40 protein-coding genes and 4 tRNA genes are annotated in these 51031 nt (G+C 74.7%); 26 read left to right on the forward strand and 18 right to left on the reverse strand.

What is annotated here, in order from left to right; all coding sequences use genetic code 11:
• Nucleotides 1-172: 172 nt before the first annotated feature.
• From EDF32_RS01160 to EDF32_RS01180, 5 genes are all read right to left on the reverse strand, one after another.
• On the reverse strand, nucleotides 173-1783 hold the full coding sequence (locus EDF32_RS01160; RefSeq protein ID WP_123306720.1) for a nucleobase:cation symporter-2 family protein: 1611 nt from the start codon (nucleotides 1781-1783) through the stop codon (nucleotides 173-175).
• Between the two features lie 149 nt (nucleotides 1784-1932).
• Nucleotides 1933-2862: a factor-independent urate hydroxylase gene (pucL, locus tag EDF32_RS01165; RefSeq protein WP_123306721.1), complete on the reverse strand. Its 930-nt coding sequence runs from the start codon at nucleotides 2860-2862 to the stop codon at nucleotides 1933-1935.
• 5 nt (nucleotides 2863-2867) lie between these two features.
• The gene (gene uraH / locus EDF32_RS01170) at nucleotides 2868-3248 is read right to left on the reverse strand and encodes a hydroxyisourate hydrolase (protein ID WP_123306722.1); all 381 of its coding nucleotides are present in this window, start codon (nucleotides 3246-3248) and stop codon (nucleotides 2868-2870) included.
• Entirely contained in the window at nucleotides 3245-3742 is a 498-nt protein-coding gene (gene uraD / locus EDF32_RS01175; RefSeq protein WP_199734783.1) for a 2-oxo-4-hydroxy-4-carboxy-5-ureidoimidazoline decarboxylase, read from the reverse strand. The genes uraH and uraD overlap by 4 nt, the downstream gene beginning before the upstream one ends.
• Nucleotides 3743-3892: 150 nt before the next feature.
• Nucleotides 3893-4366, reverse strand: a complete 474-nt coding sequence (locus tag EDF32_RS01180) for a peroxiredoxin (protein WP_123306724.1) — start codon at nucleotides 4364-4366, stop codon at nucleotides 3893-3895.
• A gap of 150 nt (nucleotides 4367-4516) precedes the next feature.
• Between EDF32_RS01180 and EDF32_RS01185 the strand changes: the two genes are divergently transcribed.
• From EDF32_RS01185 to EDF32_RS01200, 4 genes are read left to right on the forward strand one after another with little or no spacing between them, the layout of a single operon-like run.
• The gene (locus EDF32_RS01185; protein ID WP_123306725.1) at nucleotides 4517-5680 is read left to right on the forward strand and encodes a N(5)-(carboxyethyl)ornithine synthase; all 1164 of its coding nucleotides are present in this window, start codon (nucleotides 4517-4519) and stop codon (nucleotides 5678-5680) included.
• Between the two features lie 26 nt (nucleotides 5681-5706).
• Nucleotides 5707-7245, forward strand: coding sequence for a DUF3375 domain-containing protein (locus EDF32_RS01190; RefSeq protein WP_123306726.1), 1539 nt, complete (start codon nucleotides 5707-5709; stop codon nucleotides 7243-7245).
• On the forward strand, nucleotides 7238-7906 hold the full coding sequence (locus tag EDF32_RS01195) for a DUF4194 domain-containing protein (protein WP_123306727.1): 669 nt from the start codon (nucleotides 7238-7240) through the stop codon (nucleotides 7904-7906). The genes EDF32_RS01190 and EDF32_RS01195 overlap by 8 nt, the downstream gene beginning before the upstream one ends.
• On the forward strand, nucleotides 7903-11316 hold the full coding sequence (locus EDF32_RS01200) for an ATP-binding protein (RefSeq protein ID WP_123306728.1): 3414 nt from the start codon (nucleotides 7903-7905) through the stop codon (nucleotides 11314-11316). Before EDF32_RS01195 ends, EDF32_RS01200 begins: the two co-directional genes overlap by 4 nt.
• 24 nt (nucleotides 11317-11340) lie before the next feature.
• Here EDF32_RS01200 and EDF32_RS01205 read toward each other — a convergent pair whose 3' ends face one another.
• The 4 genes from EDF32_RS01205 to EDF32_RS01220 all read right to left on the reverse strand — a co-directional run bounded on the left by EDF32_RS01205 (nucleotide 11341) and on the right by EDF32_RS01220 (nucleotide 14144).
• Nucleotides 11341-11700, reverse strand: a complete 360-nt coding sequence (locus EDF32_RS01205; RefSeq protein WP_123306729.1) for a DUF2510 domain-containing protein — start codon at nucleotides 11698-11700, stop codon at nucleotides 11341-11343.
• 296 nt (nucleotides 11701-11996) lie between these two features.
• Nucleotides 11997-12068 (reverse strand) — tRNA-Val (locus EDF32_RS01210).
• A gap of 77 nt (nucleotides 12069-12145) precedes the next feature.
• A complete protein-coding gene (locus tag EDF32_RS01215) occupies nucleotides 12146-13000 on the reverse strand; it encodes an aminotransferase class IV (protein WP_123306730.1) in 855 nt (284 codons plus the stop codon).
• 37 nt (nucleotides 13001-13037) lie between these two features.
• Complete coding sequence (locus tag EDF32_RS01220) at nucleotides 13038-14144, reverse strand: chorismate-binding protein (protein WP_370449880.1); 1107 nt, start codon at nucleotides 14142-14144, stop codon at nucleotides 13038-13040.
• Nucleotides 14145-14346: 202 nt separating this feature from the next.
• Here EDF32_RS01220 and EDF32_RS01225 point away from each other — a divergent pair.
• The 5 genes from EDF32_RS01225 (at nucleotide 14347) to EDF32_RS01245 (ending at nucleotide 17070) form a co-directional block, all read left to right on the forward strand.
• Nucleotides 14347-14418 (forward strand) — tRNA-Gly (locus EDF32_RS01225).
• A gap of 49 nt (nucleotides 14419-14467) precedes the next feature.
• Nucleotides 14468-14538 (forward strand) — tRNA-Cys (locus EDF32_RS01230).
• Nucleotides 14539-14574: 36 nt separating this feature from the next.
• A tRNA-Val gene (locus EDF32_RS01235) sits at nucleotides 14575-14649 on the forward strand.
• Nucleotides 14650-14709: 60 nt separating this feature from the next.
• On the forward strand, nucleotides 14710-15585 hold the full coding sequence (locus tag EDF32_RS01240) for an alpha/beta fold hydrolase (RefSeq protein ID WP_123306731.1): 876 nt from the start codon (nucleotides 14710-14712) through the stop codon (nucleotides 15583-15585).
• Nucleotides 15586-15612: 27 nt separating this feature from the next.
• Complete coding sequence (locus EDF32_RS01245; protein ID WP_123306732.1) at nucleotides 15613-17070, forward strand: DNA polymerase IV; 1458 nt, start codon at nucleotides 15613-15615, stop codon at nucleotides 17068-17070.
• Between the two features lie 11 nt (nucleotides 17071-17081).
• Here the strand turns inward: EDF32_RS01245 and hrpB are convergent, their stop codons facing one another.
• Nucleotides 17082-19604, reverse strand: coding sequence for an ATP-dependent helicase HrpB (gene hrpB / locus EDF32_RS01250; protein ID WP_199734784.1), 2523 nt, complete (start codon nucleotides 19602-19604; stop codon nucleotides 17082-17084).
• 77 nt (nucleotides 19605-19681) lie between these two features.
• Here hrpB and EDF32_RS01255 point away from each other — a divergent pair, with 77 nt between their 5' ends.
• Both EDF32_RS01255 and EDF32_RS01260 read left to right on the forward strand, forming a co-directional pair.
• Nucleotides 19682-20002: a DUF2277 domain-containing protein gene (locus EDF32_RS01255; RefSeq protein WP_123306733.1), complete on the forward strand. Its 321-nt coding sequence runs from the start codon at nucleotides 19682-19684 to the stop codon at nucleotides 20000-20002.
• A 37-nt stretch (nucleotides 20003-20039) separates the two neighbouring features.
• Complete coding sequence (locus tag EDF32_RS01260) at nucleotides 20040-20339, forward strand: hypothetical protein (protein WP_370449879.1); 300 nt, start codon at nucleotides 20040-20042, stop codon at nucleotides 20337-20339.
• 15 nt (nucleotides 20340-20354) lie between these two features.
• Here EDF32_RS01260 and EDF32_RS01265 read toward each other — a convergent pair whose 3' ends face one another.
• Nucleotides 20355-20576, reverse strand: coding sequence for a hypothetical protein (locus tag EDF32_RS01265; protein WP_123306734.1), 222 nt, complete (start codon nucleotides 20574-20576; stop codon nucleotides 20355-20357).
• A 162-nt stretch (nucleotides 20577-20738) separates the two neighbouring features.
• On the opposite strand from EDF32_RS01265, the gene glgX reads away from it, so the two are divergent.
• From glgX to EDF32_RS01285, 4 genes are all read left to right on the forward strand, one after another.
• On the forward strand, nucleotides 20739-22856 hold the full coding sequence (gene glgX / locus EDF32_RS01270; RefSeq protein ID WP_123306735.1) for a glycogen debranching protein GlgX: 2118 nt from the start codon (nucleotides 20739-20741) through the stop codon (nucleotides 22854-22856).
• Entirely contained in the window at nucleotides 22853-25447 is a 2595-nt protein-coding gene (gene treY / locus EDF32_RS01275) for a malto-oligosyltrehalose synthase (RefSeq protein WP_123306736.1), read from the forward strand. Before glgX ends, treY begins: the two co-directional genes overlap by 4 nt.
• Nucleotides 25437-27278, forward strand: a complete 1842-nt coding sequence (treZ, locus tag EDF32_RS01280; protein ID WP_233565611.1) for a malto-oligosyltrehalose trehalohydrolase — start codon at nucleotides 25437-25439, stop codon at nucleotides 27276-27278. The genes treY and treZ overlap by 11 nt, the downstream gene beginning before the upstream one ends.
• A gap of 61 nt (nucleotides 27279-27339) precedes the next feature.
• Nucleotides 27340-28209: a PPK2 family polyphosphate kinase gene (locus tag EDF32_RS01285; protein ID WP_123306737.1), complete on the forward strand. Its 870-nt coding sequence runs from the start codon at nucleotides 27340-27342 to the stop codon at nucleotides 28207-28209.
• A 12-nt stretch (nucleotides 28210-28221) separates the two neighbouring features.
• Here the strand turns inward: EDF32_RS01285 and zapE are convergent, their stop codons facing one another.
• Both zapE and EDF32_RS01295 read right to left on the reverse strand, forming a co-directional pair.
• Nucleotides 28222-29277 carry a cell division protein ZapE gene (gene zapE / locus EDF32_RS01290; protein WP_123306738.1) on the reverse strand — a complete coding sequence of 352 codons (1056 nt, stop codon included), beginning with the start codon at nucleotides 29275-29277 and terminating at the stop codon, nucleotides 28222-28224.
• Nucleotides 29278-29354: 77 nt separating this feature from the next.
• Nucleotides 29355-30035, reverse strand: a complete 681-nt coding sequence (locus EDF32_RS01295; RefSeq protein ID WP_148061545.1) for an SDR family oxidoreductase — start codon at nucleotides 30033-30035, stop codon at nucleotides 29355-29357.
• A 46-nt stretch (nucleotides 30036-30081) separates the two neighbouring features.
• Here EDF32_RS01295 and EDF32_RS01300 point away from each other — a divergent pair, with 46 nt between their 5' ends.
• Entirely contained in the window at nucleotides 30082-30567 is a 486-nt protein-coding gene (locus EDF32_RS01300) for a hypothetical protein (protein WP_123306740.1), read from the forward strand.
• Between the two features lie 40 nt (nucleotides 30568-30607).
• Here EDF32_RS01300 and EDF32_RS01305 read toward each other — a convergent pair whose 3' ends face one another.
• From EDF32_RS01305 to gndA, 3 genes are read right to left on the reverse strand one after another with little or no spacing between them, the layout of a single operon-like run.
• The gene (locus tag EDF32_RS01305; RefSeq protein ID WP_123306741.1) at nucleotides 30608-31324 is read right to left on the reverse strand and encodes an aspartate/glutamate racemase family protein; all 717 of its coding nucleotides are present in this window, start codon (nucleotides 31322-31324) and stop codon (nucleotides 30608-30610) included.
• A complete protein-coding gene (locus tag EDF32_RS01310) occupies nucleotides 31321-32526 on the reverse strand; it encodes a carboxylate--amine ligase (RefSeq protein WP_123306742.1) in 1206 nt (401 codons plus the stop codon). The genes EDF32_RS01305 and EDF32_RS01310 overlap by 4 nt, the downstream gene beginning before the upstream one ends.
• Nucleotides 32526-33962, reverse strand: coding sequence for an NADP-dependent phosphogluconate dehydrogenase (gene gndA / locus EDF32_RS01315; protein WP_123306743.1), 1437 nt, complete (start codon nucleotides 33960-33962; stop codon nucleotides 32526-32528). Before gndA ends, EDF32_RS01310 begins: the two co-directional genes overlap by 1 nt.
• A gap of 167 nt (nucleotides 33963-34129) precedes the next feature.
• Here gndA and EDF32_RS01320 point away from each other — a divergent pair, with 167 nt between their 5' ends.
• The 7 genes from EDF32_RS01320 to EDF32_RS01350 all read left to right on the forward strand — a co-directional run bounded on the left by EDF32_RS01320 (nucleotide 34130) and on the right by EDF32_RS01350 (nucleotide 42390).
• The gene (locus EDF32_RS01320; RefSeq protein WP_123306756.1) at nucleotides 34130-34750 is read left to right on the forward strand and encodes a DUF3000 domain-containing protein; all 621 of its coding nucleotides are present in this window, start codon (nucleotides 34130-34132) and stop codon (nucleotides 34748-34750) included.
• A complete protein-coding gene (locus EDF32_RS01325) occupies nucleotides 34747-36042 on the forward strand; it encodes a ribonuclease D (RefSeq protein ID WP_123306744.1) in 1296 nt (431 codons plus the stop codon). Before EDF32_RS01320 ends, EDF32_RS01325 begins: the two co-directional genes overlap by 4 nt.
• Before the next feature lie 45 nt (nucleotides 36043-36087).
• Entirely contained in the window at nucleotides 36088-37092 is a 1005-nt protein-coding gene (locus tag EDF32_RS01330) for a peptidoglycan bridge formation glycyltransferase FemA/FemB family protein (protein WP_233565612.1), read from the forward strand.
• 177 nt (nucleotides 37093-37269) lie between these two features.
• Complete coding sequence (locus EDF32_RS01335; RefSeq protein ID WP_123306746.1) at nucleotides 37270-38562, forward strand: thiolase family protein; 1293 nt, start codon at nucleotides 37270-37272, stop codon at nucleotides 38560-38562.
• Between the two features lie 50 nt (nucleotides 38563-38612).
• Nucleotides 38613-40745, forward strand: a complete 2133-nt coding sequence (locus EDF32_RS01340; protein ID WP_123306757.1) for a 3-hydroxyacyl-CoA dehydrogenase NAD-binding domain-containing protein — start codon at nucleotides 38613-38615, stop codon at nucleotides 40743-40745.
• A 164-nt stretch (nucleotides 40746-40909) separates the two neighbouring features.
• Complete coding sequence (locus EDF32_RS01345) at nucleotides 40910-41341, forward strand: TIGR03668 family PPOX class F420-dependent oxidoreductase (protein WP_123306747.1); 432 nt, start codon at nucleotides 40910-40912, stop codon at nucleotides 41339-41341.
• 68 nt (nucleotides 41342-41409) lie between these two features.
• Nucleotides 41410-42390: an alpha/beta hydrolase gene (locus EDF32_RS01350; protein WP_123306748.1), complete on the forward strand. Its 981-nt coding sequence runs from the start codon at nucleotides 41410-41412 to the stop codon at nucleotides 42388-42390.
• 98 nt (nucleotides 42391-42488) lie between these two features.
• On the opposite strand, the gene dxs is transcribed toward EDF32_RS01350, so the two are convergent.
• On the reverse strand, nucleotides 42489-44438 hold the full coding sequence (dxs, locus tag EDF32_RS01355) for a 1-deoxy-D-xylulose-5-phosphate synthase (RefSeq protein ID WP_123306749.1): 1950 nt from the start codon (nucleotides 44436-44438) through the stop codon (nucleotides 42489-42491).
• 69 nt (nucleotides 44439-44507) lie between these two features.
• Here dxs and EDF32_RS01360 point away from each other — a divergent pair, with 69 nt between their 5' ends.
• The 3 genes from EDF32_RS01360 to EDF32_RS01370 all read left to right on the forward strand — a co-directional run bounded on the left by EDF32_RS01360 (nucleotide 44508) and on the right by EDF32_RS01370 (nucleotide 47800).
• Entirely contained in the window at nucleotides 44508-45962 is a 1455-nt protein-coding gene (locus tag EDF32_RS01360) for a GuaB1 family IMP dehydrogenase-related protein (RefSeq protein ID WP_123306750.1), read from the forward strand.
• Between the two features lie 83 nt (nucleotides 45963-46045).
• Nucleotides 46046-46708 (forward strand): CoA pyrophosphatase, encoded by a 663-nt coding sequence (locus EDF32_RS01365; protein ID WP_123306758.1) that lies wholly within the window; start codon nucleotides 46046-46048, stop codon nucleotides 46706-46708.
• Nucleotides 46709-46888: 180 nt separating this feature from the next.
• Entirely contained in the window at nucleotides 46889-47800 is a 912-nt protein-coding gene (locus EDF32_RS01370) for an aminoglycoside phosphotransferase family protein (protein WP_123306759.1), read from the forward strand.
• 66 nt (nucleotides 47801-47866) lie between these two features.
• Here EDF32_RS01370 and acnA read toward each other — a convergent pair whose 3' ends face one another.
• A complete protein-coding gene (gene acnA, locus EDF32_RS01375) occupies nucleotides 47867-50638 on the reverse strand; it encodes an aconitate hydratase AcnA (RefSeq protein WP_123306751.1) in 2772 nt (923 codons plus the stop codon).
• Between the last annotated feature and the right edge of the window lie 393 nt (nucleotides 50639-51031).

Raw genomic sequence — 51031 nt, forward strand, 5'->3', positions numbered from 1 at the left:
CCCTGCCGGTGTTGGTGTTTTTTTTTTTTTTTCGGGGGGGGCGGGGGGGTTCCTCTTCTTTTCCCCTCTGTTTGCGGCCCCCCCCCCCCCCCCCCGGGGGGGGGGGGGGGGGGGGCCCCCCCCCCGCCCCACCGCCCCTCCCGCCGCCCACTATCGACGGCCCGACGACGTCTCAGCGCCGGTGACCGCCCGACCCCGCGTCCGTCGGGTCGCTCGTCCCGACCCCGTCGCGCAGCCCGACCGCGTCACGCGGCTCGGCCGGGTCCCGCAGCTCGGCCGGGTCGTCCGCGTCGGGCACCTCGGCGACCGGCACCTCGATCCCGTCGCAGTCGACGAGGTGCCCGTCCTCCACCCGGTCGCCCTCGGCCAGGGCCTGGAGGACCTCGGCGCGGATGACGCGCGACCCGCTGGCCACGAACACCGAGCCCTGCTCGGAGTTGCCGCGGGTCCAGTGGTTGAACACGAGGTTGAGCACGATCGCCATGATCGCGGCGGAGCTGATGCCCGAGTGGAAGATGATCTGGAACCAGCTCGGGAACTGGTCGTAGATCGTCGGCTGCACCACGGGCAGGACCCCGAACCCGATCGAGGTGGCGACGATGATGAGGTTCATGTTGTCGCTGTAGCGGACCTTGCTCAGGGTGCGGATGCCGCTCGCGGCCACCGTCCCGAACAGCACGATGCCCGCGCCGCCGAGCACGGCCATCGGCACCGCGGTGACGACGCGCCCGAGCACGGGCAGCACGCCGAGCAGCACGAGGATCCCGCCGCCCGCGGCGACGACGAACCGGCTCTTGACCTTGGTCACCGCGACGAGGCCGACGTTCTGCGCGAAGGCGCTCTGGGTGAACGTGTTGAAGATCGGCGCGACCGCGCTGGAGAGCATGTCGGCCCGCAGGCCGCTCGCGATGCGCTTGGAGTCGATCTTGCTGCCGGTGATCTCGCCGACCGCGATGATGTCCGCGGTCGTCTCGGTCAGGGTGACGAGGATGACGATCGTCATCGACACGATCGCGGCGAGCTGGAACTCCGGGGCGCCGAAGGCGAAGGGCGTCGGGAAGGCGAAGATGTCCCCGTCACCCACCGCCGAGAAGTCGGTCATCCCGAAGATCGCCGCGACGACGGTCCCGAGGACGATGGCCAGCAGGATCGACAGGCGCGAGATGGTCGCGTTGCCCACCTTGGACAGCACCATGACGATCACGAGCGTCAGGCCGGCGAGGCCGAGGTTCGCGGGGTCGCCGTAGTCGTCCGCCGAGGCGTTGCCGCCCATCGACCAGTTGGCCGCGACCGGGATGAGGGTCAGGCCGATGGTGGTGATGACGACGCCCGTGACCACCGGCGGGAAGAACCGGACGATGCGCGAGAAGAACGGCGCGATCACGAGGCCGATGAGCGAGGCCGCGATGACGGAGCCGAACACGGCCGGCAGCCCGCCCCCGTCGGCGACGATCGCGAGCATCGTGGCGACGCCGGCGAAGGAGACGCCCTGCACGAGCGGCAGCTGGGACCCGAAGAACGGGACGCCGAGCGTCTGGAGCAGCGTGGCGAGGCCGCCCATGAACAGGCAGGCGGCGATGAGCAGCCCGACCTCGGTGGGGCTGACCCCGGCGGCCGTGCCGATGATCAGCGGCGGCGCGATGATGCCGCCGTACATGGTCAGGACGTGCTGGAGCCCGTAGGCGACGGTGCTGAGGAACGGCAGCCGTTCGTCCTCGGGGCGGTGGGCGGGGGCCGTGGGTGCCACGGCCTGCCGCGGGGCGTCAGCCTGGGGTACGGACATGCGGGGACTCCTTCGTCCGGGTCGTTCGGGTCTGGTCCTGGTCCTTCGGTCGGGGGCCCGGCACGGTCGCCGTCGCTGCGGGAGCGGGGGCGGCATGCCGGGGTGCGGGGCGCCGGCGCCGGCCGGCGCCCCGCGTCTGGTGCGGCGGCTCAGCAGAAGCCGGCGATGCCCGCCCAGGCGGACGACGGCGTCGTCCCCTCGCGCTGGACGGTCGCCTCGATGAGCCCGTAGGGGCGGTCCGCGGCGAAGAAGACCTCGCCGGGGTTGTCGAGCCCGAACGGGTCGAGGTCGACGAGGAAGTGGTGCTTGTTCGGCATCGAGAAGCGGATCTCCTCGATCTCCGGGTGCGCGTCGAGGACGGCCTGGCCCATCTGGAAGAGGGTCTGCTGCAGCGCGTACGAGTGGTTCGAGGCGAACGCCTCGAGCAGCAGGCGGCGGACGTCGTCGTACACCGCGTCGAAGTCGACGTCGGTCGTGGAATAGCGCCAGCGGGCGGCGACGGAGGTCGCGAGGATCCGGTCCGTCGTCTCGGCGAGCGTCGTGTACCGGTCGCGGGGGAAGCCGTGGAACTCCGAGCCGGTCGACTTGAGCACCGTGAGGTCGCTGATGCCGCTGATGACGGTCGTCGTGCCGCCGTCGACCGTCACGACGGTGTTGCGGACCTCGGTGCCGCCCTTGACGAACGCGTGGTCGTGGCCCTGGCCGTCGACGTCGATCCGCGACCAGGTGTACTTCTCCGCGGCCCAGCGGCCGCCGCTGACCCAGTCGAACTCGGAGGTGAAGTGCTGCGAGAGGCGGACGAGGAAGTCCTCGGGGGCGCCGACGCCGTCGCGGGCGAAGGCGTAGACGGTGTTCTTCTGGGTGTCGGTGGCCACGACGTGGCCGTTGTCGCCCTCGGTGTGCGCCGCCTCGAAGTCGCCGCGCAGCTGGGAGGAGACGTTGAGGTCCTCGATCTCGTGGCGGTCGGTGTCGCGGGTGACCTTGACGAGCCGGACCTCGGCCTTGCCGTACTGGTTCTCGCCGAGGACGACGCGGCCGGTGCTCGCCGTCGCGGGGGTGCTGGTGGTGGTTGCAGTCATGGCGATCAACTTCCTCGGTAGCTGGAGAGCGCGAAGGGGCTCAGGAGAAGGGGGACGTGGTGGTGGGTGTCGTCGACGACCCGGAAGGCGACGGCGACGAACGGGAAGTAGGTCGGCGTCCCCGAGCGGGCGAAGTACTCCCCCGTGGCGAAGACGAGCCGGTAGGTCCCGGGCTCGAGCAGCGCCGGGCCGAGGTCGGTGACCCGCCCGTCGTCGTCGGTGGTCGACGCGGCGACGACGCGCCACGTCTCGGTGGTCGTGCCGGCGTCGGTGCGGGCGTCCGCCTGCGCCTCGAGCCGGACCTCGACGCCCCGCGCCGGCGCGCCGGCGGCGGTGTCGAGGACGTGGGCGGTGACGTGCGGCCGCGTCGCGGCGGGTCCGGTCATGGGGCGATCAGTCCTCTCAGTCGCAGGACGGCGATCTGACGGAGCTGGTCCGCCACGATCTCGTCCTCCTCCTCGGCGGTGTGCCCGAGCCGCTCGGTGAGGGCGCCGAGGATCTCCTCGGCGCTCCGCCCGGCGGCACGGATCAGGAAGACGCGGTCGAACCTCTCCTCGTACGCGCGGTTGCCCGCGCGCAGGGCCTGCGCCACGTCGTCGTCGACGGTGCCGATCCCCGCCTGCTCGGCGCGCGAGGCCCGGGCCTCGGCGTGCTCCCCCGCCGGCTGCTCGCCGATGCGGGGGTGGTGGGACATCGCCTGGGCGACCTCGTCCGGGCGCAGGGGTGACGCCGCGCCCTCGGCCGCCGCGGCGAGCGCGTCGGTGTCGGCGTACGGACGGCCGTCGACGATCTCGGCGGCCCACCGCTCGACGTCGAGGCACGGGCGGAGCGCCGCGACGGCGTCCGCACGCTCCAGGGCGTTGAACTCCTCGATCTGCATGGTGACCTCATGCTCACAAGATGCTGGCATCCACGGTGTCGGCTATACGGGGCGGTTCCGCCCTCGGTACCGGGCGGTTCGTCGTGTTCCGTATCGTGGAACTGTTATTTCAGCATGTGTAAATAGTGAAACAGTGTCGGGCGTCACATGTCAAGAGGCGGACGTGAGCTCCTGGCGGAGCCGCGCCACGTGCCCCTGCGCCGCGACACCGTACTGCGCGAGCCGGACGTCGCCCGTCGGGTCGATGACGACGGTCGAGCGGAGCAGCCCGCCGTCGCCCCACGCGCCCCAGGCGCGCGCGACCGCGCCGTCCAGGTCCGAGAGCAGGGGGAAGCCCAGCCCGTGCTCGCCCGAGAAGGCAGTCAGCGCCTCGGGCGCGTCGGGCGAGACGCCGACGACGGCGTACCCGGCACCCTGCAGCGACGCGAGGCTGTCCCGGAAGTCGCAGGCCTCGGTGGTGCAGCCCGGCGTGGCCGCCTTCGGGTAGAAGTAGACGACGACGCCGCGGCCGCGGTAGTCCGCGAGCGCCACGGGGGCGCCGTCCTGGTCGCGGAGGCGCAGGTCCGGGGCAGGGTCGCCCGCGACCAGTCGCGCGGTGGTGTTCTCGATGGCATCGTCGCTCATGCTGACCTCGCATTGTTTCCGTGGTGTGAAATCGCTTTGTTGCGATGTGAAATCACGGTAGGGGGGCCGTCACGGGGCGTCAACCCGTGCGGCGGGCTCGGCGTACTGTCTCCACGGAGCCGCCCGGGCTCCCGCGGTGAAGGGTCTTCCATGGTCGGCACGTCGGCACGCAGCACGCTCCTGACGCTCGGGGTGATCGGCTCGTCCGCGAAGGAGAACGAGCAGCGGCTGCCGCTCCACCCGGACCACATCCCCCGGCTGGACGCCGATCTGCGGGAGCGCCTCACCCTCGAGCACGGGTACGGCGCACGCTTCGGCGTCGACGACGCGGTGCTCGGCGAACATGTCGCCGGATTTGCCTCCCGCGACGAGATCCTGGCGGGCTCCGACGTCGTCCTGCTCCCCAAGCCGCAGCTCTCCGACGTCGTGGCGATGGGTCCCGGTCAGGTCCTGTGGGGCTGGCCGCACTGCGTCCAGGACGCCGAGCTCACCCAGGCTGCGATCGACCGTCGGCTGACGTTGATCGCCTTCGAGTCGATGAACCACTGGACGAGGGACGGTCGGGTCGGCCTCCACGTCTTCCACAAGAACAACGAGCTCGCCGGGTACTGCTCGGTGCTCCACGCCCTGCAGCTCGCCGGGGTGACCGGGGACTACGGGCGCCGGCTGAGCGCGGTGGTGATCGGGTTCGGTGCGACGGCCCGGGGCGCCGTGACCGCGCTGAACGCCCACGGCGTGCACGACGTCGCCGTGCTGACCACCCGCGATGTGGCCGCCGTCGGGTCGCCGATCCACTCGGTCCAGATCCGGCAGTTCGACCACGACCCGGACGGCGATCACCTGGGCCACGTGATCACGGAGCGCGGACGCGAACCGATCGCGAGCTACCTGGCGGAGAACGACATCGTCGTCAACTGCACCCTGCAAGACCCGGCCGACCCGCTCGTCTATCTGCGCACCGAGGACCTCGCCGCGTTCCGGCGCGGCAGCATCGTCGTGGACGTCTCCTGCGACCTGGGGATGGGTTTCGACTGGGCCCGCCCGACGACGTTCGACGAGCCGACCTTCACGGTGGGCGAGAACGTCCTGTACTACGGCGTCGACCACAGCCCCTCGTACCTGTGGGGCTCGGCGACCTGGGAGAACAGCAACGCGCTGACGCCCTTCATCCGACCCGTGCTCGAGGGCGGCGCCGGGTGGGACGGCGACGAGACGGTGAGCCGGGCGATCGAGATCCGCGACGGCGACGTGGTCAACCCGATGATCCTCTCCTTCCAGGGACGGGCGGTCGAGCCGCCCTACGCTCGGGTCTGAGCTCTCCCCGTCTACCCTGTGCACCGATGATCACCCGTGCCGAAGCCGCGTACCTGGGCGCGCGCCGCGCGTTCCAGAACCCGATGCTCGACCTGCTGCACAAGCGGCACGCTCCCCTGGTGGTCTCGCTGCTCTCCGTCGTCTTCACCGCCGAGCGCCCGGCCGTGCCCGTCGCCGACGCCCACGCGGAGGTCGCGGACGCGCTGGAGCACCTGCGCGCGGCCGGTCTCGGTGACGAGCTGCCGGCCGGGACGGCGCGCGAGCTGTGCCGGCAGTGGTCCGACGCGGGATGGCTCGTGCGCCAGGTGCTGGACGACGACGTCGAGGTGTACCGGCTCTCGGCGCACGCGGTCGGCGCCCTGGACGTCGCGGGACGCGCCGGCGGGACCGGCGCGCGCGTGTCGCGGTCGCGGGTACGCACGCTGCTGGATGCCGTCGAGCGCCTCGCCGACGACGCCGACCCGGACGTCATGGTGCGCGTCGCGCGGATGCAGGAGGAGATCGACCGGCTCCGCGCCGGGGTCGCGCGCATCGAGCGGACCGGCACCGTCGACGCGGTCGACGACGAGCAGCTGCTCGAGGAGGCCCACAACGTCCTGCACCTGGCGCGGGAGCTGCCCGCGGACTTCGCGCGCGTCGCCGAGTCGATCCGCTCGATCCAGCGCGAGGTCGTCACGGCGCTGCGCCAGGACCTGCGCCCGACCGGCGACGTGCTGCGCGAGTACCTCGCCCAGGGCGAGCGCGTCATGGACTCGACGCCCGAGGGCCGCGCGTTCGCTGGCGCGCTGCGCCTGATTGGCGACCCCGAGCAGCTCGACGCCCTGTCCTCGCGGCTGGACGTCGTCCTGCGGCACGCCTTCGCCCGCGGGCTGCCGGCGCAGCAGCGCGCCGAGCTGGGCGAGATCGTGCGCCGCATCGAGCTCGGCCTCGAGCAAGTGCTCACCGCCCAGCGCGAGGCGTCGTACGTGATCACGGCGCAGGTGCGCAACCACGACCCGCTGCGCGACCGGCAGGTCGACGAGCTGCTGCGCGACGTCATGTCCGGGCTGCAGGCCTGGCTGCCGACGTCCCGGCGCGGGCAGGGCGTCGAGGCGCTGCGCCGCGCGCCGGTCGCGGAGGCCGGGCACCTGCGCGAGAGCCTCGACGACCTGCGCGGCGAGCAGGCTCCGGAGCCCCTGGTCGCCTGGGAGGACGACGGCGCCGTGCCCGACGAGGAGGCGCGCGCCTGGGGCGGGCCCCACTACGCCGAGCTCGACCGGCACCTCGCCGCGCTCGCCCGGCGGCTCGGGATCGACGGGGCAGGCGGCTCAGGCGGGTCCGGCGAGGTCGACGGGTCCGGCGGGTCGCTGGACGTCGCCGCGGCGTTCGCCGCCGGGCCGACGGCGCTGCGGCGCCCGGTCGACCTGCTGGGGCTCCTGGAGATCGCCCACCGGCGCGGGATGAGCGAGACCGGGGAGGTGGCGTACGTCGAGGCCGTCCGGCCCGACGGGACGCGCCGGCGGTTCGCGTTCGGCGCCGCCACGACACGCACGAGAGACCAGCACGAGGACGAGGACGATGCCTGAGACCGTAGCCCCGACCGAGCACCGGGACGGCTTCGTCGCACCGGTCCCGATGGAGGACGACCCGGCCGCGCTGTTCGCGGGCGACACCGGCACGCTCGACCCGGACGTGCGCCGCGTGCTGGTGCGCGTCCTGCAGCGCCGCTACCTCCTGGCGGACCGCAGCCCCGAGCTGTGGCGCACGCTGCTGGCCCACCAGCAGGTGGTCGAGTCGCGGCTGCACGACCTGTTCGTCCACCTCGTCGTGGACCACGAGCGGGGGCTGGCGTACAAGCGCCAGGTGCGCTCGGCGGAGGCCGAGGTCCCGGTCCTGCTGCGCGACGAGCCGTACTCCCGGGCCGAGACGCTCGTCCTGGTCCACCTGCGCACCGTGTACCAGCGCGAGCGCGGCGCCGGCGAGACGTCGGCGCGCATCGACGTCGAGGAGATCGAGCAGACCGCCCTGAGCTACTTCGACCCGCAGGGCACCAACCTCGCGGCACGGCAGAAGGAGGTCCGGGGCGCCGTGGCGCGCCTGGCGAAGGAGGGGATCCTCGAGGAGGAGTCCGAGGGCCGCTACCGCGTGACCGCGCTGGTCGAGGTGGTGCTGAGCACGGAGCGCCTCGGCGAGCTGCGCGACTGGCTGCGCGAGCAGGCCGCCGGCCGGGAGCAGGTGGCCTCGTGACGATGCTCGACACCCTCTTCGGGCTCGTCCCCGCGTCCTCGACGGGCCGCCAGTGGGTCGCCCGCGAGCTCCAGCTCGTCAACTGGGGCGGGTACGACGGCCACCACCGCGTGCGCCTGGCACCGACGGCGACGCTCCTCTCGGGCGGCTCCGGGTCGGGGAAGTCCACGCTCATGGACGCCTACATCGCCCTGCTCATGCCGCACACCACGCCGTTCAACGGCGCGTCGAACGGGGGCGTCGTCGGGCGCCCGCGCGGAGCGGACCAGCGCAACGTGCTGTCCTACGCGCGCGGCAAGCTCGACGAGTCGCGCACCGCCGACGGCACGCGGCACAGCGTGCTGCGCGGGGACGGGCGCAGCACGTGGTCCGCGATCGCGATGACCTGGGCCGACCAGACGGGCGCCGGTCTGACGGCCGTGCGGGCCTGGTACGTCCCGTCGGGCGCCCGCGCCCTCGAGGAGGTGGTCGCCGTGCGCGCGACCTGCGACGGCGCGTTCGACCTGCGCGACCTCGAGGCCGCCGCCGCGGACCGCCTGACCCGCGCCGCCGTCTCGGCGGCGGGGCTGACGCCGTTCGACACCGACCGGGAGTTCTCCGCCCGGCTCTACTCGACGCTGGGGATCGGCGCGGCGGGCGACGGCGCCCGCGCGGTCGCGCTCCTCGGGCGGATCCAGGCCGGCCAGCAGATCACCACGGTGGATGCCCTGTACAAGGCGATGGTCCTCGAGGAGCCGGAGACGTTCGCGACGGCGGACGCCGTCGTCGAGCAGTTCGACACCCTGACCCGGGCGCGCGAGCAGATGATCACGGCGCGCCGGCAGGTCACCGCCCTCGCGCCGGTCCGCGAGCACCGCGCCGCGATCGACGCCGCCGGCGCCCGGCTGCGGACGATCGACCAGGTCGGCTCGCTCGACGGCGGCGGCACCGGGACGGCGGGCGCCGCAGCCCCCGCGGTCCTGTGGCGCCACGAGCGCCGCCTCGACCTGCTGCGCGCCATGGAGCGCGAGCTGCAGCGCCGGCGCCGCGACGCCCTGCGCGAGGTCGAGGAGACCGGCGGGCGGGTGGCGGCGGCGACCTCCGAGCTCGACGGCGTCCGCGAGACGCTGTGGTCCTCGGGCGGGGACCGGCTCGCCGCGGCACAGCGCGAGCTGCGCGGCGCGACCGAGCGGCTCGCGCGCGCGACGGCGGCGCGGGAGCGCCTGGACGCACAGCTGCGGGCGACGCTCGGCGCGGAGGTCTCCACCGCCGAGGAGCTCGCCGGCCTCGCCGCCCGGGCGCGCGCCGTGCTCGACGACGACGACGCGAAGGTCTCCGCCCGCCGCGCCTTCGGCGACGCGATGGCCGCCCGGAGTGGGGACCGGCAGTCGCTCGAGGCGCTGGAGGCCGAGCGCGCGGAGGCCGCGCGACGTCCGGGCAACGTCCCGGGCGACCTCCTCGCGGCCCGGGCCGCGCTGGCCGAGGCTGCTGGCCTGTCCCCCGACGACCTGCCGTTCGTGGCGGAGCTGGTCGAGGTCCGCACCGAGCACGAGCCGTGGCGCGATGCCTTCGAGCTCGCCCTCGGCGGGTTCGCCACGCACCTGCTGCTCGACGTGGCCCACCTCGGCGCGTTCCGCCGGGCGGTGGACGGCGTCGCCACCGCCCGCCGCATCCGGTTCGAGGGCGTGCCGACCGGGCTGCGCTCGGACGCGGGGCTGGACGCGCGGACCCTGCCCGGCCGGCTCGAGCTGCGCCAGGGACCGTTCGCGGGCTGGCTGCGCGAGGAGCTGGCCGCGCGGTTCGCCTACGTCTGCGTGGACACCCCGGGCGAGCTCTCCCAGCACGCGAGGGCGCTGACCCGCTCGGGGCAGGTCTCGGAGGGCACCCGGGGTGCGCACGGCGGTCGTGCGACCGGCGGGGACCGCGGCAGGTCGGGCCTGCTCGGCTTCACCAGCACGCGCCGGCTCACGGAGCTGGACGGGCGGATCGCCGACGCACGCGCACGGCTGGAGCAGGCCGAGGAACGGGTCGCCGACGCCGAGCGGCACCTCGACCGGTTCGAGCTCGAGTCCGACGCGTACCGCGCCGTGGCCGAGGCCGCCTGGGACGAGCTCGACGTCGCCGCCCCCGAGGCCGAGCGCGCCCGGTGGGCGGACGTCGTCGACCGGCTCGCGTCGGGCGACGACGAGCTCGCCCGCCTGCGCGAGCGCGCCGAGCGCCTCGAGGTCGACGTCCGCGAGCTCACGGAGGCCCTCGGGCGCGCCCGCGCGCGGGCCGAGGCCCTCACCGAGCGCTGGTCCGCGACGAGCAGCGAGGTCGACGTCGCCCAGCAGGTCCTGGACGACGGCGCGCGGGCCGGGGCGGTCGTGGCGCCCGAGCAGCGGGCCTACCTCGACGCGCTGCTCGGCGAGCCGGCCGCCGGTGGCGGGGAGACGTCGTCGGGCGCCGAGGAGGACCTGGCCCGGTTCGACCGCACGCTGGCACGCGCGGGCGAGCTGCTGGCGCGCGACCGGCAGGCGGCCCAGCAGGCGCTCGGCGACGGCCGCGACGCGGTGCGGCGGATCTTCGAGACGTTCGTCGAACGGTGGCCGGACCCGAACCTCGGCACGGACCCGGACGACTCGTGGCCCGACTTCGCGCGGGTCCTGGCCGAGCTCGAGAGCAATGGTCTGCACGAGCTGGAGGCGGAGTGGCGCAAGAGCCTGCTGCGCCTGTCCGGCAACGACCTCACCGACCTGCACAGCACCCTGAGCCGCTCGCTCCGCGAGATCAAGGAGCGCATCCGCCCGGTCAACGACATCCTCGCGGAGCTGCCGTTCGCCGACGACGTCCACCGGCTGCGGATCGACGCGCGAGACACCCAGTCCGCCGTGGTCGCGCGGTTCCGCAGGGAGCTGCGCGAGCTGCGCGAGCTGCTCTCGACCGACGCCGACGACGCCGAGCGCGAGCGCCGCTACGCCCGTACGGCGCGCGTCGTCGACCGCATCCGGCGCACCTCCCCCGACTTCGCCGACCTCGTCGACGTGCGGCGGCACGTGCGGCTGAGCGCCGAGAAGGTCGACCTCGAGGGGCGGCACGTGGCGCTGTACGACCACATCGGCGAGAAGTCCGGCGGGGAGTCCCAGGAGCTCGTCGCGTTCATCGTCGGGGCGGCGCTGCGCTACCAGCTCGGCGACGCGGGCGCGGAGCGGCCCCGCTACGCGCCCGTGTTCCTCGACGAGGCCCTGATCAAGGCCGACGCCCGGTTCACCGGGCGCGCGATCGGGGCGTGGCGCGGGCTCGGGTTCCAGCTCGTGATCGGCGCGCCGAACGACAAGTTCGGCGCGCTGGAGCCGCACGTCGACCTCAAGTACGTGGTGCTCAAGGACGCGTCGGGCAGGTCGCGCACCAAGGCGGTCGTCGGGGTGCCCGACGACGCGGGTCGCGGCTGAGGCGCTGACGTGCGCCCCTCGCCGCTATCCCTGGTGTGTCTGCCCGCTCCACGACGCACCGTCCCAGAACCGGAGCAGGGCCGGGGTGCCGTAGGGGTCCGGGTACCAGCCCGCGGGCGCGACGGGCGGCGGCGGGACTACGGGCGGCGGGGCGCTGGGCGGTGAGAAGGTCGCCGCGGCGCTGGCCGCCGACCCCTCGCCGCGGTCAGAGGCTCGGCGCAGCAGGTAGTCGACCTGGCCGGGCTTCCACTCGCCGATGCTCCGCTTGTGCTCGGAGACGATCTCCCACCCCGCCTCCTGGAGCGCGACCAGCTCCCGGGCGGCCTTCTTCCGCGAGACGTCCAGCGTGATCTGCTTCGTCTCCACCTTCGGCTTCCGCGCCATGCCCGCAGTCTGCTCCCGGCGGTGCCGTCGCGCCACAGACCGCCCCCGCGCGCTCCGAAGGCTCAGCGAAGCAGCTCGACCCGGCGTCCCTCGCCCATCTCGCCGTTCTCGTCGTTGACGGTGACGTACACGCCGTCGGGCACGCCGGGCCTCCGCGCGACCTTCCCGGCGATGTCGAGCGCCGTCGGCTGCGGGGCGTTGAAGAGGAAGAAGAGGTACTCGGGCTCGCCGTCGTCCGTCGACCACGAGAGAGGCCCCGGACCAGCGATGACGCTGGTCCGGGGCCTCTCGGGACGTGGGCGATACTGGGTTCGAACCAGTGACCTCTTCGGTGTGAACGAAGCGCGCTACCACTGCGCCAATCGCCCGTCGGGGTTCTCACCCCGGGGTGCTGGTCGATACTAGCGGGTCCGGGGCGATGGTTTCCAATCCGCCCGCGGCCGCGTCACGGATCCACCTGCTCCGCACGCCGCCGGCCGAACATCTCGCGGGCCGCGAGCGTCAGCGGCCCGGCGTCGACCGCGACGCCGTCCAGCACCGTCACCGGCTGCAGGTCGCGGATGCTGCTGCTCAGCCCGAGGTGCGCGCGCCCGGCGAGCACGTCCTCCAGCGCGTCGAACGCGAGCTCGTCCGGCCCCGCCTCCCGCACCGGCAGCCCTTCGGCGGGGGCCCACTCGAGCAGGAGCTCGCGGCTGATCCCCGCGAGGCAGCCCGACTCCAGCGGCGGGGTGAGCAGCTCCCCGCCGCGCTCGACGAACACGTTCGAGCCTGTCCCCTCGCACAGCGCCCCGCGCGTGTTCGCGAGGACGGCCTCGTCCCCGCCCCGCGCCGCGGCGTCCGCGAGCGCCACGACGTTCTCGGCGTACGACGTCGTCTTGAGCCCCGCCACCGCGGAGCGTTCGTTGCGCACCCACGGCGAGCGCACGGCGCTGGAGGTCTCCGCGACCGCGGCCGGCGACGCGGCCACGACGAGAGTCTGGGCACCGGGCGTGCGCCCGGAGCCGAGCGGGCCGATGCCGGCGGTCAGCGTGATGCGGATCCGCCCCGCCTCCGCCCCGGCGCGCTCGAGCACCTGCCCGACGGCGTCCCGCACCCGTGCGTCGTCGGGCACCTCGAGGCCGAGACCGGCCGCGGAGCGGGCGAGCCGGCGCAGGTGGCGGCTGAGGGCGAAGGCCCGGCCGCCGTCGACGGCGGCGGTCTCGAACACCCCGTCGCCGACGGTGATCCCGTGGTCGACGGCGCTGAGCGCGGGCTGGTCGGCATCGACGAAGCGGCCGTCGACCCAGAGGGTGAGCGTCATGACGCCAGTCTGCCGCACCGGTCTGCCGGACGGGCGCTCACCGCCGGGCGGAGGCGAGCGCCACGAGGCGACGCGCCTTGAGCTCGGTCTCCTCCCACTCGCGCGCGGGGTCGCTCCCCCACGTGATGCCGGCGCCGGTCCCGAAGCGCAGGACGTCGTCGTCCCACCAAAAGGTCCGGATGCCGACGGCGAGCTCGGCGGTCCCCGCGTCGGCGTCGACCCACCCGACCGCGCCGCAGTACGGCCCGCGCGGGACGGGCTCCAGCTCGTCGATGATCCGCAGCGCGGACGACTTGGGCGCGCCGGAGACCGACGCGGGCGGGAAGGTGGCACCGAGCAGCGCCGCCCAGCCGGGGCGCCCGCCGCCCCGCAGGCGCCCCTCCACGGTGGAGACGAGGTGCACGAGGCCCGGGTGCTCCTCGACCCCGAGCAGGCGGGTCACCTCGACGGTGCCCGGCAGGCAGACCCGCTGCAGGTCGTTGCGCACCAGGTCGGTGATCATCACGTTCTCGGCGCGGTCCTTGTCGCCGAGCCCGGCGGCCGTGGCCGCGGTCCCCTTGATCGGCCCGGACGTCACCCGTCCGCCGGCGACGCGCAGGTAGAGCTCCGGCGACGCCGTGACCACCCACACGGGGTCGACGCCGGTGCTCGCCGGGACGTGCAGCACGCCGCCGTAGGGCGCGGGGTTCCCCGCCGCCAGGACCGCGGCGAGCGCGCGGGCGTCCGGCTCGCGCCCGTCGGCGGCGCCCAGCGGCGCGGCCAGCACCCGGCAGACGTTCGCCTGGTACACGTCGCCCTCGGCGACCGCCGCGCGGACCCGCCGGACCGCGTCCTGGTACCCGGTGCGGTCGAGGGAGCTCGTCCACGCACCGCGTGCCGGCCCGCGCCACGCCGCCGGCGCGGGCGCGGTGCCCGCAGGCACCGGCGCCGGGCCGGTCCGCTCCGCGAAGCGCCAGGCACGCCGGCGCCCGCCGCGCTCGGGTCCGTCGAAGTCCGCCACGACGAACCACAGCCCGCCGTCGTCGAGCCGCTGCGGCTCTCGGGTGAGGTCGACGCACTCGACGACGCCGCGGGCCCCGACCCGGCCGAACTGCGCGAGCCCGGCGGCCGGGCGGGACGACGGTTCGCCGCTCAGGGACGGCACGCTCGCGGAGGGCACGCTCGGGAAGGACACGGGCCAACGCTAGCGACTGCCGGCCCCGTTTCGGCGGCCTGGTGCCGATCCGGGCGCCCCGCCGACCGGTGTGCTCCACGGCTCACGGCGCCGGTTTGTGTTTCGCCGCAAGAGTCCACTAAAGTTCAGGACGCGCCGGAAAACCGGGGGAAACCCCGAGCAGGCCGGTCGCGCGGATGTGGCTCAGTGGTAGAGCATCACCTTGCCAAGGTGAGGGTCGCGGGTTCGAATCCCGTCATCCGCTCGGAGGACTCCTCTGATCGAGCGATCGATCCTTGAGGTGCACACCTCAAGGTGGAGTGGCCGAGAGGCGAGGCAGCGGCCTGCAAAGCCGTATACGTGGGTTCGAATCCCATCTCCACCTCGCATCAAGCAGCACCCCGTGAGCACGACCACGCATGGGCGATTGGCGCAGCGGTAGCGCGCTTCCCTGACACGGAAGAGGTCACTGGTTCGATCCCAGTATCGCCCACCAGACACGCACGAGAAGCCGCCCCGGCTCGCCCCGGGGCGGCTTCTCGCATTGGATGGCAGCATGCCGAACCGCTTCGCGACCACCCACACCCTCGCGGTGCCGGGCGCCGTCATCACGTACGACGTCTACGCCGCCGAGGGCGAGCCGGACGGCCGGCCGCCGCTGCTCCTGGTCGGTCAGCCCATGGACGCCTCCGGCTTCGCGACCCTCGCCTCGTGGCTTCCGGGACGGACCGTGGTCACCTACGACCCGCGGGGCCTCGGCCGCAGCACCCGGTCCGACGGCGAGACCCGCAACGACCCCGCCCAGCAGGCCGGCGACCTGCACCACCTCGTCGACGCGCTCGGCTCGGGCCCCGTGGACCTCTTCGGCAGCAGCGGGGGCGCGGTCACGGGCCTGGACCTCGTCACCCGCGCGCCCGGAGACGTCCGCACGTTCGTGGCGCACGAGCCCCCGGTCCTGCCCGTCCTGCCGGACGCGGACCGGGCGCTGGCGGCGATGCGCAGGGCCGAAGAGACCTACCGCAGCCGGGGCTGGGGTGCGGGGATGGCGGCGTTCGTCGCGCTCATCTCCTGGCAGGGCGAGCTGACCGACGCCTTCCCCGCCGAGCCGCCCGACCCCGCGACCCTCGGTCTGCCGACGGACGACGACGGCACCCGCTCCGACCCCTTGCTCTCGGGCGCCTCGAGCACCGTCACGAGCTACCGGCCCGACGTCGCCGCGCTCACCGGGGCGTCCACCCGGATCGTGGTCGCCGCCGGCGAGGAGAGCCGCGACGCGATCACCTGGCGGACGAGCGTCGCTCTCGCCGGGCTGCTCGGACAGGACGTCGCGGTCTTCCCCAGCCACCACACCGGCTTCGTCGGCGAGGGGTTCGGCCGGCCGGGCCGGCCGGAGGCGTTCGCGCAGCGGCTGGGCGAGGTGCTCGCCGGCTGATCGCCGGGCGTCGGGCAGAGTAGCTCCGTGGAACCCGACCCTCTCGCCGACGCCTCGCGCCTGCGCACCCGCGCCAGCGTGCTGCACGCCGACGCGGACTCCTTCTTCGCCAGCGTCGAGCAGCGAGACAAGCCGTCGCTGCGCGGCAGGCCGGTACTCGTCGGCGGCACCGGCGGGCGGGGCGTCGTCTCCACCGCCTCCTACGAGGCCCGGCGCACGGGTGCGCGCTCGGCGATGCCGATGAGCCGGGCCCGCCGGCTCGCGCCGGCGGCGGCGGTCCTCGCACCCCGGTTCGAGGCCTATGCCGCCTACTCGCGCGTGATCATGGCCGAGCTCGCGGCGCTCTCCGACCTCGTCGAGCCGCTGAGCATCGACGAGGCGTTCGTCGACCTCGAGGCAGGCCCGCTCGCGCACGACCCGGCGGCCGCCGCCGCGCAGGCGCGCGCCGGCGTCCGCGAGCGCACCGGGCTGGCCGTGTCGATCGGAGTCGGGCGGTCCAAGCTCGTCGCCAAGATCGCGTCCGACGCCGCGAAGCCCGACGGCCTGCTCGTCGTCGTCCCCGCGGAGGAGGACGCGTTCCTGCTGCCCCTGCCGGTCCGGGCGGTGCCGGGCGTCGGGCCCGCCACGGCCGCCGCGCTCGAGCGGCTCGACGTGCGCACGGTCGCCGACCTGCGCCGCCAGGAGCTCGACGTCCTGACGATGACCGTCGGCGAGTCGGCGGGCACGACCCTGTACCGGCTCGCCCGGGGGGTGGACCTGCGGCCGGTCGCGCCGTCGGGCGAGCGCAAGTCCGTCGGCGCCGAGCGCACCTTCGCCGCCGACATCTTCGGCCCGGACGCCATCCGCACGGCGGTGGACGCCGTCGCGGACGAGGCGCTGCGCAGGCTGACCGCGCACGGCGGCGGTGCCCGGACGGTCGTCGCGAAGGTCCGCTTCGCCGACTTCACGACCGTCACCCGGTCGGTCACCCTCCCCCAGCCCAGCGCCGACGAGGCGGCGCTGCGCGCCGCCGCGCACCAGGCGTCGCTCGCCGCGGGCATCAGCGACTCCGTGCGCCTGCTGGGCGTCTCGTTCCACAACCTCTCGCCGCACGCACAGCTCACGCTCGGGTGGGACGGCGAGCCCCCAGCACCGGCGCCGGGGCCCGCTCCCGCTCCGGACGCGGTCCCCGAGGCGCCCACGGCGCCCACGGTGCCGGCCGTGCGACTGCTGGACGAGGCGAACGCCCGGCCGGGCCTGGACGTCGAGCACGCGGACCTCGGCCGCGGCTGGGTCGTGCACGTGCGCGGCCGCCAGGCCACGGTGCGCTTCGAGTCCGTGGACACCCCGCCGGCGCGCTCGCGCGTGCTCGACCTGGACGCCGACCCGCTGGCCCTGGTCCCGCCGCTGGCGGCCGCGACGTTCGCCGACGTCGCCCCGCTCGCCGACGCCCCGGACCCGGCGGGGACGGCCGACGGGACCGGCGCGCCCGCCCCTGCCCCGTGAGGCCGCCGCCGTCAGCGCGGTCGCCGGGGGCGCCGTTCCGGCTCGGCGGCCAGCGGGTCCTGCGGCCACGCGTGCTTCGGGTATCGGCCGCGCAGGTCGGACCGGACCTGGGCGTACCCGTCGGCCCAGAACGACTCGAGGTCCGCGGTCACCGCGACGGGGCGCCCCGCCGGCGAGAGCAGGTGCACGAGCACCGGGACCCGCCCGTCGGCGACCCGCGGGGTCCGGCGCCACCCGAAGGTCTCCTGCAGGCGCACCGCGAGGACCGGCTGCTCGCCGGCGTAGTCCAGGCGCACCGCGGAGCCGCTCGGCACCGCGAGCCGCTCGGGCGCGAGCTCGTCGAGCCGCGCCGCCTCCGGCCACGGCAGGAGCCGCCGCAGCGCGCGGCCGACGTCGATGCGCGCCAGGTCGCCGGTGCGGCGCACGCCGAGCAGGTCGGGACCGAGCCACCCCTCGAGGTCGGCGAGCAGCGCGTCGTCGCCGACGTCGGGCCACGGCGTGCCGAGGGCGCCGTGCAGGAACGCGAGGCGTGACCGGAGCGCCGTCGCCGCCTCCGGCCAGCGCAACGCCGCGAGGCCTTCCCGGCGCAGCCCCTCGCGCACCGCGGCACGCACCGCCTCCGGCGCCGGATCGGCCAGGCGGACGCTCGCGAGCTCGATGGCGCCCAGCCGGCGCACCGTGCGCGCGACGACGCGGCCGCCCTCCCAGCGCACCTCGTCCTCGTCGTGGACGCCGCCGGCGACGGCCTCGACCGCGGTCGCCTCGTCGATCGGCGCGGCCGAGCGGACGACGGCGTCGCGCCGCCCGTCCGCGCGGTCGGCGTCCGCGACCGCGAGCCAGGGGCTGCCGGCGAGCGGCGAGCCGTCGGGCAGGACGGCGCCCGTGCCCGAGGCCATCAGGTACGCACCGCCTCCGGGGCGCAGGCGCGCGACCCGCCCCGGGTGGGCGAGCGCGGCGACGAGCCCGACGGCGGCGTCGTCGGCGAGCCGGGCGACCGGGGTCCCGCCTCCCGCGCCACCGGGCAGGGCGTCCCGCAGGCGACCGGCCTGCCGCGCCCACGCCGCGGCGTCCGGGCCGCCGCGGCGCACCGCGCGCAGGGCGGCCGCGAGGTCGCCGCCGGGCGCGCGGACGTCCTCGGAGAGCAGGGCCACGACCTCGGCCGCCCGCCGCGCCCCCACGGTCGCGGCCGAGTCCAGCAGCGCGCGGGCCAGCCGCGGGTCCGCGGGGAACGTGGCGATCTCGCGACCGCGCGCCGTCGCGGCGCCGGACGCGTCGAGCGCGCCGATCCCCCGCAGCGTCTCGTCGGCCGCCTCGAGCGCGGCGGCGGGCGGAGCGTCGAGCAGCGCGAGCCCCGCGCCGCCGGGCGCGCCCCAGCAGGCGAGCTCGAGCGCGAACGCCGTGAGGTCGGCGGTGCGGACCTCGGGCTCGGGGTGCGGGGCGAGGCGCGCGTGGTCGCCCTCGGACCAGCAGCGGTAGACCGCGCCGGGCGCCTCGCGGCCCGCGCGCCCGGCACGCTGCTCTGCGCCGGCCCGGCTGACCGCCACGGTCACGAGCCCCGAGAGCCCGCGCCGGTGGTCCGTGCGCGGGGTGCGCGCCAGGCCGGCGTCGACCACCACACGCACCCCCGGGACGGTCAGGGAGGACTCCGCGACCGCGGTCGCGACCACGACCCGGCGTCGTCCGCCCGAGCCCGTGCCCGCGAGCGCCGCGTCCTGCTCCCGGGCGGACAGGCGTCCGTGCAGGGGCCGCACGTCGGCCGCCGCGCCCGCGAGCCGGCGGACGACGCCGTCGATCTCCCGCACGCCCGGGACGAAGACGAGCACGTCGCCCGGGCGCTCCTGCAGGGCGCGGCGCACGCAGCCGGCGACATGGTCGAGGAACGCCGGCGTCACGCCGCGGGCGTCGGTGCGCGGGGCGCGGGGCGGCGCCCACACCGTCTCGACGGGGTGCAGCGCCCCGGCGACGCGCACGACGTCGACGGACGTCCCGCCGCGTCCGGCGAGGACGGCGGCGGTGCGCTCGGCCTCCACGGTCGCCGACATGGCGACGACGGCGAGGTCGTCGCGCAGGTTCTCTCGCACGTCCACGGCGAGCGCGAGCGCGAGGTCGCCGTCGAGGTGGCGCTCGTGGACCTCGTCCAGGACGACGGCGCAGACCCCGGGGAGCTCCGGGTCCCGCTGGAGCCGGCGCAGCAGGATGCCGCTGGTCACGAGCTCGACCCGGGTCTGCGCGCTCGTGCACGACTCGCCGCGCACGGAGAAGCCGACCGTGCGCCCGACCGGTTCGCCCACCAGGTGCGCCAGACGCCGGGCCGCGGCCCGTGCGGCGATCCGGCGCGGCTGGGTGACGACCACCCGCCCGGGCAGCGCCCCCGCGAGCGCCGGGGGCACCAGCGTGGTCTTGCCGGTGCCCGGGGGTGCCTGGACCACCACGGCGCCGCGCCCGGCGGCCGCCGCCACGACGTCGGCCAGGTGTGCCGCCACGGGGAGGTCGGGCGGGTCCGCGAGCAGCCGGGCGATCGGGTCGAGGGGCACCCGACGAGTCTGCCGCACGTCCCGGCCGCCGCGTCCGGCGGGTACACAGCGGGTGCCCGCCGGGTAATCTCGGTCACATGTGCCGGAACATCACCGCGCTGCGCGGTCTCGAGCCCGAGGCGACCGACGAGGAGATCGAGGCCGCCGCCCTGCAGTTCGTGCGCAAGGTCGCGGGGATCGGCGCCGTCAGCGCCGTGACCCGCGCGCCCGTGGAGCGCGCCACGGCGGAGGTGGCGGACGTCGTCCGCCGGCTGCTGACCGAGCTTCCCGAGCGCAAGGTGCCGCCGAAGAACGACCCGCCGCTGCGCCGGGCCGAGGTGCGGGCCCGCATCGCGGCGCGCGAGGCGCACGAGCGCGCCCACGAGCTCGGGCTGCCGCACGAGCACGCCCACGCGTAGGCAGCGCCGGGGCCGGCGCGGGCTAGGGTGGTCGCTCGTGAGCGACGAGCGTCAGGACGAACCCGCCCCCGCGGTGAGCGCGGCGATGCGCCGCGCCAAGGCCGAGGCCCAGGCGTCGCACGTGACCGTCGGGCAGGTGGAGCACGCGGCCTCGGGCGCGGTCACCATCGGCTGCTCGTGCGGCATGACGCTGACCAACGGGCCGGGCTGGTCGCTGGACGAGCACATCCGCCTGCACCGGGCCGAGGCCCGCTACCTGGCGCTCAGCCTCGTCGCCCCCGCGGGGATGCCGCGGCTGATCGACGTCGACGCCGACCGCGTGCCGCGGCTGCGCTGAGCTCCCGCCGGACGCTCAGAGCTCGTCCGGGTCGTCCCAGGACTTGCCCGACGAGGCGCGCTCGATGCGCCCGCGGTCGCGCTCGCGCAGCGACTGCGGAGCGCGGGAGGCGTCGCCGCCGGAGAGGACGTCGCCGGTGCCGGCGTCCTTGTCGGTGCGGGGCGAGATGCGGGCCGAGCCGATGTCCGAGGTGTTCGGGTCGTCGGTGCGGCGTCGGGGACCGGGGTTCGTGGTCATGGTTCCGGTCTACCAGCACCCGCCGCCCGACGCAGCGTGCGACACAGCCTCGTAACACATGTCGACAGATCTTCACTCGATGCTCCGAAAAGGCCCGAGACCTGCACCGCGACCCCCGCGGACCGCAACGCGTCGGCAACGTGGAGGTGCGATCATTCCAGGATGCAGATCTGGCCTGGACGCCCCTACCCGCTCGGCGCGACGTTCGACGGGAGCGGGACCAACTTCGCACTCTTCTCGGAGGTCGCCGACCTCGTGGAGCTGTGCCTCATCGACGACGACGGCACGGAGACCCGGATCGCGATCGAGGAGGTCGACGCGCACGTGTGGCACGCCTACCTCCCCTCGGTCGCACCCGGTCAGCGGTACGGGTACCGCGTGCACGGCCCCTACGACCCCGAGCACGGGCAGCGCTGCAACCCCAGCAAGCTGCTGCTGGACCCGTACGCCAAGGCGATCGACGGGATGGTGGACGGCGACGAGTCGCTGTTCTCCTACCGGTTCGACGCGCCCGACGAGAAGAACGACGACGACTCGGCCGCCCACACGATGGTCTCGGTGGTGCACAACCCGTTCTTCGACTGGGGCCACGACCGCCCGCCGGGCCACGACTACCACGACAGCGTCATCTACGAGGCCCACGTCAAGGGCCTGACGATGCAGCACCCGGACGTGCCCGAGGAGATCCGCGGCACCTACGCCGCCATCGCGCACCCGGCGATCATCGAGCACCTGACGTCCCTGGGGATCACCGCCATCGAGCTCATGCCCGTGCACCAGTTCGTCAACGACCCGGGGCTGGTCGAGAAGGGCCTGACGAACTACTGGGGCTACAACACGATCGGCTTCTTCTCCCCGCACAACGGCTACGCCGGCTACGGCACGCGCGGCCAGCAGGTCATGGAGTTCAAGTCCATGGTCAAGGCGCTGCACGACCACGACATCGAGGTCATCCTCGACGTCGTCTACAACCACACCGCCGAGGGCAACCACCAGGGCCCGACCCTCTCGTTCCGCGGCATCGACAACGCCGCGTACTACCGGCTGGTGGACGGCGACGAGGCGCACTACTTCGACACGACGGGCACGGGCAACTCGCTGCTCATGCGCTCGCCGCACGTGCTGCAGCTGATCATGGACTCGCTGCGGTACTGGGTCGAGGAGATGCACGTCGACGGGTTCCGCTTCGACCTCGCCGCGACGCTGGCCCGGCAGTTCCACGAGGTCGACCGGCTCTCGGCGTTCTTCGACATCGTCCAGCAGGACCCGATCATCTCCCAGGTCAAGCTGATCGCCGAGCCGTGGGACCTGGGCGACGGCGGCTACCAGGTCGGCGGGTTCCCGCCGCTGTGGACCGAGTGGAACGGCAAGTACCGCGACACGGTGCGCGACTTCTGGCGGGGCGAGCCCTCGACGCTGCCGGAGCTCGCGAGCCGCCTGACGGGCTCCTCGGACCTCTACGAGCACTCCGGCCGCCGGCCCATCGCGTCGATCAACTTCATCACGGCGCACGACGGCTTCACCCTCAACGACGTGGTCTCGTACAACGACAAGCACAACGAGGCCAACGGCGAGGGCGGCAACGACGGCGAGAGCCACAACCGCTCCTGGAACTGCGGCGTCGAGGGCCCGACGGACGACGAGGAGGTGCTGCACCTGCGCGCGCGCCAGCGCCGCAACTTCCTCACCACGCTGCTGCTCTCGCAGGGCGTGCCGATGATCGCGCACGGGGACGAGCTCGGCCGCACCCAGCAGGGCAACAACAACGTCTACTGCCACGACGACGAGCTCTCCTGGGTCGACTGGGACCTGGACGAGGGCAACACGGAGCTGCTCGAGTTCACGCGGGGCCTCGTGGCGCTGCGGCGCGAGCACCCGGTGCTGCACCGGCGCCGGTTCTTCGTGGGACGCGACGGCGACCAGGCGGAGGGCACGGTCCCGGACATCGAGTGGTTCGACATCACCGGCGAGCGGATGGACGACGTCGACTGGAACAGCTCCTACGCCCGCTCGGTGATGGTGTTCCTCAACGGCGACGACATCTCCGAGCGCGACGGGCGGGGTGAGCCCGTCGTCGACGACTCGTTCCTGCTGCTGCTCAACGCCCACTCGGACGCGCTCGACTTCGTCATGCCGGCGGGCGACTACGGCGAGGAGTGGACGGTCGTGCTCGACACCGACCACGCCGTCAGCCCCGGCGACACCTTCGCCCCGGGGAAGAAGCTCACGGCGGAGGGGCGCTCCGTCGTCGTCCTCTCCCGCGGGTCCGCGATCGCATGAGGGACCGCCGCCGCCCGGCCCCGGGCCGCCCGTACCCGACGTCGACGTACCGGCTGCAGCTGAGCGCGGAGCTGACGTTCGACGACGCCGCGGCGCAGGTCCCGTACCTCGCGTCGCTCGGGGTCAGCCACCTGTACCTGTCCCCGGTCCTGCAGGCGGCGCCCGGCTCGACCCACGGGTACGACGTCGTCGACCACTCGCGGGTCAGCGACGTCCTGGGCGGTCGCGCGGGCCTGGAGCGGCTCTCCGCCGCGGCTCGGGGGGCCGGGCTGGGGCTGGTGGTCGACGTCGTCCCCAACCACATGGCCGTCCCGACGCCCGTGTGGCACAACCGCGCCCTGTGGTCGGTGCTCGCGCAGGGCCCGGAGTCCCCGTACGCGCACTGGTTCGACGTCGACTGGTCCTCCGACGACGGTGCGGTGCTCATGCCGGTGCTCGGCGCGCGCATCGGCGACGTCCTGGCCTCCGGCGAGCTCGTCCTCGACGAGATCGAGGTGCCCGTCGCCGCGACGGGCGACCGGCTGGACGCGCCCGCCACGGTGACGGTGCTGCGCTACTACGACCACGTCTTCCCCGTGCGCCCCGGGACGGAGGACCTGCCGCTCGCCGAGCTCGTCGAGCGCCAGCACTACCGGCTGGCGTTCTGGCGCGTCGCGGACGAGGAGCTCAACTACCGGCGGTTCTTCGACGTCGGGACGCTCGCGGCGATCCGGGTCGAGGACGAGCGCGTCTTCGACGCCACCCACGCGGTGCTCCTCGCCCTGATCGCCGACGGCACGGTCGACGGCCTGCGCATCGACCACCCCGACGGCCTCGCCGACCCGGGCCGGTACCTCGAGCGCCTGGAGGAGGCCACGGGCGGCGCGTGGGTCGTCGTCGAGAAGATCCTCGCCGGCGAGGAGCGCCTGCCGCCGGAGTGGGCGACCGTCGGGACCACCGGCTACGAGGGCCTGTGGCGCCTGCAGTCGCTGTTCGTCGACGCGGGCGGTCGGGCGGCGCTCGCCGCGCTGGCCGAGTCCCTCACCGGGGACGGGCCGGGCGGGCTCGCCGAGCTCGTGACCCGGTCCAAGCGCGAGGTCGTCGACGGCCCGCTGGACGCCGAGGTGCACCGGCTCACGGACCTGGCGGCCGGCGTCTGCCGCGACGACCCGCGCCTGCGCGACCACACGTGGCGCGGGCTCAACGAGTGCCTCGCCGCCCTGCTCGTCGCCTTCGACCGGTACCGGTCCTACGTGGTGCCCGGCGAGACCCCACGCCGCGAGCCGGTCGAGGTCACCCTCGACGCCGCGGCCCGCGCCCGCGCCGTCCTGCCCGCCACGCGGCACGAGACCCTCGACGTGGTCGTCGAGCTGCTGCTGGGCCGCGAGGTCGGCAGCGCGGGGCGCACCCACGAGCCGCGCCGCGACGAGCTCGTCGTGCGCTTCCAGCAGGTGTGCGGCGCGGTCATGGCCAAGGGCATCGAGGACACCGCGTTCTACCGCTGGACGGAGCTGACGTCGCTGTGCGAGGTGGGCGGCGAGCCGGACCGGTTCGCGCTCGCGCTGCACGAGTGGCACGCGTTCGCCCACCGCGCCCGCAACGCCACCCCGCTGGGGCTGACGACGACGTCGACGCACGACACCAAGCGCGGCGAGGACACGCGCGCAGCGATCGGCGTGCTCAGCGAGTTCGCCGAGGCGTGGGCCGGGCTCGTCGCCACCCTCCGCGCGGCGTCGGCCGCCTACCGGTCCTCCCCCGTGGACGGGCGCGCCGAGAACCTGCTGTGGCAGACGCTCGCCGGGACGTGGGTGCCGGACGGCTCTGCGGCCGGGCCGATCGGCGCCGACCGGCTGGTGGCCTACCTGACCAAGGCGCTGCGCGAGGCCAAGCTGCGCACGTCGTGGACGTCGCCCGACGACGCCTACGAGCAGGCCGTGGAGCGTCTCGCGCGCGGCGCGCTCGAGGACCCGGCCGTCCTGGAGGCCATCGGCGGCTGGGCGGAGCGGCACCTGGAGCCGCTGCGCGCCGCCGCGCTCGGCACCAAGCTGGTCCAGCTGACCATGCCGGGGGTCGCGGACGTGTATCAGGGCAGCGAGGGCTACCGGCCCACGCTCGTGGACCCGGACAACCGCCATCCCGCCGACGTCGCCGCGCTCGCCGCGCGGCTCGAGCGGCTGGACGCCGGCGAGGGCGCGCGCTCCCTGAACAGCCAGAAGCTGCTCGTGACCTCCCGCGCGCTGCGGCTGCGGCGCGAGCGGCCCGAGGCGTTCGTCGGCGAGGACGCCGGGTACGAGCCCGTGCCGACCTCCTCGACGTGCGCGGTGGCGTTCGCCCGGACGGTCGACCACGTGCCCAGCACGGTCACCGTCGTCACGCGCCTCGCCGGCACCGTCGAGCGGTTCGGCGGGTGGACGGGGCACACGGTCGCGCTGCCCGTGGTGCCGGGCCGGTGGGTGGACCGGCTCACGGGCCGCTCGTACGCGTCCGGGGCCGTCCCCATCGAGGACGTGCTCGCCGATCTGCCGGTCGCCCTGCTGGTCAGCGAGCCGCGGCCCGGCGCGGACCCGGAGCACGCCGCGTCGGCGGGACAGGAGGGGACCGGTGGCCGGTGACCTGCCCCCGCTGGCCGTCTGGGCCCCGGCGGCCGCACGCGTGGACCTCGTGCTGCCCGCCGCGACCGACGGGTCGTTCGGGCCGCGCGACGCCGTCGTGCCCCTGTCCGCCGGCGAGGCCGGGTGGTGGAGCGCCGGCGCGGACGTGCCCGCCGGGACGGACTACGCCTACTCCGTCGACGGCGGCCCGCCCCGCCCGGACCCGCGCAGCGCCCACCAGCCGTTCGGCGTCGACGGCCCGAGCCGGCGGTTCGACCCGGCCTTCGCCTGGACGGACGGCGCCTGGGCGGGGCTCGACGCGCGCGGCGCGGTGACCTACGAGCTGCACGTCGGCACGTTCACGGCCGAGGGCACGCTCGACGCGGCCGCCACCCACCTCGACGAGCTCGCCGGGCTCGGCGTCCAGATGGTCGAGCTGATGCCGCTGGCGGCGTTCGGCGGAGAGCGCGGCTGGGGCTACGACGGCGTCGACCTGTGGGCCGTGCACGAGGCGTACGGCGGCCCGCGCGCGCTGCAGCGGTTCGTCGACGCGGCCCACGCGCGAGGGCTCGGCGTCACGCTCGACGTCGTCTACAACCACCTCGGCCCCGCGGGCAACTACCTGTCGACGTTCGGCCCGTACTTCACGGACGAGCACCAGACCCCGTGGGGATCGGCCGTCAACCTCGACCAGGAGGGCGCGGCCGGGGTCCGGGCATGGGTGGTCCAGAACGCGCTGCACTGGTTCGACCAGCACCACGTCGACGCGCTGCGCCTGGACGCCGTGCACGCGCTGATCGACGACTCCCCGGTCCATCTCCTCGCCGAGCTCTCGGCGCGCACGGCCGAGCTCGCGGACCGACTCGGACGGCCGTTGTCGCTGGTGGCCGAGTCCGACGAGAACCAGCCCGCGACCGTCACCCCGCTCGGCGACCCGGCCCCCCCGTCGGACACCGCGCCCGGCACGGCGCCGCGCGGCATGACCGCCCAGTGGGCCGACGACGTCCACCACGCGGTGCACGCCCTCGTCACCGGCGAGCGGCACGGGTACTACGCCGACTTCGGCTCCGTCGAGACCCTGCGCACCGCCCTGACGGGCGCCTTCGTGCACGCGGGCACGTGGTCGACGTTCCGCGGGCGGCGGTGGGGCGCCCCCGTCCCCGCCGGGACGGACGGGCACCGGTTCGTCGTGTGCGCGTCCAACCACGACCAGGTCGGCAACCGGGCCCTCGGCGACCGCCCCGCGGCGCGCCTCGACGTGGGCGGCCTCGCGATCGAGGCGGCGCTCGTGCTGTGCTCGCCGTTCACGCCGATGCTCTTCATGGGCGAGGAGTGGGGCGCGAGCACCCCGTGGCAGTACTTCACCGACCACCAGGACCCGGAGCTGGGCGAGGCGGTGCGCGCCGGGCGCCGGCGCGAGTTCGGCGGGCACGGGTGGACCGAGCTGTACGGCGGACCGATCGAGGTCCCCGACCCGCAGGCCGCATCGACGCGCGACGCGAGCGTCCTCGACCGCTCCGAGGTCGTCCCCGGCAGCCACCACGCCCGGCTGCGCGACTGGTACGCCACGCTCGTCGCGGTGCGCGCCGCGGTGCCGGACGTCGGCTCGGGCGACCTGTCCGCCGTCGGCCTCGAGCGCCTGCCCGCGGACGGCGGCCCGGACGCGGACGAGACCTCGACGCTGGTGCTGCGCCGCGGCGCGGCGCGCGTCGTGCTGACGCTGGGCTCCGGGCCGGCGCAGGTGCCCGTCCCCGCGGGGCTGCGGATCGTGGCCCGCTGGGACGACGACGCGCGGCTCGCCCCGGACGCGACGCTGCACCTGCCCGGGCGCTCCGTCGTGGTCCTCGCCTAGCCGTACCGCACCCGCCCGGCCCCACCACCCGCCAGCTGCCCCCCGAGCACGAAGGACGACGATGTCGAAGACGCCGAAGAAGACGACGCACCGGTTCTCGGTCCCGCCCCGCGAGACCCTGCGGGCCGAGGAGGGTTTCGACCTCGCCGCGTTCGACCGCTCGGCGACGCCGGGCTGGGAGCACGGCCGGAAACGGGCCGCCCGCGCGATGGCGGACCACGGCGCGCGGCTCTCGGACCTGCAGGAGCGGCTCTTCGCGGAGGGCCGCTCGGGCGGGCAGCGCTCCGTCCTGCTCGTCCTGCAGGGCATGGACACCGCCGGCAAGGGCGGGATCGTGCGCCACGTCGTCGGCATGGTCGACCCGCAGGGCGTGCAGCACGCGTCGTTCGGCGCGCCCACCCGGGCCGAGCTGGCCCACCACTTCCTCTGGCGGGTCCGCCGCGCGCTGCCCGCACCGGGGATGCTCGGCGTGTTCGACCGCTCGCACTACGAGGACGTGCTGATCGCGCGGGTCGACGGGCTCGTGCCGCGCGACGTCTGGGAGCGGCGGTACGACGAGATCAACCGCTTCGAGGCGAAGGTCGCGGCCAGCGGCACGACGATCGTCAAGGTCGCGCTGTTCGTCTCCCTGGAGGAGCAGAAGAAGCGACTGGGCAAGCGGCTCGAGCGCCCGGACAAGTACTGGAAGTACGACCCGGCCGACCTCGCGGCCCGGGCGCAGTGGCCCGCCTATCAGGACGCCTACCAGGCCGTCCTGGACCGCACGAGCACCGACGTGGCGCCCTGGCACGTCGTCCCGGCCGACCACAAGTGGTACGCGCGGCTCGCGGTCACCGAGCTCCTGCTCGACGCGTTCCGCGACCTCGAGCTGGGGTGGCCGCCGGCGGCGTTCGACGTCGAGGAGCAGAAGGCGCTGCTCGCCGGCGCCTGACCGGTCGGGGCGTCAGCGCACCTCGGGCGACGCGCCTCCGACGACGGCCCGGCCGTCCTCGGCGAGCGCGCCGAGCCGCGACAGGGCGCGGCAGTACTTCTTGCGGTACCCGCCGGCGAGCATCTGCTCGGTGAACAGCCGCCCCTGCGCGGCGTCCGCCGAGCGCGCGAGCAGCACCGGGATGTCGCGGTCGTACAGGCGGTCGACGAGCACCACCAGGCGCAGGGCGACCGACTGCTCGGTCACCGGGTGCACGCCGGTCAGCGCCACGAGCGGCACGCCGTCGAGCATCGCGCCGTACCGGCTCGGGTGGACGGTCGCCAGGTGCGCGACGACGTCGTCGAACCCGTCGAGCGTGGCCCCGGGCGTGCCGGTGGCCGCGGCGCGCACGGTCGCCGCGTCCAGCGGCTCGGCGGCGGTCGTCGTGTGCCGGTGGCGGTAGTCCTCGCCGTCCACGCGCAGCACCTCGAACCGGGCCGACATCGCCTGGATCTCGCGCAGGAAGTCCTCGGCGGCGAAGCGGCCCTCGCCGAGCGCGTCCGGCAGCGTGTTCGACGTCGCGGCGAGCGCCACGTCGCGGTCCGCGAGCTCGCGCAGCAGCCGTGACATCAGGACGGTGTCCCCCGGGTCGTCCAGCTCGAACTCGTCGATGCACACCAGCTTCTTCGTGGCGAGCGCCTCCACGGTGCGCGCGAAGCCGAGCGCCCCGACGAGGTTCGTGTACTCCACGAAGGTCCCGTAGGCGCTGCGCTCCACGCCGACGGCGTGCGCGAGGGACGTGAGCAGGTGGGTCTTGCCGACGCCGAACCCGCCGTCGAGGTACACGGCGGGCGGGTCGTTGCGCCTCCGGAAGAACCCGCTCCTCCGGGCCGTGAGCTGCTCGGCGACCGCCTCGAGCCGCACGACGGCGGCGCGCTGGCTGGGGTAGGCGTCGGACGCCCGGTAGGTGGAGAACCGGGCGTCGCGGAAGTGCCGGGGCGGGACGAGGTCTGCCAGGAGCCGCTCGGGCGCCACGTGCGGGCGGATCGAGGCGAGCTCACGGACCGCGGTCTCCTGGGTGCTGGTCACAGCGTCCCAGCCTACGCGGAGCGGACCGGGGGCCGCTGTGACGCTGCGCACGGCAGCAGGTCTGCACCTCAGCACCGTCAGCACCTCAGCAGCGGCTCCGCGCCGTCGCCGAGCGCCCGGCGCACCACGCGGGCGACGTCCTCCAGGGTGACCTCGCGCTGCGGGTCGAGGTTGCGCACGTCCCCCGCGACGGCGTGCCCGACGACGACCTCGCGGTACCGGACGGTCCCCGGCCGCGCCTCCGCGCGCAGCACGTCGACCATCATGTGCAGGGCGGCGCCGGTCACCGACACCGGGCCGGAGCCGGCCATGGGCTCGTACGACGCAGCCCCGTTGAGCACCACGTACGCCGCTCCGGGCGGCAGCAGCGGCACGAGCCGGCGCGCGGCGACGAGGTGCGCCGTGAGGTGGCTCGCGAGGAACGCCTCCCAGTCGGCGAGGTCGAGGTCCTCGAGCCGGTCGCCGACCCACCACCCGCCGATCGCCGCGACCGCCCCGCGCACGGCATGGGCCCGCGCGAGGGCGGCGACGGCGTCGTCGGGCGCGCTCGACGACGGGTCCCCGAGCGTGCGGGCGTCGAGGGTGGCCACCACGCCCGGCGCGCCCTCGAGCTCGCCCAGGCGCGCGGCGCTGCGCCCCGACGCGACCAGCCCCCAGCCGCGGGACCCGAGCGAGGCCACGGTCCCGGAGCCGACGAACCCGGTCGCGCCGACGACGACGGCCCCGGGCCGGGCGGGCGGACGCGCGGCGGCACTCATGGCGTCGAGCGTACGGGCGCCGCCCGCGCACCGATACGATCGGGGCGTGACCGACACGATCCTCGTCCTCTCCGAAGCCGCCCTCGCCGAGTCCGACGTGCGCCACGTCGTCTCCCTGCACGAGGACGACGACGTCCGCTACCAGCTCCTCGTGCCGGCCGACACGGCCCACGACCCGGTGACGGCGTTCGTCGACTACCTGAGCCTCGGCTACCTGCGCCGCGCGTGGGACGCCGTGCGCGGCAAGGAGCCGGACGAGCAGGTCGCGCGCCTGACCGCCGGCGAGCAGCTCGCGGCGAGCGTCGAGGCGTTCTCCGCCGTGGGCGCGGACGTGACCGGCGAGGTCGTCGACGACGACCCGATCCCGGCGGTGACCGCGTGGCTCGCGAACGACGCGGCCAGCGAGATCGTCGTGCTCACCTACCCGCACGCGGTCGAGGACACGTTCCACACGGACTGGGCGTCCAAGGCGCGCGAGGCGTTCCAGGTGCCCGTGCTCCACCTGTACCTCGGGACCAACGAGATCGGCTGACGCACCGCCCGCGGCCGACCGGCCCGCACCGGGCCCGCGCTCAGCGGACCCGGTGCCCCGACCGCTCGATCGTGGCCCGGGCGAGCTGGTCCATCGAGTCCACGTACACCGGCTCGTCGAGCAGGTCGTGATCGGCCGCCACGACCGACAGCTCCGTGCACCCGAGCACCACGACCGCCGCGCCGCGGGCCACGAGCCGCTCCGTGACCCCGCGCAGCGAGCCCAGGTCGACCGGCCGGCCCGCCTTGACCTGGTCGTAGATGACGGCGTTGACGACCGCCTGGTCCGCGTCGTCGGGCACGAGGGTCTCGACGCCGACCGCGGCGAACGCGTCCTGGTAGACGCCCGACGCCGCGGTCCCCGCCGTCGCGAGCAGCCCCACCTTCGCCAGGCCGGGCGCGCGCCGGCGCACGGCCTCCACCGTCGTGTCGATGATCGAGACCAGCGGGACCTCGACGGCGTCGACGACCTGCTGGGTGAAGTAGTGCGCGGTGTTGCACGGCATCACGAGGAACGAGACGCCGAACCGCGCGAGCCGCCGCGCGTCGTCGGCCAGGACCGGGCCCGGGTCCTCGGACGAGCGACGCAGGACGAACTCGGTCCGGTCGGGGATCCCGGCGTGGTCGAAGACGATCATGTCGAGATGGTCCTGGTCGCGGTCCGCGTCCGTCAGCCGCACCACGAGCTGCAGGAAGTAGGCGGTCGCGAGCGGGCCGACCCCGCCGATCACCCCGACCGGCGCCGGGCGCCCGCTCATGCCGACGGGTCCCGGCGCTCGGGGTAGTACGCCGCGAACTTGCGGTACTGCTTGAGCTCGGCGAGCCGCACCCAGGCCCACCGCCTCGGCGTGACGTCGCCCCGGTACTTCAGGGGGTGCACCACGGGCACGCCCTTGAGCCGGCGCCGCGTCGCCGCGTCGACGTACCGGCGCAGCAGCCGGCCCGGGATGATCCGGTAGAGCACGGTGCGCTGCTGGGTGGACGGCGCCGCCCCGTCGCCGAGGTGCTCCTCGACCCACAGCCGCGCGGGGTTCGCCCCGGTCGCGGTCATGTAGTAGTTGGACCGCCCGGTGCGGGGGTTGAGCTCGAACACGTAGCCGGTCCCGTCGCGCGGGTCGACCTTCACGTCGAAGTTCGCGAACCCGGTCCAGCCGAGGTGCTCGACGATGCGCGCGACGTGCCCCTCGATCTCGGGCAGCGGCTCCGTGAGGATCGCGGCCGGGTTGCCCAGCGTGCCGGGCGTGTGCTCCTCGAGCAGCACCTCGCCGCTGCGCACGAGGCGCACCGAGCCGTCCTGCCCGGAGAAGGTCGTGACGATGCGCATCTGGCCGTCGTCGCCCGGGATGGTCTCCTGGACGACGAACGGGCCGGTGTACCCGGCGGCGCCGGAGTCGCGCAGCAGCGCCTCCAGGTCCGCCTGCGCGTGCAGGTAGTGCACCTTCTGCTTCCCGGCGAACTGCGCGTTGTGCCAGGCGTGGCGGTCCGTCGCCTTGGCGACGAGCGGGTAGGTGATCCCGACGTCGCCGGCCGGCTCGCCGCCGCGGCGCACGACCGTGCGCGGGTGCGGGACCCCGAGCTCGTGGCACAGCTCCGAGAACGTCCGCTTGTCCACGGCGCGGTCCAGGGTCTCGAGCGACGTGTAGGGCACGATCGCGACGTCCTCGATCTTCGACCGGTGCTCGGCGAGGGCGTGCACGTACCAGTCCGCGCAGGTGACGACCATCGCGGGCGCCGAGGCCTCGTGGGCGAGGCGCCGCACGACGGCGACCATCGCCGCCGGGTCCTCCAGGAGGTTCGGCTCGATGACGTTGCGGACGATCTTCGACCAGCCGACGTTGCGGGTGGGGTTCGTCGAGACGACGACGCTCGAGACGCCGTACGCCTCGTGGAACGCACGCGCGATGCTGTACGCGCCGGCGTCCCCCCCGAGGATGATCGGCGCGACGACTGCCTGCGCCATCAGACCGTGCTCTCCGAACGGTCGGCGGACCACTCGGTGTGGAACGTGCCCTCGCGGTCGACCCGCTTGTAGGTGTGCGCACCGAAGAAGTCGCGCTGCGCCTGGATCAGCGCGGCGGGCAGGCGCTCGGCGCGGACCCCGTCGTAGTAGGCGAGCGACGAGCTGAACGCGGGCGTCGGCACGCCGTTCTGCGCGGCACCGGCGACGACGCGGCGCCACGCGGCCAGGCTGCTGCCGACCGCCTGCGTGAAGTACTCGTCGGCGAGGAGCAGCGGCAGGCCGGCGTCGCGCTCGTAGGCCTCGGTGATGCGGTTGAGGAAGCGGGCGCGGATGATGCAGCCGCCGCGCCAGATCCGGGCCATCGCTCCGCGGTCCACGTCCCAGCCGAACTCCGCGCTCGCCGCGGCGATCTGGTCGAAGCCCTGGGAGTACGCGACGACCTTCGAGGCGTACAGCGCCTGGCGCACGTCCTCGATGAAGGCGTCGCGGTCCGTGACGTCCCACTCCTGCGTGAGCGCGGGCAGGGCGGCCCGACCCGCCTCGCGCTGCGGGGTGCCGCCCGAGAGGGCCCGGGCGAACGTGGCCTCCGCGATGCCGGTGATCGGCACGCCGAGGTCGAGGCCGTTCTGCACGGTCCAGCGGCCGGTCCCCTTCTGCTCGGCCTGGTCGAGGACCACGTCCACGAACGCCGCGCCGGTCTCGGCGTCGACGTGCTTCAGCACGTCGGCCGTGATCTCGATGAGGAACGACTCGAGGTCGCCGGTGTTCCAGTCGGCGAAGATGTCGCCGATCTCCGCAGCGGAGGCGCCGAGACCCTGCTTGAGCAGGTCGTAGGCCTCGGCGATGAGCTGCATGTCGGCGTACTCGATGCCGTTGTGCACCATCTTGACGAAGTGCCCCGCGCCGTCGGGCCCGATGTAGGTGCAGCACGGCGTGCCGTCGACCTTCGCGGAGATGTCCTCGAGGATCGGGCCGAGGCTCTTGTAGGACTCGGCGGTGCCGCCGGGCATGATCGACGGGCCGTTGAGCGCGCCCTCCTCGCCGCCCGAGACGCCCGAGCCGACGAAGTGCAGGCCGTGCTCGCGCAGCTCCTTCTCCCGGCGGATCGTGTCGGGGAAGTGCGCGTTGCCGGCGTCGACGACGATGTCGCCCTCCTCCAGCAGCGGGACGAGCTCGGCGATGACGGCGTCCGTGGGGCCACCGGCCTTGACCATGATGACGACCTTGCGCGGGCGCTCGAGCGAGGCGACGAAGTCCTCCATCGACTCCGAGGGCACGAAGTCCCCGTCGTCACCGTGCTCGGCGACGAGCGACTGCGTCTTCGCGGAGGACCGGTTGTGCACCGCGACGGTGTAGCCGTGGCGGGCGAAGTTGCGGGCGAGGTTGCGGCCCATGACGGCGAGTCCGGTGACACCGATCTGTGCGCGTGCAGTCATTCGCTTCGAGGCTCCTCGGGGATCGAGAGTGGTCGGGGGCGACCGCGGGGTCCGTGGGCACGACCCCGACGTCCGGCTCTCGCCACCTTAGTACGGCGCGCGAGGCCCGGGCGGCGTCCGCGCGCCGATGCTCCACATCGTGGACACGACCTCGTAGGGTGCACCGCGTGAGCACCGCGGACCCCGCCGACGCACCGAGCGCGTTCCGGCACGCCCTGCGCACCATCACCGACACCCGGCTGCGGGCCGACGTCGCTCTGCGCGAGGTGCCCGCGCCCGCCCGGATCGCGCCGTTCGCGGTCGCGCTCGAGGCGAGCGTCGACGCCGCCGGCGAGCCCGCCGGTGCCGCGGGCACCGGCAGCGCCGCGCCGGACTCCACCACCGGCCGGTTCATCGTCCTGCACGACCCGGCGGGTCAGGAGGCCTGGGACGGCACGTTCCGCGTCGTCACGCTCGTGCGGACCGTCATGGAGCCCGAGATGGCGTCCGACCCGATGCTCGGCGAGGTCGCCTGGACCTGGCTCGAGGACTCGCTCGCCCACTGCGGCGCCGCGGCGCACGCCGTCGGCGGCACGGTGACCCGGGTGGTCTCGGAGAGCTTCGGCGCGCTCGCCGGCCAGGTCGCGGACGTCGAGCTCGAGCTGCGCTCGTCCTGGAGCCCCGACTCCTCGGACATGAGCCGTCACCTCGAGGCGTGGGGCGCGCTGCTGTGCACGGCCGCCGGGCTCCCCCCGCTGCCCGCCGGGGTTTCGTCCCTGCGCGCCCGCCGGGGGACGATGGGCCGATGACGGCGACGGACGAGAGCGGCAGCACAGGCACGAGCGGCAGCGCGGGCGACGCGACGGGCACCGTCGCGCAGGACCCGCCCGAGCCCGAGACCACCCCGCTGACCGAGCCGGCCGGCGGCGTCCCGCGCGTCGTCGCGACGCCCGAGGCGTTCGCGCGGGTCGTGGAGGCCTTCGCCACGGCGTCCGGACCGGTGGCGGCGGACGCGGAGCGCGCCTCCGGCTACCGCTACGGGCAGGCCACCTACCTCGTCCAGGTCAAGCGCGAGGGTGCGGGGATCGCCCTGATCGACCCCGTCGGCGTCCCGGACCTGTCCCCGCTGTCGGAGGCCGTCGGCGACGCGGAGTGGATCCTGCACGCCGCCTCGCAGGACCTGCCGGGCTTCGCCGAGCACGGGCTGCGTCCCGCGCGGGTCTTCGACACCGAGCTCGCGGCCCGGCTGCTCGGGTTCGAGCGCGTCGGGCTCGCCGCCGTCGTGGCGCAGCTCCTCGGGCTGGGGCTGGCGAAGGAGCACTCCGCGGTCGACTGGTCGACGCGCCCCCTGCCCGAGGACTGGCTGCGCTACGCGGCGCTCGACGTCGAGGTCCTGGTGCCGCTGCGCGAGAGGCTCGGCGCGATGCTCGACGACGCCGGCAAGACGGCGTGGGCCGCGCAGGAGTTCGAGGCGGTGCGCACCGCGCCGCCGGCGCCGCCGCGCGAGGAGCCGTGGCGGCGCACCTCCGGCATGCACGCCCTGCGGGACCGTCGCCAGATCGCCGTCGTGCGCAGCCTGTGGGAGGCGCGCGACGAGAACGCCCGACGCCGGGACGTCGCCCCCGGGCGCGTCCTTCCCGACCGGGCGATCGTGGCGGCCGCGCGCGCGATGCCCCGGTCCGTGCCGGAGCTCGTGGCCCTGCGCGAGTTCGCCGGGCGCCAGACGAAGCGTCGCGCGCCGATGTGGCAGTCCGCGATCGACGCCGGCCTGCGGCTGCCCGCCGAGGAGCTGCCCTCGCCCCGCGGCCCCCGCGGCCCCCGCACCGACGCCCCGCCGCCCCCGCGCGCGTGGGCGGACCGCGACCCGGCGGCCGCCGTGCGGCTCGAGGCGGCACGAGGCCTCGTCGTCCGGCGGGCCGAGGAGCTGTCGATGCCCGTGGAGAACCTGCTCCAGCCGGACGCGCTGCGCCGCCTGTGCTGGACGCCGCCGGAGCCGCTCACGGCACCGGCGGTCGACGCCTTCCTGGCGGCCCGCGGCGCGCGCGCCTGGCAGCGCGAGCAGCTCGCGGCCGACCTCGCGGCGGCGCTCGCCGAGGCCTGAGCCGTGCGGGCCTGGCCCGCACCCGCCCTGCGTATGCTGGCCCGCGTGCCTACGCAGACCCTGACGACGCAGACCGTGACCGACCGGCAGGCCTGGGACGCCGACGTGCTCGCCCTCGGCGGCCACCCGCTCCAGCTCTGGGCGTGGGGGGAGGTCAAGGCCTCCGGCGCCTGGACCCCCCACCGCGTGCGGGTCCTCGACGAGGCGGGCGACGTCGTCGGGCTCGCCCAGGTGCTCGAGCGCCGCCTGCCGCTGCCGTTCAAGGCCCTGAGCCACGTCCCCCGCGGCCCGGTGCTCGCCGACGGCGCGGACCGTTCCGCCGTCCTGCAGGCCGTGACCGCGTGGTGCCGCAGGACCGTGCGCGGCATCGGCGTCACCTTCGAGCCGGACTGGCCGCAGGACACCGACTTCGACCTGCCGGGGTGGCGCCCGTCGCCCAACCCCATCTTCTTCGGCACCACGCTGCAGCTCGACCTGCGCCCCGACGAGGACACGCTGCTCGCCGGCATGAGCCAGTCGACGCGGCGCTACGTGCGCAAGTCTTCCAAGGGGCAGATCGAGTTCCGGGAGATCACCTCCGCCGAGGAGATCGACGCCTGCCTCGCCATCCAGCGCGAGGTCGCCGAGCGCGCCGAGTTCGGCATCCACCACGACGACTACTACCGCCTCATCAAGTCCGAGTACGGCGACCGCTCCCCCGTCCTCGGCGCGTTCGAGGACGGGCAGCTGACGGCGTTCCTCTGGTACGCCACGAGCGACCGCCTCGCCTTCATGCTCTACGGCGGGACGAACGACGCGTCGCGCGAGAGCCGCGCGAACTTCGGCCTCACCTGGTACGCGATCCGCCGCTTCAAGGAGCAGGGGATCGAGGTGCTCGACTTCAACGGTCTGCTCAACGACGGGATCTCCCGGTTCAAGCGGTCGTTCGGCCAGCGCGACGACCACCTGGTCGGCAGCATCGACGTGGCGTTCGGCCCGACGTGGGCGGCGTGGCACCGGATGCTCCCGACCGCCAAGACGGTGCTGCGCAAGGTCAAGGGCACGCACTGACGCGGGACGCGTCCGCCCGACGCCCCGGCTCGCCCCGCCCCGACGGGACGAGCCGGGGCGTCCGTCGTCGGTACCGCGGACCCGTCGTGACTTTTTTCTAGGACGCGGAGTAGCATGAACACCGCTCGAGCGGCGCCGCTCCCGGACGCCGCCGTCCACCCCCCTGATGGAGACGTGATGACCACATCGCCCGACGGCGCCACCGCGCCCGACCAGCGCACCTCCCCGCGCGACGCGAGGCGCCTCGCCGCCCGCGACGTCGTGTTCGTCGAGGGCGTGCGCAGCCCCTTCGGCAAGGCACGCCCGGACGGCCTGTTCGCCGAGACCCGCGCCGACGACCTCGCCGTGAAGACCGTCCGCGAGCTCCTGCGCCGCCGCCCCGAGCTGCCCGCGGAGCGCGTCGACGAGGTGGCGCTCGCCGCCACCACGCAGACCGGCGACCAGGGCCTGACCCTGGGCCGCTCCGTCGCCGTCCTCGCCGGCCTGCCCGAGACCACCCCCGGGTACGCGATCGACCGCATGTGCGCGGGCGCGATGACCGCGGTGACGAACACGGCGTCGGCCATCATGGTCGGCGCGCAGGACGTCGCGATCGCCGGCGGCGTCGAGCACATGGGCCACCACCCCATGGGCGAGGGCAGCGACCCCAACCCGCGCTTCGTCTCCGAGAAGCTCGTCGACTCCTCCGCCCTCGTCATGGGCGCCACCGCCGAGAACCTGCACGACCGCTACCCGCACCTGACCAAGCAGCGCACCGACGAGTTCGGCGTCGCGAGCCAGGCCAAGTACGCCAAGGCGCTCGCCAACGGCGACATCGACCCGATGATCGCGCCGATCGCCGTCCGTTCCACGGAGCTCGGCTGGGGCCTGGCGACGGCCGACGAGCTGCCCCGCCCGGGCACCACCGTCGAGGCGATCCGCGACCTGAAGACGCCGTTCCGCCCCGGCGGCAAGGTCACCGCGGGCAACGCCTCCCCGCTGACCGACGGCGCCACCGCGTGCCTGCTCGCCGCCGGCGACGTCGCCGACGAGCTCGGGCTGCCTGCTCGGATGCGCCTCGTGTCGTTCGCCTTCGCGGGCGTCGAGCCCGAGGTCATGGGCATCGGCCCGGTCCCGGCGACCGAGCGCGCGCTGCGCACCGCCGGCCTGACGATCGACGACATCGGCCTCTTCGAGATCAACGAGGCCTTCGCCGTCCAGGTCCTGGCCTTCTGCGACCACTTCGGCATCGCCGACGACGACGAGCGCGTCAACCCCTACGGCGGCGCCATCGCCGTGGGCCACCCCCTCGCGTCGTCGGGCGTGCGCCTGATGACCCAGCTCGCGCGCGAGTTCGAGCAGCACCCGGAGGTCCGCTACGGGCTGACGACGATGTGCGTCGGGCTGGGCATGGGCGGCACCGTCATCTGGGAGAACCCCCACCACGCCGACTACTCCGGCCACACGACCGCGACCGACGGGGAGAACTGACCGTGAGCGAGAACACCACGAAGGCGGGCACGAGCGCCGCCGACCAGACCATCGCGCCCGAGCCGGCCGCGCCCCGCGGCGGCTCCGGCCAGGGCCGCGGCGAGCGCGTCACCCACGCTCTCGTGCGCGACGTCGAGCTTCCCGGCGGCGCCGGGACCCTCGCGCTGGTCACGCTCGACAACGGGCTGGACCACACGAAGCCGACGACGCTCGGCCCGCTCGGCCTCGCCGAGATCCGCACCGCCCTCGAGGGCGTGCGGGCGCGGGCACGGTCCGGCGAGCTCGCCGCCGTCGCCGTCACCGGCAAGCCGTACTTCCTCGCCGCGGGCGCGGACCTGCTGCAGGCCGCGAGCCTCTCGGGCCGCGACGAGGCGAAGGCGCTCGGCGAGTCCGGCCACGCGACCCTCGGGATGCTCGGCGAGATGGGCGTGCCCACGTTCGCGTACGTCAACGGCGTCGCGCTCGGCGGCGGCCTCGAGGTCGCGCTGAACTGCGACTACCGGACCGTCGCGTCGGACGCCGCGGCCCTCGCCCTGCCCGAGACCGGCCTGGGCCTCGTGCCCGGGTGGGGCGGTGCGTACCTCGTCCCGCGCCTGGTCGGCATCGAGAAGGCGATGGACGTCGTCCTCAACCGCCCCGCGGCGAACAAGCCCTTCAAGGCGGCCGAGGCCCTGCGCCTCGGCCTCGTCGACGCGCTGTTCGAGGCCGCCGACTTCCTCGAGCAGTCGATCGCCTGGACCGCCGCGGTCGTGCGCGGGGAGATCGTCGTCGAGCGCCGCGAGCTCGACTCCCCCGAGGTGTGGGACGCCGTCGTCGGCGCCGCCCGGCAGCGGCTCGACGCCGTCGTCGCCGGATCGCGCCCCGCGCCGGGCCGCGCGCTCGACCTCCTGGCCGCTGCCCGCACGGCGACGCGCGAGGAGGCCTTCGCCGCCGAGGACGACGCGCTCGCCGACCTGATGATGACCGACGAGATGCGCTCCAGCGTCTACGCGTTCGGTCTCGTCTCCGGCGGCAAGCGCCCCCAGGGCGCGCCGGACCCGAAGCTCGCGCGCCCGGTCACCCGCGTGGGCATCGTCGGTGCCGGGCTCATGGCCGCGCAGATCGCCCTGCTCTTCGCCCAGCGCCTCGGGGTCCCCGTCGTGATGCGCGACCTCGACCAGGAGCGAGTCGACAAGGGCCTCGGGTTCGTGCGCGGCACCGTCGAGAAGCTCACCGGCTCGGGTCGCATGTCCAAGGACGCCGGCGCGAAGATCCTGTCCTCGGTGCACGGCACCACGGACATCGCGGACCTCGCGAGCTGCGACTTCGTCATCGAGGCCGTCACCGAGGTGATGGGCCTGAAGAAGAAGGTGTTCGCCGAGCTCGAGGGGATCGTCTCCCCCGAGGCGATCCTCGCGACCAACACGTCCGCGCTCTCGGTCACGGAGATGGCGAGCGACCTCGACCACCCGGAGCGCGTCGTCGGGATCCACTTCTTCAACCCCGTCGCCCAGATGCCGCTGGTCGAGATCATCAAGGCCGCCGAGACCTCGGACGAGGCCCTGGCGACCGGCTTCGCCGTCGGGAAGAAGCTGCGCAAGACCGCCGTCGGCTGCCTCGACCGGCCCGGGTTCGTCGTCAACCGCCTGCTCGTGCTGCTGCTCGGCAAGATCGCCGAGGCCGTCGAGGGCGGCACGCCGGTCGAGGTCGCGGACCGTGCGCTGCGCCCGCTCGGCCTGCCGATGCCCCCGTTCCAGCTGCTCGACCTCGTCGGGCCGGCCGTCGGGCTGCACGTGCTGACCTCGCTGCGCGAGGACCTCGGGGACCGCGTGCCGCGCTCCCCCGGCCTCGAGAAGCTCGTCGCCGACGGCACGCGGCTCTCGCTCGACCCCGCGGCCAAGGGGCTGCCCGCCCCCGTGGACCCGGCGATCCAGTCGGCGTTCGCCGCCGAGCCGGGGACCGGCCTCGACGAGGCCGGGGTGCTCGACGCGGTCCTCACGTCCCTGACGGTCGAGATCGGGCACATGCTCTCCGAGGGCGTCGTCGAGACCCCGGCGCAGATCGACCTGTGCATGATCCTCGGCGCCGGATGGGGCTTCCACCTCGGCGGGATCACGCCGTACCTCGACCGGACCGGGTACTCCGAGAAGGTCCTGGGCCGGCGGATCCTGCCCGACGGCGTGGGCAACGTGCCGCGCGGCTGACCACCGCACCGCACCACGCCTCACCACACCGCACCGCCGAGCACGGGGTCCCCGCCCGATCAGCCCAGCTGATCGGGCGGGGACCCCGTGCTCGTGCGGCGGAAGGCCCGTGGTCGGCGGACCGGGCCGGCGCGGTCCCTCCCGACCGGCGGTAGCGTCGGACGATGCCCCGCCTGGACGAGCCGACCTGCCGCGAGCGGCTGGCCGCGGCCCGTCACGCCTACCTCGCCACCGCCGACGGCGCCGGGGAGCCGCACGTCGTCCCGATCACCTTCGCGCTGGTCGCCGGGGGCGACGAGCTGGTCACCGCCGTCGACCACAAGCCCAAGTCCACGACCGACCTGCGGCGGCTGCGCAACATCGCCACGAATCCACGGGTGTCGGTCCTCGTCGACCGGTACGACGACGACTGGGACGGGCTCTGGTGGGTGCGGCTGGACGGGACGGCGACGGTCGAGCTCAGCGGTTCCCGACGGGAGGTCGCGCTCGACGCGCTGGCCGCCCGATATCCGCAGTACGCCCGACGACGCCCGGCCGGCCCGCTCCTGCGGGTCGCCGTCGTGCGGTGGTCCGGCTGGGCGGCCGCCGGCGCGTGACGGGCCGCGCGCCGGCGGATCCGGACGGACGGCGGCGTCCGCCCCGCGCCAGGGGGCACCATGGTCCGATGACCGCCACCACCTCGCCGTCCACCCGGGCCGTGGCGCGGACGGTCCGCACCGTCGCCACGGCGCTCCTCGCCGCCGCGCTCCTGCTCGTCCCGCTGGGCGTGCTCGTCACGACGGGCAACGTCGTGCGCCACCAGCACTGGAGCTATCGGGCGCTGCTCGGGGCGTCGGTGCTCGCCGGGGCAGCGCTGCTCGCCGCCGTGGTGCTCGAGCTCCGGCACCCCCGGGCGCCCGCGGCCCCCCGGCACCGCGCCTGGCGGGCGACCGGTGCCGCGCTGCTGGCGGTCGTTCTCGTCGGTCTCGCGGCGTCGTGCGCCTACCTGCGCCCCTTCGGTGCCACGCCGCGAGCGCTGGAGGCCCTGGCGTCCGACGACGCGGTGACGGTCCACGAGACGAGCCGGTGGTACACGTTCGAGCCGGCCGGCGCACCGCCGACCGTGGGTCTCGTGTACTCCCCGGGCGCGCGCGTCGACGTCCGCGCGACCGCGGCTGTCCTGCGTCCGCTCGCCGAGGCCGGATACCTCGTCGTCAGCCTCAAGGAGCCGCTCGGGATCGCGCTGACCGCGCCCGGCCAGTCCCAGCAGGCCATCGACGCCTACCCCGGCGTCGAGCGCTGGGCGACGGGCGGCCACTCCCTCGGCGGCGTCACCGGGGCGGACTTCGCCGGCGCGCATCCCGACGAGGTCTCCGGGGTGCTGCTGCACGCCTCGTACCCGCTCGACGACCTGAGCCGCACCGACCTGACGGTGACGTCCGTCTCGGGCTCGCGCGACGGGCTGTCGACCCCGGCGAAGATCGACGCCTCGCGGGCGAAGCTGCCGCCGTCGGCCACGTTCGTCGAGGTCCAGGGCGCGGTGCACGTCGACTTCGCCGACTACGGACCGCAGCCGGGCGACGGCACACCGACGATCGACCGCGCGGACGCCCAGCGGCAGATCGTCGCGGCGAGCCTCGACCTGCTCGGCTCCATCGCCCCCTGACGCCGACCGCCGAGACGTCGAATTCCGCCCCTGATCCTGCGGATCCGGGGGCGGAATTCGACGTCTCGGCGGGCTTGCCGGGTGGGTCAGGCGGGGGGTCAGGCGTCGACGCCGAGCGCCGCGAGGACGTCGCGAGTGAGGTCCGCGGCCGTCAGCCGCAGCTCGTCGCGCACCTGCGCGACCGTCGCGTGGTCCAGGAAGCGCGTCGGCAGCCCCGCGTGCACGAACCGCGTGCGATGCCCCGCCTCGGCAGCACGCTGGGCCACGAGGGCGCCGACGCCGCCGTCGACCACGCCGTCCTCCACCGTGAGCACGAGATCGTGCTGCCCGGCGAGCTTGACCAGCGCGTCCGGCACCGGGAGCACCCAGGTGGGCGCCGCCACCGTGACCGCCAGCCCGTGGGCCGCGAGCGCCTCGCCCGCCTCGAGCGCTGTCCCCGCCGTCGACCCCACCCCGACGAGCAGTACCCGCGGACCGTCCGCAGCGACGCTCCCCTCCCCGCTGCCCGCCTCGCCACCCGGGCGCGCGAGCACGTCGACGCCGTCGAGCGAGTCGATCGCGGGCAGCGTGCCCGCGAGCGCGCCCTTCGGGTAGCGGACCACCGTCGGCCCGTCGTCGACGTCGACGGCGGCGCGCAGGGCGGCGCGCAGGCTCGCCTCGTCGCGCGGCGCCGCGAGGCGCAGCCCCGGCACGACCCGCAGCACCGCCATGTCCCACATGCCGTTGTGGCTCGGCCCGTCGTCACCGGTGATCCCCGCCCGGTCGAGCACGAACGTGACTCCGGCACGGTGCAGCGCGACGTCCATCAGGACCTGGTCGAAAGCCCGGTTCAGGAACGTCGCGTACACCGCCACGACGGGGTGCAGGCCGGCGAACGCCATCCCGGCGGCCGACGTCGCGGCGTGCTGCTCCGCGATCCCGACATCGAACGTCCGTTCCGGGAACGCCTCGGCGAAGGGGGCGAGGCCCACGGGGTGCAGCATCGCGGCGGTGACGGCGACGACGTCGGGCCGGTCGTGACCGATCCGCACGATCTCGTCGGCGAAGACCGAGGTCCAGCCGAACCGCGACGGCGCGACCGGCAGACCCGTCTCGGGGTGGATCCGCCCGACCGCGTGGAACCGGTCCGCGACGTCCTGCTCCGCGGGGCTGTAGCCGCGGCCCTTCTCGGTGATCGCGTGCACGATCACGGGCGCCCCGAACGCGCGCGCGCCCCGCAGCGCCCGTTCCATCGCCTGCTCGTCGTGCCCGTCGACCGGCCCGATGTACTTGAGGCCCAGGTCCTCGAAGAGCCCCTGCGGCGCCACCACGTCCTTGATGCCCTTCTTCAGCCCGTGCAGCGCGTCGTAGGCGAACCGGCCCGGCGGCCCGGAGCGGTGCAGCGCCCGCTTGCCCCAGCCGAGGAACGCCTCGTACCCCTGCGTCGTGCGCAGCGTCGACAGGTGGTGCGCCATGCCGCCGATCGTGGGCGAGTACGAGCGCCCGTTGTCGTTGACCACGATCACCAGGCGGCGGTCCTGGGACTCGGCGACGTTGTTCAGCGCCTCCCAGGCCATGCCGCCGGTGAGGGCCCCGTCGCCGACGACGGCCACCACGTGCCGGTCCGCCAGCCCCCGCACGGCGTTGGCCTTGGCGATCCCGTCCGCCCAGCTCAGCGCGGTGGACGCGTGGGAGTTCTCGACGACGTCGTGCTCCGACTCCGCCCGGCTCGGGTATCCCGAGAGACCGCCCTGGCGGCGCAGCGAAGAGAAGTCCTGGCGGCCGGTGAGCAGCTTGTGCACGTACGCCTGGTGGCCCGTGTCGAAGACGACGGTGTCCCGGGGCGAGTCGAACACGCGGTGCACCGCGATGGTCAGCTCGACGACGCCGAGGTTCGGCCCGAGGTGCCCCCCGGTGCGCGAGACCGCGTCGACGAGGAACTCGCGGACCTCGGCGGCCAGGCGCTGCGTCTGCGCGACGCTCAGGCGGCGCAGCTCGGCCGGGGACGTGACCCGGCGCAGCAGCGGACCGGGGTGAGGACCGGGCCGCTCGGAGGGTGTCGACGGCATCGGTGCTCCTCGTGATCGGTCCGCCCACGATAGGCCGAGCCACCGTCACGCGCTCGTAGGATGGTGCCCATGCGCTTTCTCACGGGCCAGTCGCCCGCCACCGACCTCACGTACGGGGACGTGTTCCTCGCCCCGTCACGCTCGGACGTCGCCTCCCGGTTCGACGTCGACCTGTCGACCGACGACGGCACCGGCACCACCGTGCCGCTGGTCGTCGCGAACATGACCGCCGTCGCCGGCCGCCGCATGGCCGAGACGGTCGCCCGCCGCGGCGGGATCGTGATCATCCCCCAGGACGTGCCGACCGACGTCGTCGCGGACGTGGTCGCGTCCGTCAAGGCCAAGGACGCCGTCGTCGACACCCCCGTGACGGTGGGCCCGCACGACACCGTGCACACCGCGCTCACCCTCATCGGCAAGCGCGCCCACGGCGCGGCGGTCGTGGTCGACGGCGACCGCCCCGTGGGCGTCGTCACCGAGTCAGACTGCACGGACGTCGACCGGTTCACCCAGGTGCTCCAGGTCATGACCGAGGACCCGCTGCTCATCGACGAGGCCACGCTCTCGGGCCGTGGCGTTGAGGGCCTCGAGGCCGCGTACGAGAAGCTGCACGCCGCGCGCCTGCAGCTCGCGCCCGTGGTCCGCGACGGGCGCCTCGTCGGCATCCTCACCCGCAAGGGCGCGCTGCGCTCCAGCGTGTACGCGCCGGCGCTCGACGACGCGGGACGCCTGCGGATCGGTGCCGCCGTCGGGATCAACGGGGACGTCGCCGCGAAGGCGGCCGAGCTCCTCGCCGCGGGCGTCGACGTGCTGGTCGTCGACACCGCGCACGGCCACCAGGCCAAGATGATCGAGGCCCTGCACGCGGTCCGCTCCGTGTCGCCGACGGTCCCCGTCGTCGCGGGCAACGTCGTCACCGCCGAGGGCGTGCGCGATCTCGTCGAGGCCGGCGCGGACATCATCAAGGTCGGCGTGGGACCCGGAGCGATGTGCACCACGCGCATGATGACCGCCGTCGGGCGCCCGCAGTTCTCCGCCGTCCTCGAGTGCGCCGCCGCGGCGCGCGAGCTCGGCAAGCACGTGTGGGCCGACGGCGGGGTGCGCCACCCGCGCGACGTCGCCCTCGCGCTCGCCGCCGGTGCCTCGCAGGTGATGATCGGGTCCTGGTTCGCCGGCACCTACGAGTCCCCCGGGGACCTGCACGCCGACGGCGACGGCCGCCTGTACAAGGAGAGCTTCGGCATGGCCTCCGCGCGCGCCGTCGCGGCCCGCACCGCGGGCGGCTCCGCGTTCGCGCGGGCCCGCAAGGGCCTGTACGAGGAGGGCATCAGCTCCTCGCGCATGTACCTGCACCGCCAGCGGCCGGGCGTCGAGGACCTGATCGACGAGATCACCTCGGGCCTGCGCTCGTCCTGCACGTACGCCGGCGCGACGACCCTCGCCGAGTTCGCGGACCGCGCGCTCGTGGGCATCCAGTCGGCGGCGGGGTACGAGGAGGGGCGCCCCCTCCCGGCCGGCTGGTGACCTCGGGCACGGTCTCCGACGGGCCCGGCACTCCGGGCGCACTCCCCCCGGGGCCGCACGCAGCGCGGTCCCAGCTCGCGGGTCTGGTCGCCGACGGCGGACGCTGGCCGGCGGCCTGGCGCCACGCCGTCGGGCGCCTGGACCCTGCCACCGCCCGCGACGCCGCGGTGCTCGTGCTCTTCGGCGTGCTCGACCGGGTGCCGGCGGACCACGCCGCGGACGCCGTCGCGGCCGACCTCGATCTGCTCCTGCTCTCCCGGGCGGCCACGCTCGGCAGCCACCCCGGACAGGTCGCGTTCCCCGGCGGGCGCGTGGACCCCGGCGACCGGGGCCCGGTGGACGCCGCGCTGCGCGAGGCGGTGGAGGAGACCGGGCTGGACGCCGCCGGCGTCGAGGTGCTGGGCACGCTCGGCGCGCTCCCGCTGCCCGTCAGCGACCACCTGGTCACGCCCGTGCTCGGCTGGTGGGCGCGCACGTCCCCCGTCGGCGTGGTCGACCACGCCGAGTCGACGCACGTGTTCCGCGCCCCGGTCGCCGACCTGATCGCGCCGCAGAACCGGCGCACCGCCGTCGTCCGCCGTGCGGGCCGCACCTTCCGCAGCCCCGCCTTCCTGGTCGACGACGCCGCGGGCGCCGCCCGGCACGTGGTGTGGGGGTTCACGGCGGGGGTGGTCGACGCCCTGTTCGACCGGCTCGGCTGGACCGAGCCGTGGGACGCCTCCCGGGAGATCCCCGCGCCGCTCTGACCGGAGCGTGCGTGCGCCGACGGTGACGCCCCTCCCACCGACGGCGACGTTCCACGGCACGAAAGGGCCCCGCGGAGGCGCATTTCGTCGCCCTCGGCGGAGGGCGCGTCACCCTCGGCGGAGGGCGCGTCACCGTCGGCGAGCGGGGTGGGCGCGGCGCACCTGTGGCACAGTGACGCGGTGGCCGACGCACCCGCCGCCGAGGTCGACGTCACCGTCGGGCTCGTGCGCTCCCTCCTCCGGGCCCAGCACCCCGATCTCGCCGCCCTGCCCCTGAGCCTCGTCGCGAACGGCTGGGACAACGCCGTCCTGCGCCTGGGCGAGGACCTGGCCGTCCGCGCGCCCCGCCGTGCGGCCGCCGCCCGTCTCGTCCGGCACGAGCAGGAATGGCTCCCCCGTATCGCGCCGACGCTGCCCGTCGCGGTCCCCGTACCCGTGCGCGCGGGGCGCCCGACGACGTCGTACCCCTGGGCGTGGAGCGTGGTCCCCTGGTTCGAGGGCGTCGACGCGATCGACGTCCCGCGCGCGGGGCGCGGGCCGGCCGCCCCGGCGCTGGCGGCCTTCGTGGGCGCGCTGCACCGACCCGCGCCGCGCGACGCCCCGCACAACCCGGTGCGCGGCGTACCGCTCCTCGCCCGCGACGCGGTGGTGCGCGAGCGCATCGCGTCGGGCCTGGTGCCCGACGCCGCCCGGACGGCGTCCCTGTGGTCGAGGCTCGTGGCGGTGCCCCCGTGGGCGGGGCCGCCCGTGTGGCTGCACGGCGACCTGCACCCCGGCAACCTCCTGCTCGCGCCACCGGGCGCGCCGCCCCGGCCGGACGGCCCCCTGCGCGCCGTCGTCGACTTCGGCGACCTGACCGCGGGCGACCCGGCGACGGACCTGGCGACGGCCTGGCTGACGTTCGACGACGACGCCCGGGCCACGTTCCGCGCGGCCGTCACCGTCGCGTGCGGGACGGACGACGACACCTGGGCGCGGGCGCGCGGCTGGGCCCTGTGCCTGGGCACCGCGCTCGTCGCGCACTCCGACGACAGCCCGCGGTACGCGGAGCTCGGCGCCTCGACCCTGCGCGCCGTCCTGGCGTCCGCGTAGCCCCCACGCACGACGCCGGGCGCCCACCCCGGAGGGTGAGCGCCCGGCGTCGTCGTGCCGCTGGGGTCAGGCCACCAGCGAGCGCAGCACGTACTGCAGGATGCCGCCGTTGCGGTAGTAGTCGGCCTCTCCCGGGGTGTCGATGCGGACGACCGCGTCGAGCTCGACGGTCGAGCCGTCGCCCTTCGTGGCGACGACCTTGACGGTCGACGGCGTCGTGCCCTCGTTGAGCGCGGTCACGCCCGAGACGTCGTAGGTCTCGGTGCCGTCGAGCCCGAGCGACCCGGCGTTCTCGCCCTCGGGGAACTGCAGGGGCAGGACGCCCATGCCGATGAGGTTCGAGCGGTGGATGCGCTCGAAGCTCTCCGCGACCACGGCGCGGACGCCGAGCAGGGCGGTGCCCTTGGCGGCCCAGTCGCGCGACGAGCCGGAGCCGTACTCCTTGCCGCCGAGCACCACGAGGGGCGTGCCCTGCGCGGCGTAGTCCTGCGCGGCGTCGTAGATCGTGTCCTGCGCGTCCTTGACGAAGTTGAAGGTGTAGCCGCCCTCGACACCGGCGCCGTCGTTCTGGTCGGCGAGGAGCTGGTTGCGCAGGCGGATGTTCGCGAACGTGCCGCGGATCATGACCTCGTGGTTCCCGCGGCGCGAGCCGTAGGAGTTGAAGTCGCGACGCTCGACGCCGTGCTCCGCGAGGTACTTGCCCGCGGGGCTGTCGACCTTGATCGCGCCCGCGGGCGAGATGTGGTCGGTGGTCACGGAGTCGCCGAGCTTCGCGAGCACGCGGGCGCCCGAGATGTCGGTCACGGGCTCCGGCGTGGCGGCCATGCCCTCGAAGTACGGGGGCTTGCGCACATAGGTCGAGCTCTCGTCCCACTCGAACGTCGAGCCCTCGGGGGTCTCGAGCGCGCGCCAGCGGTCGTCACCGGTGAAGACGTCCGCGTAGTCCTTCGTGAACATCGCCCGGTCGATCGATGCGTCGATGGTGTCCTGGACCTCCTGGGCCGAGGGCCAGATGTCGCGCAGGAAGATCGGGGCGCCGTCCTCGGTGCGACCCAGCGGGTCGTGGTCGAAGTCGAACTCCATGGTCCCGGCGAGCGCGTAGGCGATGACCAGCGGCGGCGACGCCAGGTAGTTCATCTTGACGTCGGGGTTGATGCGGCCCTCGAAGTTGCGGTTGCCCGAGAGCACCGAGACGACCGCGAGGTCGTGCTCCTGCACCGCCTCGGAGATCTTCTCGTCGAGCGGGCCGGAGTTGCCGATGCAGGTGGCGCAGCCGTAGCCGACGAGGTGGAAGCCGAGCTTCTCGAGGTAGGGCCACAGGCCCGCCTTCTCGTAGTAGTTCGTCACCACCTGCGAGCCCGGGGCCATCGAGGTCTTGACCCACGGCTTCGAAGAGATGCCGGCCTCGACCGCCTTCTTGGCGAGGAGCGCGGCCCCGATCATCACCGACGGGTTCGACGTGTTGGTGCACGAGGTGATCGAGGCGATCGCGACCGCGCCGTGGAACAGGTCGAACTCCGTGCCGTTCGAGTCCGTCACCGCGACGCTGCGCCGCACCTGCTCGTGCGTCGAGGGCGAGTCGGAGGCCGGGAAGGACTCCTTCTCGGACTCGTCGACCGTGTCGATGACGTCGGGGGCGTAGTTCGGCAGGTCGCGGGCGAACGCCGACTTCGCGTGCGAGAGCTCGATGCGGTCCTGCGGGCGCTTCGGGCCGGCGATGGAAGGCACGACCGTCGACAGGTCCAGCTCGAGGTACTCGGAGAACACCGGCTCGGCGTAGGTCTCGGCCGAGGGGTCGAGCCACATGCCCTGCTCCTTGGCGTACGCCTCGACGAGCGCGAGCTGCTCCTCGGAGCGGCCGGTCAGGCGCAGGTAGTCCATCGTCACGGTGTCGATCGGGAAGATCGCGGCCGTCGAGCCGAACTCCGGGCTCATGTTGCCGATCGTGGCGCGGTTGGCCAGCGGCACGGAGGCGACGCCGTCGCCGTAGAACTCGACGAACTTGCCGACGACGCCGTGGGCGCGCAGCAGCTGGGTGATCGTCAGCACGACGTCCGTGGCGGTCACGCCGGCGGGGATCTCGCCGGTGAGCTTGAAGCCGACGACGCGCGGGATGAGCATCGAGACCGGCTGGCCGAGCATCGCGGCCTCGGCCTCGATGCCGCCGACGCCCCAGCCGAGCACGCCCAGCCCGTTGACCATGGTCGTGTGCGAGTCGGTGCCGACGCAGGTGTCGGGGTATGCCCGGAGGACCCCGTCGACCTCGCGGGTCATGACGGTGCGGGCCAGGTACTCGATGTTGACCTGGTGGACGATGCCGGTGCCCGGGGGGACGACCTTGAAGTCGTCGAACGCCGTCTGGCCCCAGCGCAGGAACTGGTAGCGCTCGTGGTTGCGCTGGTACTCGAACTCGACGTTGCGCTCGAAGGCGTCGCGGCGGCCCGCGACGTCGATCTGCACGGAGTGGTCGATGACCATCTCGGCGGGCGCGAGGGGGTTGATGCGCTCGGGGTCGCCACCGAGGTCCGCGACGGCCTCACGCATCGTGGCGAGGTCGACGACGCACGGGACACCCGTGAAGTCCTGCATGATCACGCGCGCGGGCGTGAACTGGATCTCGGTGTCGGGCTGCGCGTCCGGGTCCCAGGCCGCGACGGCGCGGACGTGGTCGGCGGTGATGTTCGCACCGTCCTCGGTGCGCAGCAGGTTCTCGGCGAGGACCTTGAGGCTGTACGGAAGGCGCGCGGTGCCCTCGACGGCGGAGAGGCGGAAGATCTCGTACGAGCTCTCCCCGACCTCGAGTGTTCCCTTCGAGCCGAACGTGTCGACGCTGCTCACGGTGTCTCCTTCACTCCTGCCAGGTGGCGGCCGGGCGGGTGCCGGCGGCCTGCGGATCTGCGGCGGGGCCGTGCTGCGCGGGACGCGGGCGCGGGCTGCCGTCGTGGACGCTGCGGGGGCGGGCCGGGCGGCTCCCCGGTGCTGGCGGGCGCCGCGGGCACGTTCCTCGCGATACCCCGAGCATACCCCATATATCTTGACGTCAAGATATATGGAAGGCTTGCCTCACCATCTCGCAGCGGCGGCCCGCTCGCCGCGCCGCGTCCGCCGAGACGTCACATTCGGCCCCTGGAACGGCGGCGGTCTCAGGCGGTGAGTGCAACACCTCGTAGTAGTTCGTCGAGTTTCTCTGCCGGGGTGTAGAAGTTCAAGGTCTTGCGGGCCCGCTGGTTC

The organism is Cellulomonas sp. PhB143, assembly GCF_003752595.1.
Classification (GTDB): Bacteria; Actinomycetota; Actinomycetes; order Actinomycetales; family Cellulomonadaceae; genus Paraoerskovia.

Excerpts from the sequence above, each read along its gene's own strand:
- EDF32_RS01160 (WP_123306720.1), bottom strand. The coding sequence starts at position 1,783 with ATGTCCGTACCCCAGGCTGACGCCCCGCGGCAGGCCGTGGCACCCACG.
- pucL (WP_123306721.1), bottom strand. The coding sequence starts at position 2,862 with ATGACTGCAACCACCACCAGCACCCCCGCGACGGCGAGCACCGGCCGC.
- uraH (WP_123306722.1), bottom strand. The coding sequence starts at position 3,248 with ATGACCGGACCCGCCGCGACGCGGCCGCACGTCACCGCCCACGTCCTC.
- uraD (WP_199734783.1), bottom strand. The coding sequence starts at position 3,742 with ATGCAGATCGAGGAGTTCAACGCCCTGGAGCGTGCGGACGCCGTCGCG.
- EDF32_RS01180 (WP_123306724.1), bottom strand. The coding sequence starts at position 4,366 with ATGAGCGACGATGCCATCGAGAACACCACCGCGCGACTGGTCGCGGGC.
- EDF32_RS01185 (WP_123306725.1), top strand. The coding sequence starts at position 4,517 with ATGGTCGGCACGTCGGCACGCAGCACGCTCCTGACGCTCGGGGTGATC.
- EDF32_RS01190 (WP_123306726.1), top strand. The coding sequence starts at position 5,707 with ATGATCACCCGTGCCGAAGCCGCGTACCTGGGCGCGCGCCGCGCGTTC.
- EDF32_RS01195 (WP_123306727.1), top strand. The coding sequence starts at position 7,238 with ATGCCTGAGACCGTAGCCCCGACCGAGCACCGGGACGGCTTCGTCGCA.
- EDF32_RS01205 (WP_123306729.1), bottom strand. The coding sequence starts at position 11,700 with ATGGCGCGGAAGCCGAAGGTGGAGACGAAGCAGATCACGCTGGACGTC.
- EDF32_RS01215 (WP_123306730.1), bottom strand. The coding sequence starts at position 13,000 with ATGACGCTCACCCTCTGGGTCGACGGCCGCTTCGTCGATGCCGACCAG.
- EDF32_RS01240 (WP_123306731.1), top strand. The coding sequence starts at position 14,710 with ATGCCGAACCGCTTCGCGACCACCCACACCCTCGCGGTGCCGGGCGCC.
- EDF32_RS01255 (WP_123306733.1), top strand. The coding sequence starts at position 19,682 with ATGTGCCGGAACATCACCGCGCTGCGCGGTCTCGAGCCCGAGGCGACC.
- EDF32_RS01265 (WP_123306734.1), bottom strand. The coding sequence starts at position 20,576 with ATGACCACGAACCCCGGTCCCCGACGCCGCACCGACGACCCGAACACC.
- glgX (WP_123306735.1), top strand. The coding sequence starts at position 20,739 with ATGCAGATCTGGCCTGGACGCCCCTACCCGCTCGGCGCGACGTTCGAC.
- treY (WP_123306736.1), top strand. The coding sequence starts at position 22,853 with ATGAGGGACCGCCGCCGCCCGGCCCCGGGCCGCCCGTACCCGACGTCG.
- EDF32_RS01285 (WP_123306737.1), top strand. The coding sequence starts at position 27,340 with ATGTCGAAGACGCCGAAGAAGACGACGCACCGGTTCTCGGTCCCGCCC.
- EDF32_RS01295 (WP_148061545.1), bottom strand. The coding sequence starts at position 30,035 with ATGAGTGCCGCCGCGCGTCCGCCCGCCCGGCCCGGGGCCGTCGTCGTC.
- EDF32_RS01305 (WP_123306741.1), bottom strand. The coding sequence starts at position 31,324 with ATGAGCGGGCGCCCGGCGCCGGTCGGGGTGATCGGCGGGGTCGGCCCG.
- EDF32_RS01310 (WP_123306742.1), bottom strand. The coding sequence starts at position 32,526 with ATGGCGCAGGCAGTCGTCGCGCCGATCATCCTCGGGGGGGACGCCGGC.
- gndA (WP_123306743.1), bottom strand. The coding sequence starts at position 33,962 with ATGACTGCACGCGCACAGATCGGTGTCACCGGACTCGCCGTCATGGGC.
- EDF32_RS01325 (WP_123306744.1), top strand. The coding sequence starts at position 34,747 with ATGACGGCGACGGACGAGAGCGGCAGCACAGGCACGAGCGGCAGCGCG.
- EDF32_RS01335 (WP_123306746.1), top strand. The coding sequence starts at position 37,270 with ATGACCACATCGCCCGACGGCGCCACCGCGCCCGACCAGCGCACCTCC.
- EDF32_RS01345 (WP_123306747.1), top strand. The coding sequence starts at position 40,910 with ATGCCCCGCCTGGACGAGCCGACCTGCCGCGAGCGGCTGGCCGCGGCC.
- EDF32_RS01350 (WP_123306748.1), top strand. The coding sequence starts at position 41,410 with ATGACCGCCACCACCTCGCCGTCCACCCGGGCCGTGGCGCGGACGGTC.
- dxs (WP_123306749.1), bottom strand. The coding sequence starts at position 44,438 with ATGCCGTCGACACCCTCCGAGCGGCCCGGTCCTCACCCCGGTCCGCTG.
- EDF32_RS01360 (WP_123306750.1), top strand. The coding sequence starts at position 44,508 with ATGCGCTTTCTCACGGGCCAGTCGCCCGCCACCGACCTCACGTACGGG.